Origin of the sequence: Labrys neptuniae, assembly GCF_040797145.1 — a bacterium.
In the GTDB taxonomy this organism is placed as follows: domain Bacteria; phylum Pseudomonadota; class Alphaproteobacteria; order Rhizobiales; family Labraceae; genus Labrys; species Labrys neptuniae.
Genome location: NZ_JBFNQD010000007.1, coordinates 1 through 55,451, shown reverse-complemented (window position 1 = coordinate 55,451; position 55,451 = coordinate 1). Strand labels below are relative to the sequence as shown.

General features: G+C 63.9%; 52 protein-coding genes and 2 tRNA genes (1 of these 54 running past the window's edge). 24 read left to right on the top strand and 30 right to left on the bottom strand.

Annotated features, from left to right (window positions below):
• From ABXS05_RS20000 to ABXS05_RS19980, 5 genes are all read left to right on the top strand, one after another.
• Window positions 1-707, top strand: the 3' portion of a protein-coding gene (locus ABXS05_RS20000; RefSeq protein WP_367625160.1) for an Hsp33 family molecular chaperone. The gene continues 283 nt to the left of window position 1, outside the view; only the last 707 of its 990 coding nucleotides appear in the window; the start codon falls outside the window, past its left edge; its stop codon occupies window positions 705-707.
• Between the two features lie 91 nt (window positions 708-798).
• The gene (gene argE, locus ABXS05_RS19995) at window positions 799-1,959 is read left to right on the top strand and encodes an acetylornithine deacetylase (RefSeq protein WP_367625159.1); all 1,161 of its coding nucleotides are present in this window, start codon (window positions 799-801) and stop codon (window positions 1,957-1,959) included.
• Between the two features lie 4 nt (window positions 1,960-1,963).
• On the top strand, window positions 1,964-2,563 hold the full coding sequence (locus tag ABXS05_RS19990) for a flavin reductase family protein (protein ID WP_367625158.1): 600 nt from the start codon (window positions 1,964-1,966) through the stop codon (window positions 2,561-2,563).
• Window positions 2,564-2,708: 145 nt separating this feature from the next.
• Window positions 2,709-3,137, top strand: a complete 429-nt coding sequence (gene mscL / locus ABXS05_RS19985; RefSeq protein ID WP_367625157.1) for a large conductance mechanosensitive channel protein MscL — start codon at window positions 2,709-2,711, stop codon at window positions 3,135-3,137.
• A gap of 144 nt (window positions 3,138-3,281) precedes the next feature.
• On the top strand, window positions 3,282-4,481 hold the full coding sequence (locus ABXS05_RS19980; protein WP_367625156.1) for a pyridoxal phosphate-dependent aminotransferase: 1,200 nt from the start codon (window positions 3,282-3,284) through the stop codon (window positions 4,479-4,481).
• 40 nt (window positions 4,482-4,521) lie between these two features.
• Here ABXS05_RS19980 and ABXS05_RS19975 read toward each other — a convergent pair whose 3' ends face one another.
• Window positions 4,522-5,748 carry a tetratricopeptide repeat protein gene (locus tag ABXS05_RS19975; RefSeq protein WP_367625155.1) on the bottom strand — a complete coding sequence of 409 codons (1,227 nt, stop codon included), beginning with the start codon at window positions 5,746-5,748 and terminating at the stop codon, window positions 4,522-4,524.
• A 305-nt stretch (window positions 5,749-6,053) separates the two neighbouring features.
• Here ABXS05_RS19975 and ABXS05_RS19970 point away from each other — a divergent pair, with 305 nt between their 5' ends.
• On the top strand, window positions 6,054-6,263 hold the full coding sequence (locus ABXS05_RS19970) for a cold-shock protein (RefSeq protein ID WP_068286760.1): 210 nt from the start codon (window positions 6,054-6,056) through the stop codon (window positions 6,261-6,263).
• A gap of 322 nt (window positions 6,264-6,585) precedes the next feature.
• Entirely contained in the window at window positions 6,586-8,700 is a 2,115-nt protein-coding gene (locus tag ABXS05_RS19965; protein WP_367625154.1) for an ABC transporter ATP-binding protein/permease, read from the top strand.
• A 77-nt stretch (window positions 8,701-8,777) separates the two neighbouring features.
• Here ABXS05_RS19965 and ABXS05_RS19960 read toward each other — a convergent pair whose 3' ends face one another.
• The 5 genes from ABXS05_RS19960 to ABXS05_RS19940 form a co-directional block, all read right to left on the bottom strand.
• Window positions 8,778-9,242: an META domain-containing protein gene (locus tag ABXS05_RS19960; RefSeq protein ID WP_068286751.1), complete on the bottom strand. Its 465-nt coding sequence runs from the start codon at window positions 9,240-9,242 to the stop codon at window positions 8,778-8,780.
• A 153-nt stretch (window positions 9,243-9,395) separates the two neighbouring features.
• Window positions 9,396-9,833 (bottom strand): arsenate-mycothiol transferase ArsC, encoded by a 438-nt coding sequence (locus ABXS05_RS19955; protein WP_311942674.1) that lies wholly within the window; start codon window positions 9,831-9,833, stop codon window positions 9,396-9,398.
• Window positions 9,834-9,836: 3 nt separating this feature from the next.
• Entirely contained in the window at window positions 9,837-10,325 is a 489-nt protein-coding gene (locus tag ABXS05_RS19950; protein ID WP_311942671.1) for a UPF0262 family protein, read from the bottom strand.
• Window positions 10,326-10,578: 253 nt separating this feature from the next.
• Window positions 10,579-11,874, bottom strand: a complete 1,296-nt coding sequence (hisD, locus tag ABXS05_RS19945; RefSeq protein ID WP_367625153.1) for a histidinol dehydrogenase — start codon at window positions 11,872-11,874, stop codon at window positions 10,579-10,581.
• Window positions 11,875-12,166: 292 nt separating this feature from the next.
• A complete protein-coding gene (locus ABXS05_RS19940; RefSeq protein WP_367625152.1) occupies window positions 12,167-12,607 on the bottom strand; it encodes a DUF2948 family protein in 441 nt (146 codons plus the stop codon).
• 178 nt (window positions 12,608-12,785) lie between these two features.
• Here ABXS05_RS19940 and ABXS05_RS19935 point away from each other — a divergent pair, with 178 nt between their 5' ends.
• The 3 genes from ABXS05_RS19935 (at window position 12,786) to ABXS05_RS19925 (ending at window position 15,567) form a co-directional block, all read left to right on the top strand.
• Entirely contained in the window at window positions 12,786-14,483 is a 1,698-nt protein-coding gene (locus tag ABXS05_RS19935) for a thiamine pyrophosphate-binding protein (RefSeq protein ID WP_367625151.1), read from the top strand.
• Between the two features lie 143 nt (window positions 14,484-14,626).
• The gene (locus ABXS05_RS19930; RefSeq protein ID WP_367625150.1) at window positions 14,627-14,944 is read left to right on the top strand and encodes a c-type cytochrome; all 318 of its coding nucleotides are present in this window, start codon (window positions 14,627-14,629) and stop codon (window positions 14,942-14,944) included.
• Complete coding sequence (locus ABXS05_RS19925) at window positions 14,941-15,567, top strand: hypothetical protein (RefSeq protein ID WP_367625149.1); 627 nt, start codon at window positions 14,941-14,943, stop codon at window positions 15,565-15,567. Before ABXS05_RS19930 ends, ABXS05_RS19925 begins: the two co-directional genes overlap by 4 nt.
• Window positions 15,568-15,597: 30 nt before the next feature.
• Here the strand turns inward: ABXS05_RS19925 and ABXS05_RS19920 are convergent, their stop codons facing one another.
• Window positions 15,598-16,284 (bottom strand): Crp/Fnr family transcriptional regulator, encoded by a 687-nt coding sequence (locus ABXS05_RS19920; RefSeq protein WP_367625148.1) that lies wholly within the window; start codon window positions 16,282-16,284, stop codon window positions 15,598-15,600.
• A gap of 370 nt (window positions 16,285-16,654) precedes the next feature.
• Between ABXS05_RS19920 and ABXS05_RS19915 the strand changes: the two genes are divergently transcribed.
• The gene (locus ABXS05_RS19915) at window positions 16,655-17,857 is read left to right on the top strand and encodes a D-alanine--D-alanine ligase (protein ID WP_367625147.1); all 1,203 of its coding nucleotides are present in this window, start codon (window positions 16,655-16,657) and stop codon (window positions 17,855-17,857) included.
• A gap of 107 nt (window positions 17,858-17,964) precedes the next feature.
• Here ABXS05_RS19915 and ABXS05_RS19910 read toward each other — a convergent pair whose 3' ends face one another.
• From ABXS05_RS19910 to ABXS05_RS19895, 4 genes are all read right to left on the bottom strand, one after another.
• Complete coding sequence (locus ABXS05_RS19910) at window positions 17,965-20,718, bottom strand: molybdopterin-dependent oxidoreductase (RefSeq protein WP_367625146.1); 2,754 nt, start codon at window positions 20,716-20,718, stop codon at window positions 17,965-17,967.
• Between the two features lie 10 nt (window positions 20,719-20,728).
• Window positions 20,729-21,559 (bottom strand): FAD binding domain-containing protein, encoded by an 831-nt coding sequence (locus ABXS05_RS19905; protein WP_367625145.1) that lies wholly within the window; start codon window positions 21,557-21,559, stop codon window positions 20,729-20,731.
• Between the two features lie 116 nt (window positions 21,560-21,675).
• Window positions 21,676-22,623: a choline ABC transporter substrate-binding protein gene (locus tag ABXS05_RS19900; RefSeq protein WP_367625144.1), complete on the bottom strand. Its 948-nt coding sequence runs from the start codon at window positions 22,621-22,623 to the stop codon at window positions 21,676-21,678.
• A gap of 273 nt (window positions 22,624-22,896) precedes the next feature.
• Window positions 22,897-24,096: an amidohydrolase family protein gene (locus ABXS05_RS19895; protein WP_367625143.1), complete on the bottom strand. Its 1,200-nt coding sequence runs from the start codon at window positions 24,094-24,096 to the stop codon at window positions 22,897-22,899.
• Window positions 24,097-24,294: 198 nt separating this feature from the next.
• On the opposite strand from ABXS05_RS19895, the gene ABXS05_RS19890 reads away from it, so the two are divergent.
• The gene (locus tag ABXS05_RS19890; protein WP_367625142.1) at window positions 24,295-24,708 is read left to right on the top strand and encodes a nuclear transport factor 2 family protein; all 414 of its coding nucleotides are present in this window, start codon (window positions 24,295-24,297) and stop codon (window positions 24,706-24,708) included.
• 145 nt (window positions 24,709-24,853) lie between these two features.
• On the opposite strand, the gene ABXS05_RS19885 is transcribed toward ABXS05_RS19890, so the two are convergent.
• The 4 genes from ABXS05_RS19885 to ABXS05_RS19870 form a co-directional block, all read right to left on the bottom strand.
• A complete protein-coding gene (locus ABXS05_RS19885; RefSeq protein WP_311942637.1) occupies window positions 24,854-26,698 on the bottom strand; it encodes a monovalent cation:proton antiporter-2 (CPA2) family protein in 1,845 nt (614 codons plus the stop codon).
• Window positions 26,699-26,997: 299 nt separating this feature from the next.
• On the bottom strand, window positions 26,998-28,638 hold the full coding sequence (gene groL / locus ABXS05_RS19880; protein WP_311942635.1) for a chaperonin GroEL: 1,641 nt from the start codon (window positions 28,636-28,638) through the stop codon (window positions 26,998-27,000).
• Between the two features lie 42 nt (window positions 28,639-28,680).
• Entirely contained in the window at window positions 28,681-28,968 is a 288-nt protein-coding gene (groES, locus tag ABXS05_RS19875) for a co-chaperone GroES (RefSeq protein ID WP_311942632.1), read from the bottom strand.
• A gap of 208 nt (window positions 28,969-29,176) precedes the next feature.
• On the bottom strand, window positions 29,177-30,055 hold the full coding sequence (locus ABXS05_RS19870) for a DMT family transporter (RefSeq protein WP_367625141.1): 879 nt from the start codon (window positions 30,053-30,055) through the stop codon (window positions 29,177-29,179).
• Window positions 30,056-30,532: 477 nt separating this feature from the next.
• Here ABXS05_RS19870 and hemA point away from each other — a divergent pair, with 477 nt between their 5' ends.
• From hemA to ABXS05_RS19855, 3 genes are all read left to right on the top strand, one after another.
• Window positions 30,533-31,759, top strand: a complete 1,227-nt coding sequence (hemA, locus tag ABXS05_RS19865) for a 5-aminolevulinate synthase (protein ID WP_311942977.1) — start codon at window positions 30,533-30,535, stop codon at window positions 31,757-31,759.
• A 486-nt stretch (window positions 31,760-32,245) separates the two neighbouring features.
• On the top strand, window positions 32,246-33,280 hold the full coding sequence (locus ABXS05_RS19860) for a glycoside hydrolase family 25 protein (protein WP_311942627.1): 1,035 nt from the start codon (window positions 32,246-32,248) through the stop codon (window positions 33,278-33,280).
• A gap of 74 nt (window positions 33,281-33,354) precedes the next feature.
• A complete protein-coding gene (locus tag ABXS05_RS19855) occupies window positions 33,355-34,212 on the top strand; it encodes an alpha/beta fold hydrolase (RefSeq protein WP_367625140.1) in 858 nt (285 codons plus the stop codon).
• 94 nt (window positions 34,213-34,306) lie between these two features.
• Here the strand turns inward: ABXS05_RS19855 and ABXS05_RS19850 are convergent, their stop codons facing one another.
• A complete protein-coding gene (locus ABXS05_RS19850) occupies window positions 34,307-34,810 on the bottom strand; it encodes a DinB family protein (protein ID WP_367625139.1) in 504 nt (167 codons plus the stop codon).
• A gap of 92 nt (window positions 34,811-34,902) precedes the next feature.
• On the opposite strand from ABXS05_RS19850, the gene ABXS05_RS19845 reads away from it, so the two are divergent.
• Window positions 34,903-35,817 (top strand): LysR substrate-binding domain-containing protein, encoded by a 915-nt coding sequence (locus ABXS05_RS19845; RefSeq protein WP_367625138.1) that lies wholly within the window; start codon window positions 34,903-34,905, stop codon window positions 35,815-35,817.
• A gap of 15 nt (window positions 35,818-35,832) precedes the next feature.
• Here the strand turns inward: ABXS05_RS19845 and ABXS05_RS19840 are convergent, their stop codons facing one another.
• The 3 genes from ABXS05_RS19840 to ABXS05_RS19830 form a co-directional block, all read right to left on the bottom strand.
• On the bottom strand, window positions 35,833-36,480 hold the full coding sequence (locus ABXS05_RS19840; RefSeq protein ID WP_311942614.1) for a glutathione S-transferase family protein: 648 nt from the start codon (window positions 36,478-36,480) through the stop codon (window positions 35,833-35,835).
• 154 nt (window positions 36,481-36,634) lie between these two features.
• Window positions 36,635-37,930, bottom strand: a complete 1,296-nt coding sequence (gene murA, locus ABXS05_RS19835; protein ID WP_311942611.1) for a UDP-N-acetylglucosamine 1-carboxyvinyltransferase — start codon at window positions 37,928-37,930, stop codon at window positions 36,635-36,637.
• A 159-nt stretch (window positions 37,931-38,089) separates the two neighbouring features.
• Window positions 38,090-38,263, bottom strand: a complete 174-nt coding sequence (locus ABXS05_RS19830) for a hypothetical protein (protein WP_437178680.1) — start codon at window positions 38,261-38,263, stop codon at window positions 38,090-38,092.
• A 100-nt stretch (window positions 38,264-38,363) separates the two neighbouring features.
• Between ABXS05_RS19830 and ABXS05_RS19825 the strand changes: the two genes are divergently transcribed.
• Window positions 38,364-38,438 (top strand) — tRNA-Thr (locus ABXS05_RS19825).
• 241 nt (window positions 38,439-38,679) lie between these two features.
• Here ABXS05_RS19825 and ABXS05_RS19820 read toward each other — a convergent pair.
• Both ABXS05_RS19820 and ABXS05_RS19815 read right to left on the bottom strand, forming a co-directional pair.
• A complete protein-coding gene (locus tag ABXS05_RS19820; protein WP_367625136.1) occupies window positions 38,680-38,895 on the bottom strand; it encodes a hypothetical protein in 216 nt (71 codons plus the stop codon).
• 228 nt (window positions 38,896-39,123) lie between these two features.
• Entirely contained in the window at window positions 39,124-39,372 is a 249-nt protein-coding gene (locus ABXS05_RS19815) for a hypothetical protein (RefSeq protein ID WP_311942602.1), read from the bottom strand.
• Window positions 39,373-39,589: 217 nt separating this feature from the next.
• Here ABXS05_RS19815 and ABXS05_RS19810 point away from each other — a divergent pair, with 217 nt between their 5' ends.
• Window positions 39,590-41,023, top strand: a complete 1,434-nt coding sequence (locus tag ABXS05_RS19810; protein ID WP_367625135.1) for a C69 family dipeptidase — start codon at window positions 39,590-39,592, stop codon at window positions 41,021-41,023.
• On the opposite strand, the gene ABXS05_RS19805 is transcribed toward ABXS05_RS19810, so the two are convergent.
• Window positions 40,980-42,311, bottom strand: coding sequence for a hypothetical protein (locus ABXS05_RS19805; RefSeq protein WP_367625134.1), 1,332 nt, complete (start codon window positions 42,309-42,311; stop codon window positions 40,980-40,982). The genes ABXS05_RS19810 and ABXS05_RS19805 overlap by 44 nt on opposite strands.
• Before the next feature lie 255 nt (window positions 42,312-42,566).
• Here ABXS05_RS19805 and gnd point away from each other — a divergent pair, with 255 nt between their 5' ends.
• A complete protein-coding gene (gene gnd / locus ABXS05_RS19800; protein WP_367625133.1) occupies window positions 42,567-43,991 on the top strand; it encodes an NADP-dependent phosphogluconate dehydrogenase in 1,425 nt (474 codons plus the stop codon).
• Between the two features lie 170 nt (window positions 43,992-44,161).
• On the opposite strand, the gene ABXS05_RS19795 is transcribed toward gnd, so the two are convergent.
• The 3 genes from ABXS05_RS19795 to ABXS05_RS19785 all read right to left on the bottom strand — a co-directional run bounded on the left by ABXS05_RS19795 (window position 44,162) and on the right by ABXS05_RS19785 (window position 45,369).
• Entirely contained in the window at window positions 44,162-44,377 is a 216-nt protein-coding gene (locus ABXS05_RS19795; protein WP_367625132.1) for a hypothetical protein, read from the bottom strand.
• Window positions 44,378-44,626: 249 nt separating this feature from the next.
• Window positions 44,627-44,959 carry a hypothetical protein gene (locus ABXS05_RS19790; RefSeq protein ID WP_367625131.1) on the bottom strand — a complete coding sequence of 111 codons (333 nt, stop codon included), beginning with the start codon at window positions 44,957-44,959 and terminating at the stop codon, window positions 44,627-44,629.
• 110 nt (window positions 44,960-45,069) lie between these two features.
• Window positions 45,070-45,369: a hypothetical protein gene (locus ABXS05_RS19785; protein WP_068286669.1), complete on the bottom strand. Its 300-nt coding sequence runs from the start codon at window positions 45,367-45,369 to the stop codon at window positions 45,070-45,072.
• Between the two features lie 294 nt (window positions 45,370-45,663).
• On the opposite strand from ABXS05_RS19785, the gene ABXS05_RS19780 reads away from it, so the two are divergent.
• The 4 genes from ABXS05_RS19780 (at window position 45,664) to ABXS05_RS19765 (ending at window position 49,248) form a co-directional block, all read left to right on the top strand.
• Complete coding sequence (locus ABXS05_RS19780; RefSeq protein ID WP_367625130.1) at window positions 45,664-46,776, top strand: mandelate racemase/muconate lactonizing enzyme family protein; 1,113 nt, start codon at window positions 45,664-45,666, stop codon at window positions 46,774-46,776.
• A gap of 16 nt (window positions 46,777-46,792) precedes the next feature.
• A complete protein-coding gene (locus ABXS05_RS19775; protein WP_367625129.1) occupies window positions 46,793-47,662 on the top strand; it encodes a substrate-binding domain-containing protein in 870 nt (289 codons plus the stop codon).
• A gap of 150 nt (window positions 47,663-47,812) precedes the next feature.
• The gene (locus ABXS05_RS19770; protein ID WP_367625128.1) at window positions 47,813-48,805 is read left to right on the top strand and encodes a GntR family transcriptional regulator; all 993 of its coding nucleotides are present in this window, start codon (window positions 47,813-47,815) and stop codon (window positions 48,803-48,805) included.
• Between the two features lie 233 nt (window positions 48,806-49,038).
• Entirely contained in the window at window positions 49,039-49,248 is a 210-nt protein-coding gene (locus ABXS05_RS19765) for a cold-shock protein (RefSeq protein WP_068286658.1), read from the top strand.
• 482 nt (window positions 49,249-49,730) lie between these two features.
• Here ABXS05_RS19765 and ABXS05_RS19760 read toward each other — a convergent pair.
• The 3 genes from ABXS05_RS19760 to ABXS05_RS19750 form a co-directional block, all read right to left on the bottom strand.
• Window positions 49,731-49,807, bottom strand: a tRNA-His gene (locus tag ABXS05_RS19760).
• Window positions 49,808-49,939: 132 nt separating this feature from the next.
• On the bottom strand, window positions 49,940-50,389 hold the full coding sequence (locus ABXS05_RS19755) for a phasin (protein WP_068286655.1): 450 nt from the start codon (window positions 50,387-50,389) through the stop codon (window positions 49,940-49,942).
• A gap of 664 nt (window positions 50,390-51,053) precedes the next feature.
• Complete coding sequence (locus ABXS05_RS19750) at window positions 51,054-51,434, bottom strand: phasin (RefSeq protein ID WP_311942575.1); 381 nt, start codon at window positions 51,432-51,434, stop codon at window positions 51,054-51,056.
• Between the two features lie 183 nt (window positions 51,435-51,617).
• On the opposite strand from ABXS05_RS19750, the gene ABXS05_RS19745 reads away from it, so the two are divergent.
• Window positions 51,618-54,650, top strand: a complete 3,033-nt coding sequence (locus ABXS05_RS19745) for a PAS domain-containing sensor histidine kinase (RefSeq protein ID WP_367625127.1) — start codon at window positions 51,618-51,620, stop codon at window positions 54,648-54,650.
• A gap of 159 nt (window positions 54,651-54,809) precedes the next feature.
• On the opposite strand, the gene ABXS05_RS19740 is transcribed toward ABXS05_RS19745, so the two are convergent.
• Window positions 54,810-55,004 carry a type II toxin-antitoxin system RelE/ParE family toxin gene (locus ABXS05_RS19740; protein ID WP_311942569.1) on the bottom strand — a complete coding sequence of 65 codons (195 nt, stop codon included), beginning with the start codon at window positions 55,002-55,004 and terminating at the stop codon, window positions 54,810-54,812.
• On the bottom strand, window positions 55,004-55,282 hold the full coding sequence (locus ABXS05_RS19735) for a ribbon-helix-helix domain-containing protein (RefSeq protein WP_311942566.1): 279 nt from the start codon (window positions 55,280-55,282) through the stop codon (window positions 55,004-55,006). Before ABXS05_RS19735 ends, ABXS05_RS19740 begins: the two co-directional genes overlap by 1 nt.
• Window positions 55,283-55,451: the final 169 nt, after the last annotated feature.

The window sequence follows — 55,451 nt, the reverse complement described above, 5'->3', positions numbered from 1 at the left end:
CCTGCGCCACCTTCGACAAGGAGGCCGTAGCTGCCGCCATCGACGCGGGCAAGACCAGCACGATCGAGCTGCTCGGCAGCGGCCATCTTGCCATGACCATCGACCAGGGGCCGGACATGGCGCGCTATCAGGGTATCGTCGCCCTGGAGGGCGAGAGCCTGGAAGCGGCGGCGGACCAGTATTTTCGCCAGTCCGAGCAGATTCCCACCCGCGTCCGCCTGGCCGTGGCCGAGAATTACGTGGCCGGGGAGGGGACGAGCTGGCGCGCGGGCGGCATGATGATCCAGTTCCTGCCGTCTTCGCCCGAGCGCATGCGCATGGCCGACCTGCCGCCGGGCGACGCGCCCGAGGGTGCCGAGGTGATGCAGCATCGCGAGGACGATGCCCAGGAGGACGATTCTTGGGTGGAAGCCAAGCTTCTGATGGGCACCGTGGAGGATCACGAGCTCACCGATCCGAACGTCTCAGCCGAGGAACTGCTCTATCGCCTGTTCCACGAGCGCGGAGCCCGAGTGTTCGAGAGCTCGGCCATCATCGAGAAATGCCGCTGCTCGCGCGAGGCCGTCACCACCATGCTGCGCAATTTCTCGCAAACCGATCGCCGCGACATGGTCGCCGACGACGGGTCGATCACGGTGACCTGCGAGTTCTGCAACGCCCGCTACGAGTTCGACAAGGCCGAGACGGAAGAACTGGTGAACGCCTGATCCTGGGAGCGCGGGCCTCTTGCCCGCTCTTCCTTTCCTTGCTCGCGCCGTTTTCAAGAGCGGGCAGGATGCCCGCGCACCCGGAAATCTCATGCCCGCACGTTATACCCCTGCCGAACTCACCGCCAAGCTGGTCTCCTTCGATACGGTCAGTTCCCGCTCCAATCTGGCGCTGATCGATTTCGTTGCCGATTACCTGGCTGGACATGGCGTCGACAGCATCCGCATGCCCAATGCCGCCGGCGACAAGGCTGCTCTGCTTGCCACCATCGGCCCAACCGATCGGCCGGGGGTGGTGCTCTCCGGCCATGTCGACGTGGTGCCGGTGGAGGGCCAGGCCTGGACGGCGCCGGCCTTCGAGGCGCGACTGGAGGGCGATCGCCTTTATGGCCGCGGCACCTGCGACATGAAGGGCTTCGTTGCCACTGCGCTTGCCCTTGTGCCCGACTTCCTGGCGATGAAACTCAAGGCGCCTATTCATATCGCCATCTCCTATGACGAGGAAATCTCCTGCCTCGGCAGCCTCGACATGATTGCCCGCTTCGGCCAGGACTTGCCTTTGCCGCGCGCCTGCATCGTCGGAGAACCGACGCTGATGGAGGTGGTCGATGCGCAGAAATCGCTCGCCGGCTACCTTACGCGCATCACCGGCCGCCCAGCCCATTCGGCCATGCCGGCCCTCGGCGCCAACGCCCTGCATGCGGCCGCCCGCATCATCAGCCATCTCGACGATATCGCCGACGAGCTGCAGGCGGCGGGCGATCCCTCGGGTCGGTTCGAGCCGGGCTATTCCACGGTGCAGGCCGGCCTCATCCAGGCCGGCAAGGCCATCAACATCGTGCCGGACGAGGCGCGCATCGTCTGGGAATGCCGCGGCCTGCCCTCCCTGCCGGTGGAGTTCGTACCGGACCGGATCCGTGCCTTCAGCCAGGAAGTCGTGCTGCCACGGCTGAGGCGCAACGCACCCGAGGCGGATATCGTGACCGAACTCGACGTGGCCGTGCCGGCGCTCTCGCCCGAGCCCGGTTCCTATGCCGAGACGCTGGCCCTGCGCCTTGCCGGGCGCAACCGTACCCAGGCCGTTTCCTACGGCACCGAGGCCGGTCATTTTCAACTTGCCGGCATTCCTACCGTGATCTGCGGTCCGGGCTCGATCAAGCAGGCGCATGGCGCCGATGAATGGATCGCCCTGTCCGAGCTCGAGGCCTGTGCCAGCTTCCTCAAGCGGCTCGGCCAGACGCTGGAGGTTTGAGGCGATGTTCTACGAGCCGCGCAAGGGCGACCACGGCCTGCCCCATGATCCGTTCAAGGCCCTGGTGACGCCGCGCCCGATCGGCTGGATCACCACGATGTCGGCGGCCGGAGCCATCAATCTGGCGCCGTTCTCCTTCTTCAACGCCTTCCAGTCGCGGCCACATCTGGTCGGCTTCGCCGCAGATGGCCGCAAGGACAGCGTCGTCTTCGCCGAGGAGACGCGTGAATTCGTCTGCAATCTCGTCACCGAGGATTTGATCGACGCGATGAACGCCACCTCCGCGAGGTTGCCGCGCGGCCAGAACGAAATGGAGCACGCCCGGCTCGAAGCCGCGCCCTCGCGCCTGGTGAAACCGCCGCGCGTGGCGCGTGCCGCCGCCGCATTGGAGTGCCGCTGGACCCAGACGATCCATCTCGTCGACGCGGAGGGCGCGCCGAGCGACGCCTGGCTCGTGTGCGGCGAGGTGGTCGGCATCCATGTCGATGACCGCTTCATTCGCGACGGCCGCGTCGATACCGCTGCGATGCGCGTGGTCTCGCGCCTGGGCTATCGGGACTATTCCGTAGTGGAAAGCACGTTTGAACTGGAACGCCCGACCTAGCGGCCGCTTGCATCTCCAGTCGTCGGAGGTAATTGTTACCTCTCTATAGTGACGGATCTTGGGGCGGGCGCTGGTATGATCAGGGGCCGACGCAAGATGTCGGTTGCGTTGACGTCGATCCAGTTACGCCACAAGCGGAGGCTCCATGCTCAAGGAATTCAAGGAATTTGCCCTTAAGGGCAATGTCGTCGATCTCGCCATCGGTGTGATCATCGGTGCAGCGTTCAGTCTGATCGTCACCTCGCTGGTTGACGACATCATCATGCCAATCATCGGTGCAATCGTCGGAAATGTTGATTTCTCCAACTTGTATGTTCGCCTGAGCTCCGCGATTCCTGATGGCTTGTCGCTGGATGACGCGCGTAAGGCCGGTGCCGTCTTCGCCTATGGCAAGTTCATTACCGTCACCGTCAAGTTCCTGATCATCGCCTTCGCGCTCTTCCTGGTGGTGAAGGGCATCAACCGGGTCAAGAATCTGAAGCCTGCGGCCGAGGCAGCCCCTGAGGCGCCTCCTCCTCCGCCGGCCGATATCCAGCTGCTGACGGAAATCCGCGACCTGCTCGCCAGACGATAAGCCCATTATGCGGCGGCCTTTTCCGCAAGGTGGAGAGGCTGCTCGCATTCATGCATGCCGGCGATGGAAACCATTCCAAGTTTTGGTTTCTGCCGCTCGCACGGATGTCATAAGGTCCGGCATTCCCATTGCAAGGATGATGCCGTGACTGCCGCCGTCGAGACGATTCCCGCCGCCCCCTCCTTCCTCGATGGCCTCAGGCCGGAAGCGCTCGGCGCGCCGGAAAGCGGCATCGTCGAGGTGATGAATTACGGGCGTACGCGCCAGGGCATGATCCCGCTCTGGGCCGGCGAGGGCGACGTGCCGACGCCGGCTTTCATCACCGAGGCGGCGACACGGTCGCTGGCGGCCGGCGAAACCTTCTATACCTGGCAGCGCGGCATTCCCGATCTGCGCGAAGCCTTGGCGCGCTACCACACCAGTCTTTTCGGCAAGCCGTTCTCGGCCGATCGCTTCTTCGTCACCCAGTCCGGCATGCACGCGATCCAGACGGCGGTTCGCCTGATCGCCGGCGTGGGCGACGAAGTGATCGTGCCGACACCGGCCTGGCCGAATTTCGCGGCGGCCATTGGCGTGGCCGGCGCCAAGCCGGTGATGGTGCCCCAGATCTTCACCGAGCAGGGCTGGAAGCTCGATTTCCAGCGCCTCGCCGATGCCATCACGCCGCGTACTCGCGGTATCTTCATCAATTCGCCGTCCAATCCCACCGGCTGGGTCGCCACCTCGGAGGATATCGCCTTCGTGCTCGATCTGGCGCGCCGGCACGGGCTGTGGATCTTTGCCGACGAGATCTATACGCGTTTCCACTATGCCGGCGGCCGCGCCCCTTCCTTCCGCGACATCCGTACGCCGGAGGATCGCATCATCTTCACCGACACCTTTTCGAAGAACTGGGCGATGACCGGCTGGCGCATTGGCTGGATCGAAGCGCCGCCCGAGCTCGGGCAGACCATCGAGAACCTCATCCAATATTCCACCTCGGGAGTCGCCACCTTCCTGCAGCGTGCCGGCATCGCGGCGCTGGAGCGGGGCGAGAGCTTCGTCGAGCATCAGATCGCCCGTGCCCGCCAGGGCCGCGACATCGTCATCAGCGGCCTGAGTGCCACCGGCAAGGTGCGCTTCGCCCCGGCGAGCGGCGCCTTCTATCTGTTCTTCTCCGTCGAGGGGAAACCGGATGTGCGCCGCCTGGGGCTCGAAATCGTCGACCAGGCCAATGTCGGCCTCGCGCCCGGCACGGCCTTCGGGGCCGGCGGCGAGGGCTTCATGCGGCTGTGCTATTTGCGCAGCCCCGAGCAGCTCCAGGTCGCCACCCAGCGCCTGGTCGATTGGTTGGAGAAGATCTGAGGAGCGCAAGAGGCGGACAAGATGTCCGCTCTTGCCGGATTTACGGCTTGGCGCCGAGCCGCGACAGGCCGCCCTTGGCCGGCTTGTTGGCGGGGTCTAGTTCCAGCGCCTTGTTGAAATCGGCGATGGCATCGTCTCGCTCGCCCCGGCTCTCATGGATGCGTGCGCGTGTGACGAAATAGTCGGTCACGTGGCTATCGGCGGCGATGGCGGCGTCGGCATCGCGCAGCGCCTCGTCATAGCGATCGGCGGCGAGATAGGTCAGGGCCCGTTCGTTGAGGGTATCGGGCTTGTCCTTGGTGAGTTCCAGCGCCTTGGCAAGGTCCGCGAGGGCATTGTCGTAGTCCCCGAGTTCGCGCCAGATGATGCCGCGCGAGACATAGGCCTGGTCGCTGCTGGGCTGTTCGCGGATTGTCTCGTCATAATCGGCCATCGCCTCGTCATAGCGATGCAGGGCAGCAAAGAGCTGTCCGCGTTCCAGGCGGGCGGACGGGAAATTGGTATCGAGCGCGAGCGCCTTGGTATAGTCGGCGATGGCGGCTTCGGTGTCGCCGAGCTGCCATTGCACGAAAGCGCGGCTGAAATAGGCGGAATCGAAATCGCTGTCGAGGTCGAGCGCCTTCTGCAGGTCTTCCAGGGCGCGGGTATAGTCCTTCATCTCGATGAGAGAGCGGGCCCTGGCGTAGAAAGCGTTCTTGTAGGTCTTGTCGAGCCGGATGGCCTGCGTGTAGTCGTCGATGGCGGCCATATGCTCCTCGAGGGCACGATGGGCATCGCCGCGGCCCTTATAGGCCTCTTCCTCGCGCCCGTTGAGGGCGATGGCCGCATCGAAATCCTTGATCGCCTCCTCGTTGCGATCGAACTGGAGCAACGCGAAGCCGCGATTGACCAGCGGGAGCGCCGAGCGCTTATTGACGGCGATCACGGCGGCATAGTCGGCCAGCGCGGCATCCATCTCGCCGAGGCGGGACTGGGCGTCGGCCCGCGCGGTCAGGCTGGCGGCATCACGCGGCCGCAAGTCGAGTGCCGCGCTGAAATCTGCCACTGCCTTGCCATCGTCGCTGTTTTCCGCATAGGCCTGCCCGCGCCGGAAATACACCAATGCCCGGGTCGATTTGGCCAGTTTCCGGTCGAGCAATTGCGTGCACGCGGGAATGCGCTGCTCGGCCGCTCCTTTCGAGCAATCCCTGTCGGCGCTGTCGGCGAGAGCGGGCGTGCCGGCGCAAAGAGCAAGCAGGACAAGGGCGGGGCGCAAAAGGGCGGTCATACCGGGCACGGTTCCACTGACGGGGCGAAAGAAAAAAGATGGCACAGCCTCTAGACCAAGCCGTGGCAGCTGGGAATGGCAGAACTGTGATCTTTCCCCCTCTTAAGCCTACTGGGGCCACGCCCTTGTGAATTTCGACAAACCTGTGTTATCGATTTAGCGTCATTTGGCCGGACGACTGGGCCGGTGCGTCCATGCTCGAGCACGGCGCACGTTCAGGACACCCTCCCCAAATTTCGCAAAACCGGGCGGAGCACGGATTTCCGTGGGACGTCCATGCTTTGGAACGAAGTAAAGGACTATCTATGAGCACGGGAACCGTAAAATGGTTCAACACCCAGAAGGGTTACGGCTTTATTCAGCCCGATGACGGTGGCCGCGACGTGTTCGTGCACATCACCGCCGTCGAGCGTGCCGGTCTGCCCGAACTGCGTGAAGGCCAGAAGATCGGTTACGAGATCCTGACGGATCGCAAGACGGGCAAGGCGGCAGCCGGCAATCTCAAGGCTGTGTAACCCCGACAAGCATCTTCAGGCGGAGGGGTTACCGGTTCGCGTGAAGGCCATCGACGATAACAAGAATGGAGAGCCTGTCCGGATCGCATGACCGGAAAGTCCTCTCACCCAATCCCATTCAGAGGCGCGCTCCGGCGCGTCTTTTTTATTAGCTGCCGTTCCCGGCGCGCGGCGGCCTCACGAAAAGCTGAAGCATCTTACGATTTGATCATTTGTGGCGATGGGAGAGGCGTGACAGGGTTGTGTTAACCTTAGTTTCGCATGGTTGCAGGCAGATGGCTGTGTGCCACGCCGATACCGCCCTTCCGAAAGGCCGTTCTACATGATCCGACTTCTTGCGGGCCTATCCGGCCTCGCTACCCTTGGCTTTGGGCTGGGTGTCTATCTGGGCGACGCCCCAATCCATCTGCCATTCCTTGCTCTCATCGTTGCCGGTGCCCTGCTCATGAGTGCCGGCATACCGGCGGCGCAGACACGCGTGCCTCTGGTCATGCGGTTTCTGATCGGATTGTTCAGTCTCGGATTTCTCGGTTTTGCCGTGGTCGTGTGGATCAAGGATGCGGGCATCGTGTCCGACGACGTCGCGGCCTATCTGCCGCAATCGGGGGCGGCGGTGATCTCTGCCATCCTGGTCATCCTCAACCTCGCGATTTGCTATATTCCGATGTTTCGCGAGATCATCGATCTGGCCGACCCCTATTTTGAGCCACATGATGGGCCGAAGGTGGTGCTTTTCGGCTTGCGACTGCGCGAGGACACCATAGGAAAGGTATTCCTAGGGTTCATTGTCATCCTAAATGTGCTTCAAGTCTATCTTACGGTAATATTCAGCTACTGGAACAATAGATTCTACACAGCTCTGCAAGATAAAAATCAGGAAGCATTCTGGGCAGAGTTGTTGTTTTTTGCTATCGCGGCGACATTCTGGATCACGCGCGGACTAACGGAATTGTTCGTGACGGAGTTTTTCAAGGTCCGGTGGCGCCGCTGGATGACAGACCGCTATGTCGGGCAATGGACATCGAACAAGGTGCATTATCGCTTGGCGATATCGGGGCATCAGTCAGATAACCCCGACCAGCGCATCTCCGAGGACGTTCGCGATTTCATAGACAAGGGTTTTGATTTTTATGTTCTGATTTTCAATACAATATTGACTTTGTATGCATTCATTTTGATCCTTTGGGGCATATCGAGTCAATTTACCTACAAAATTGGAGAATTCGATCTTGCCAACATTCCCGGATATCTTGTCTGGGGTGCGCTGATCGTCTCGCTGGTTGTGACGTTCGGATCCCATTTTCTGGGACGTCCCTTGGTTGGCTTGTACTTCCAGCAGCAGAAGCTGGAGGCCGATTTCCGCTATGCTCTCGTGCGGTTTCGAGAGAATACGGAGCAGATCGCATTGCTCGAAGGTGAGGATGTCGAGCGTGTCGGCCTCGCTCGCAATTTCCAGAACGTCTTCGGGAATACGATCGATATCATCGTTCGACGTATAAAGCTCGGCACGTTCAATCTGGCCTATAGTCAAGCCCTGGTCGTGTTGCCTTTCATATTTCTGGCGCCGGCCTATTTCTCAACGGCATCCATGAAGCTGGGATCCTTGACCCAGACTTCCGGCGCCTTCGGCAATGTCCAGGATTCCTTCTCCTTCTTCATCACCAACTATCGTGCGCTCGCCGAGTTCAAGTCGATGGTCGATCGCTTGACCCGGTTCGACAAGGCGATCAGGCAAGCCGAGGAGCAGGCGCGCGGCGGTATTGCCGTGGCCGAGACCGACCAGGTTTCGGGTATTTCGTCGCAAGGCCTCAGTGTTGCGCTGCCGACCGGGCAAACGCTCATACGCAACGCCGCATTGTCCTTTCCCAAGGGCACCAGCACATTGGTGACGGGCCCGTCCGGCTCGGGCAAGACCACCTTGTTCAGGGCGATCGCAGGCATCTGGCCGTTCGGGTCGGGGAAGATCGAGATTCCGGACCACGAGAATCTGATGCTGTTGCCGCAGCAGACTTATATGCCCCTGGGGACGCTGAAGGCCGCGCTGACCTATCCGCTGCCGCCGACGGCCTTCGACCAGGACGTCATCGAGGGTGCACTCAACGCGGTCGGGCTCGGCAATTTGATACCGCGACTCAATGCGACCGAGAATTGGGGTACCATTCTGTCCGGGGGGGAGAAGCAGCGCGTCTCCATCATCCGTGCTCTTCTGCGCAAACCCGCCTGGCTATTCCTGGACGAGGCGACCTCTGCCCTGGATGAGAAGTCGGAGGAGGAGCTCTATCGCCTGTTGGCGGAGAAGCTTCCGGGAACGACCGTCGTTTCCATCGGGCATCGCGCCTCGCTCGCAGCCTATCATGCCCGCCGGGTTGCGGTTGTCAAAGACGAGGGCGGTGGTCATCTCGAAGACCAGCCTCTCGCGAGCTTCGGTCAAGCTTGACGTATCGTCGGGCAGTCAAACAAAAGGCCGGCCTCGCGAAAGGCCGGCCTTTTTCAATCGCACTTTGCCGCCTGTTCTTACGCTGCCGGCTGGAATTTCATCTCGCCATAGGGGCCACGCAGGGTCAGCGTGTAGCCATCATAGGACCAGTCGGTCGAGGTGCGCATCACGAACAGGAAGACCTGCTCGTTGTGCATCAGGCGGTCGGCGCATTTGCGCTTGCTGATCGCCACCGGGCCGATGGCCATGCGCTGATCGGCGCGCGGAATGATGGTGGCCGACCAGTTGTTGCAGGCCGAGAAGCCCGTGCCGCGATAGCTGTCCGAGACCAGGATGGTCGGCCGGTCGTCCTTGAAGGTCTGATCCTTGTAGGAGATTGCCGCAAAGGTGCGGTTCATCGGGAAGGGACGGGAGGCCTTGCTGTCCATGGGCTTGGGCAGAGTCGGCGGCACATTGTTCGGCGGCACCGAGCCGAACATCGAACAACTCGTCAGGGTCACGGCCGACAGGGCGGCAAGGGCAAGGGAACGCAGAACGCGCATCAAATCCTCCGGTTCATTGCCGCGCACGATAGAGGCGGAGCTGAAAAATCGCAACGCGGCTTATACAGGATACACGGCCTGGAGAGAAAGATGTTCGCCGTCTTCGGACTGTATCCGCCGGAACAGGCCGACGTCGGTATGGCAGTAGCGGTCTCAACCCAGTCTCTCGGTGATCTTGTCGATCAGGCTTTCACGCAGGGCGCGGTAGGCGTCGAGCTTCTGCTCGCGGTTGCCGCTGACGAGGCTGGGGTCGGGCGTCGGCCAATATTCGACGTCGGCGGCCAGGGTGCGCGTGAGGTCGAGCGCCTTGTGGTGGGCCTGCGGGGCGAGGGTGATGATCAGGTCGAAGTTCAGTCCTTCCAGTTCTTCCAGATCCTCGAAGCTCTGGGGGCGGTGCTTGCCGAGCGAAATGCCGATCTCGTCCAGCGCGGCGGCGACGAAAGGATCCGGCTCGCCCGGGCGCACGCCCGCCGAGCCGAAAAAGATGGAGCGACCGAAATAATAGCGCCCGATCGCCTCCGCCATGGGCGAGCGGACGACATTGTGCGCGCAGGCGAACAGGACCGACTGTGGACGGCGGCCCTCCTTCACGCCTCAGCCTTTCCAGTAGAGCGCAGAGACGAGGGTGAACAGCCGCCTGGCGGTGGATAGATCGAGCCCGATCTTGCCGGCCAGCCTTTCGCGCAGGATTTCCGAACCCTCATTGTGCAGGCCGCGGCGGGCCATGTCGATCGTCTCGATCTGGGAGGGCGTGGCGCTGCGGATGGCCGCGTAATAGCTGTCGCAGATGGTGAAATAGTCGCGTACCACGCGCCTGAGCGGCGTAAGCGAGAGGATATGCACCACCACCGGTTGGCTGTCGGCATCGCGGATGTCCAGGACGAGGCGACCATCCTGCAGGGATATATGCAGTCCGTAGGGGCCGGCATCATAGCCGACCGGCGAGAACACATTCTCCTCGATGAGGTCATAGGCGGCGACCCGCCGCTCATGTTCTTGATCCTGGCTGCCGCGCCCGATGCTGCGCTCATCGAGATGAACGGCGATCAATCGGCAGGTGGGGCTGAATTCCTCATTGTCCATGGCATCTCATAGCATGGTGCCTAAGCAGATTCTCCTTGATTGAGCCGGGGGCTCGATCAAGGAGAACCTGCAACATCTCAAACACTTGCAGAGTTTCTCGATGTTGCCTATCCGCAGGCGACATCGAGAGACTCTGCCTCGGCTCTCATAGAGCAAAGCTCGTTGAAACGGAACGTTGCTTCATATCGGGGAGTGTCGACCTCGTTCCATCGCTTGATGGAGTTGGGAGGTCGCCACTCCGTGCTTTTGCGCCTTAAAGCCGGTTGCTGCGGATCGAGACCGAACGGGCATGGGCGGCAAGGCCCTCCGCCTCGCCGAGCGCGATCGCCGCCGGACCTATGGCTGCAAGCTGCTCGGGCCCGCATTTGAGGATGGAGGTACGCTTCATGAAGTCGAGCACGCCCAGGCCCGAGGAGAACTTGGCCGAGCGGGCCGTCGGCAGCACGTGGTTGGAGCCGCCGACATAGTCGCCGATCGCCTCGGGCGTGTGCGGCCCAAGGAAAATGGCGCCGGCATTGCGGATACGCGCCGCCAGAGCCTCGGCATCCCGGGTGATGATCTCCAGATGCTCCGCAGCGAGGCGGTCTGCCAGTGGCGGGGCCTCGGCCAGCGAGGCCAGGGTAATGACGGCGCCATAGTCGCGCCAGCTGGCTCCGGCAATCTCGGCGCGGGGCAGGGTGGCGAGCTGGGCCTCCACTTCGTGTTCCACCTGAGCGGCCAGGGCGGCGCTGTCGGTGATCAGGATCGACTGGGAGGCACTGTCATGTTCGGCTTGGGCCAGCAGGTCGGCGGCGATCCAAGCGGGATTGGCGCTGTCGTCGGCGATCACCAGCACTTCCGAAGGGCCGGCGATCATGTCGATGCCGACATGGCCGAAGACGCGGCGCTTGGCGGCCGCCACATAGGCATTGCCCGGCCCGGTGATCTTGGCGACAGGTGCGAGGGTGGGGGTACCGTAGGCCAGGGCCGCGACGGCCTGCGCGCCGCCGATGCGATAGACTTCGTCGACTTCGGCGAGCTTGGCGGCCGCCAGCACCAGCGGATTGAGGACGCCGCCCGGGCTCGGCACCACCATCACCAGGCGGGGGCAGCCGGCGACCTTGGCCGGAATGGCGTTCATCAGGACGGAGGAGGGATAGGCCGCCGTGCCGCCCGGCACGTAGAGGCCGACGGCCTCGATCGCCGTCCAGCGCCAGCCGAGTTCCACGCCGATGGCATCCTTGAACAGCGTGTCCACAGGCTTCTGGCGCTCGTGATAGGCGCGGATGCGGCTGGCGGCCAATGCGAGTGCCTCCAGCGCGCCGGCATCGCATTGGGCCTGCGCCGCCTCGATCTCCGCCGCGGTGACGCGCATGGTCTCGGGCGTGAGCGTCAGGCGGTCGAAGCGGGCGGTGTAGTCGATCACTGCCGCATCGCCGCGCGCCACCACATCCTCGATGATGGCGCGCACGGAGGCATCGACATCCTCCGAGATCTCGCGCTTGGTGGCGAGGAGGGCGGCGAAGGCGTCGGCGAAATCGGCCTGGGTGCTGTGGAGCCGAACCGGCATGGCATTTCCTTGTGCGGCGGACAGTCGTGAAACGAGGCGCTTTGCTTGAGAGGTCACGCTGCCCCTCACCTTACCTCTCCCCGTAGGGACGGGGCGAGGAGGCGCAAGCGTCATGCCTGATTCTCAAAGCTTTCATCTCGCCCAACCGTCTGGCGAGATGAAAGCTTCTTGAATTGAACTCGACGTTGAAGTCCCCTCGCCCCGTCCCTACGGGGAGAGGTAAGGTGAGGGGCAGCGCAAGCGTGAGTACTTGCGCTGAAGGGAGAATGCAATGCGGTGGCGATCTCCAGCTTCACACCCGGGCGGGTGGCGGGGAGCCGCAGGGCCAGGCCGGGCCGAGATCGGACATCGCTGCTTCCAGGCACTCCACTTCGAGGCGAATGGCACTGCCACCCTCGAAATAAAGCGTCACCAGTCCCGCCGGATCGTCGCTCACCTCGAAGGAGATCGACAGCAACACCGCCTTCTGGCTGGCGTTCTGCTCGAAATGCGAGTGCTTGACCCCGAGAACCCGCTCGAAATGCAGGCCCGAGCGGCGCCTCGTGCGTTCGCCGCTCTGGGCGCCGCACCAGTCATAGCGATCCATCACCAGGGCGAAGCGCTTCTCACGCGGCAACCAGGCAATCTCTGCCGGCGCGACGGCCGCATCCTGCAGATGGGTGGAGATGACCTCCAGGTCCTCTCCATCGAAAGCAAGCAACTTGAGGGGTTCGGGCGACAACATGAGCTGCATGTAATGTCCCGCAAGCTGCGCGGCAAGAGGTCGCGGGGATCGACGGTTCCAAGGCGCGCCTTTCGCAAGGACGCCGGTGCCGATGGCAAGATGCCGAGGCTGCCCGGAAGAATGGCGGTTCCACCAAGCGGATCCTCGGCGTATGACAGAGGCGACCCATCCGAGAGTGCCAATGCCCATGCCGGTGTCCCAAACAGAGCCCAAATCCGAGTCAGTTTCGCGCAATGGTGGCCGCCTGATCGTCGATGCGCTGGTGGCGCAGGGCGTCGAACAGGTCTTCTGCGTGCCGGGCGAATCCTATCTTGCCGTGCTCGATGCCCTGCATGATGCCCCGATCAACGTCACTGTCTGCCGCCAGGAAGGCGGCGCGGCGATGATGGCCGAAGCCGTCGGCAAGCTCACGGGTCGGCCCGGCATCTGCATGGTCACGCGCGGGCCCGGCGCTACCAATGCCTCTCATGGCGTCCATATCGCCATGCAGGATTCCACGCCGATGATTCTCTTCATCGGCCAGATCGAGACCGGCATGCGCGAGCGCGAGGCTTTCCAGGAGGTCGACTACAAGGCTTTCTTCGGCTCGATGGCCAAATGGGTGGTGGAGATCGACAAGGCAGAACGCATTCCCGAACTGGTGACCCGCGCTTTCCGCGTCGCCATGCAGGGCCGTCCGGGGCCGGTGGTGGTCGCCTTGCCGGAGGACATGCTGGTCGAAACGGCCACGGTTGCCGATGCCGCCTATGTCGAGCCGGCGCAGACCTGGCCGGGCCGCGATGAGATGGCCCGCCTCGAAGCTCTGCTGGGCGAGGCCAGGAAGCCCCTGCTGATCGTCGGCGGCTCGGGCTGGTCTGATGAGGCGGTGACGAGCCTGGTTCGTTTCGCCGAGCGTTTCGACCTGCCTGTCGGCACCTCGTTCCGGCGCCAGATGCTGTTTCCGGCCGACCATCCCAATTATGCCGGCGATGTTGGCATCGGGCCCAATCCCAAGCTGGCCCAGCGCATCAAGGAGGCCGACCTCCTGATCCTGGCGGGCGGGCGTCTTTCTGAAATGCCGTCCTCCTCCTATTCGCTGGTGGACATTCCCACCCCGCGCCAGAAACTCGTCCACATCCATGCCGGTGCCGAGGAACTGGGGCGGGTCTATCAGCCCACCCTTGCGATCCACGCCACGGCTCAGGCCTTCGCCTCGGCCCTCGACGGTCTGCAGCCGTCCGGCAGCCTGCCCTGGTCGGCCGAGACGCGCCAGGCGAATCGGGACTTCCATGACTGGACCGACGAGCCCAAGCCGATCCCCGGCACCTTCCAGTATGGCGAGGCCCTGCTCTGGCTGCGCGACCGCTTGCCCGAGGACGCTGTGATCTGCAACGGCGCCGGCAACTACGCCATCTGGGTGCAGCGCTATCTGCGCTTCCGCCGCTATGGTACGCAGCTCGCGCCGACATCGGGCTCGATGGGCTATGGCATGCCGGCTGCCGTGGCCGCCAAGGCACTCGACCGTTCGAAGACCGTGGTCTGCTTCGCCGGTGACGGCTGCTTCATGATGAACGGCCAGGAATTCGCCACCGCCGTGCAGTACGACCTGCCGATCATCGTCGTCGTGGTCGACAACGGCATGTACGGCACCATCCGCATGCATCAGGAACGTGAATTTCCGGGGCGCATTTCGGCGACGAAGCTCAAGAACCCGGATTTCGCCGCCTATGCCGTCGCCTTTGGCGGGCATGGCGAGACGGTGACGACGGCCGCCGAGTTCGGGCCGGCCTTCGAGCGGGCGCTGGCGTCCGGCAAGCCGGCCATCCTGCATTGCCGCATGGACCCGGAAGCGATCACGCCGATGACCACGATCACCCGGATCCGCGAGCAGGCGCTGGCGAAATGACGATATCTTCCTGGGATCGCAGGCTTCCAGCCTGCTCTTCCCTCTCTGCAGGCTCGGTATTTTCAAGAGCAGGCTGGAAGCCTGCGATCCCAGCGACCCTCGCCCTTCTCCTTCTGGCATCGCCTGCCTTCGCCGGCGATGCCGTGAAGGGCAAGGCCGGTTTTGCCCGCTGCGCGGCCTGCCACCGGGTCGGCGAAGGCGCCAAGAACGTCGTGGGGCCGCAACTCAACGGCATCGTCGGCCGGCCGGCGGCCTCCGCGCCGGACTATGTCTATTCGCAAGCGATGAAGGCCTCGGGCAAGACCTGGGACGAAGCGTCCCTGCGCCTCTTCCTCACCCGTCCTTCCGCCGCCGTTCCCGGTACCAAGATGACCTTCGCCGGCATCCGCGACGAGGCGACGGTGGATGATGTCATCGCCTATCTCGCGACCTTCGATGCCGAAGGGAACGCCAAGCCATGAGCCGCCCGCTTCAGAATCGTGTCACGCCGTTCGGCAAGATCGTCGCCATCACGGCGCGCGGCACGATGATGGGCATTCGCGGCGGTCGCATTCATGACGAGACCAAGCGCCTGACGCGCCGGCGCTGGACCTCCAGGCGCTGGATCTGCTGCGAGCTCTCTTTCAAGGGGCGTTGGCGGGAGGTCATGGGTCCCGGCTACACGCATCTGTTTTTCCTGGACGAGGTCACGGCCCTGGCGGCTGGCCATCGCCCCTGCTTCGAATGCCGCCGCGCCGATGCGCTAGCCTACCAGGCCGCCTTTCCCGAGCCCGGGGCCGGCGCCGATCACATGGATGAGATCCTGCACGCCGAGCGCCTTGGCGAACATCGGATTGACGACACCGCGAACCTCCCAGACGGCGCCGTCTGGGCCGATGGCGAAGACGCCTTCACACGTCGCGAAGGCAAAGTGTTGCGTTGGTCTCCCGAGGGCTGGGAAGAGGCCCAATGGCAGGATCGGCCAGCACGGATATTGACGCCGCCGGCGAGTGTCGCAGCGCTCCGCAACGGCTTCAGGCCCAGGTGGCACCCCACGGGGGGCGGGTCTTCAGACCCGCCTGGAATCGCCGTGTTCACCGAATGAGCAAGGCGGGTCTGAAGACCCGCCCCCCGGTCAGTCCGCCAGCGCTGCCGAAATCCGCTTGTTGAGCTCCTCCGGGTTGACCAGCGCGAGAGCCCCGCGTGTTTTGCTGACCAGGCCTTCCTTCTCCAGGGCCGAAAGCTCGCGGGAGACGGCCTCGCGGCGGCAGCCGATGCGGGCGGCGAGGTCGTGGTGGAAGGGCGGCGGTGAGAGCACGCGCTGTCCGGGATGGCTTGCGCGGGGCTGGGACAGGCGGATGAGCTCGGCATAGAGCCGGTGCTTGGTCTGCAGGAAGGAGTGCTCGGCGAGCTTGGTGTTGAGCGCGCGCACGCGGCTGGCGAGCAGCTGCAGGATCTGCTTGCAGACAGAGGCGTTCTCGGTGAGCAGCTCCATGAACACCGGGCCGGAGATGATGCACATCTGCGAACGGTTGAGCGCGGTCACATTGGCCGAGCGCCCGACGCCGTCGATGGCCGACAATTCCCCGAAGAACTGGCCGCCGCCGAGCTCGGCCAGGATCACTTCCTTGCCGGTAATGGTGCGGTAGAGCACGCGCACCTTGCCGGAGATCAGGAAATAGACGTCGTTGGAATTGTCGTCATAGTCGACGACCAGCTCGTTCTCCTCGAACTTGGCCCAACGCACCCGGCCGTCGAAGGCCTTGATCGTGGCTTCGTCCAACGCCTGGAACAATGGAATCTGGGACAGGGTATTCGACATCGTTCCTCCGCTGAAGCGTCTGCCGAGCCGTAGAGCAAGCGCGTTCATTCCATGAATGTCACGACCGGAATTCGATCGTGGCGGGCCTCCATCGCCGCGCAAAGTGCTTCATGGCGCGCTTCGTGGCAAGCCCGCGCATCCAAGATCCCGTTACCGCCGACATGGCCACGGAATTTCCATGGAACGGCAACAGGATCCCAATTTGCCTCGCCGCGTGCGGCATCTTATTTTCGAGCCAACGATTCGGTTCAATTTCCGGAGCAAAGCGCGTTTAAGCGGAAATGCACTTTTGCTCCCTCTCTTTGGTTCGAACGCGTCTTTGCGATTCGTGGTGGTTCACCCAAATCGCAAAACGCTATGAGGAAACACAATGTCGAAAACGCGCGTCGCGGTACTGTTCGGTGGGCGCTCGCCGGAGCATGACGTCTCCATCGTTTCAGGCCTGCAGGCGCTCAACGCGCTCGACAGCTCGAAATATGAAGGTTTTCCCGTCTATGTCGCGGGGGATGGTGCCTGGTTCACCGGCGATGCCCTGCGCAACCGTGCCAATTACATTCCGGACGAAGAGGCCCGGCGCGCGCTGACGCGGGTCGACCTCGATTTGTCGGCCGGCAAGGGGCTGCTGATTCCGCGCGGCAAGACGGGACTTTTCGCCAAGAAGCCCGTGCCGATCGAGTTCGACGTCGCCCTGCTCGCCTTCCATGGCAATATCGGCGAGGACGGCCAGATGCAGGGCGTGTTCGAGACGGCCAACGTGCCCTATACTGGCGCGCGCACCCTGGCTTCGGCCGTCCTGATGGACAAGGCCATCACCAAGCGGGCCTTTGCCGGGCGCGGTATCGGCATGCTGCCCGACGTGGTGGTCTCGCGCCCCGCGACCGGCCTGGTGCCCGACAAGGCGGGCCTCGAAGCCTCTCTCAAGAACATCAGCTTCCCTGTGATCGTCAAGCCGGCGCATCTGGGCTCCTCGATCGGTGTCGCCCGGGCCGAGGACGTCGACACTGTGCGCCAGGTGCTGCCCGGCATCTTCAAGTTCGACACCCACGCGATCATCGAGCCTTTCGTCGAGAATCTGGTCGAATACAACGTCGCGGTGCGCCGGGAGAAGGGCGAGATCGTCACCTCGGCCATCGAGCGTCCCAAGCGCGAGACCGACCTGCTCGATTTCAAGACCAAATACATGTCCGGCGGCTCCAAGAAGACCGGCGGCGGCAAGCAGCCGGGCGCCTCGAGCCAGGGCATGCTGTCGCTGACGCGCGACATCAATCCCGAACTGCCGGCCGCCATGGAGAACACCATCCGGCAATGGGCGAGCGAGGCCTTCGATGCCGTGAACGGCACTGGCGCGCCGCGGATCGACTTCCTGTCCAATGAACGGACCGGGGAAGTCTGGCTCAACGAGGTCAATCCCTGCCCGGGTTCCTTCGGCTATTTCCTCTGGGAGGCCGCGGCCAAGCCGGTGCTGTTCACAGCCTTGCTCGACCAGCTCATCGAGGAGGCCAAGGCCTGCCACCGCGCGGCCCAGCTGCCGAGTGACCCTACGCCGACGGATGCTCGCCTGTTCAAGCGGTGATTTGACGCGTTCCCGGGTGCGCGGACGTCCCGTCCGCTTCTTCCTCCCCTGCAAGCACGGTGTTTCCAAGAGCGGGCAAGATGCCCGCGCACCCGGGAAATCCTGCTTCAGGGCCGGTCCAAATCTCGGTGCTCCAAAATCGCGGCCCGGACCCGGTCCGGCGTCGCCGGCACCCGGCGCAGCCTGATCCCGGCCGCGTCATGCAGCGCGTTGAGGATGGCCGGCGCGGTGGGAATGAGGGCCTGCTCGCCGACGCCCTTGGCGCCGAACGGGCCGACGGGCGAGGCGTCCTCGATCAGGATCGTCTCCACCGGCGGCACGTCGCCGATGGTGGGAATGAGATAATCGTGCAGGTTCTCGCCGCGGCCGGGATAGAACTCCTCCATCAGGGCAAGGCCGAGGCCCTGGGCGACGCCGCCTTCGATCTGGCCTTCCACCAAGGTGGGATTGATGGCGCGGCCGACGTCATGCGTGGCGGTGATCTTCAGGACCTTGATGGTGCCGAGCTCGCAATCGACCTCGATTTCGGCCATATGGGCGCCGAAGCCGTAGAGGGCGTAGGGCTCGCCCTGGCCGTCCGCGTCGAGGGGGCTGGTCGGCGGATCGAAGGTCTGTTCGGTCGCAAGAGCATAGCCGAGATCGTTGGCCGGCAGGTCCGCCAGCCTGAGCGTGCGCACTCTTTCGCCGTCCTCCACCGTCAGCACGGCATCGCCGAAGCGGATGGTGGCCGTTTCGCCGGCATTGGTCTGGCGCAGGATCTGCGCGCGCAGGTCCCGCCCGGCGAGTTCGGCCGCCTTGCCGGTGACGAAGGTCTGGCGCGAGGCCGAGGTCTTGCCGCAATCGGGCGACAGGTCGGTGTCGGCGGAGACGAGGTCGAAGGCCTCCACCGGGGCGCCGAGCGCCTGTGCGCAGATCTGGGTGATTACCGTATTGGAACCCTGGCCGATATCGACCGCGCCCTGGTGCAGCGCCACGCGCCCATCGGACTTGAGCCCGAGCCGGATGGTGGACGGATTGGGCAGGGAAGTGTTGCCGCAGCCATACCACATGCCGGCAACACCCACTCCGCGTCGCAGGAAACCGCGCTGGCTGCCATTGAAGGCGGCGGCTTCCTCGCGTGCTCGCCGCCAGGGATCTCGCAAGGCCTCGAGGCACGTCTTGATGCCGACGCCCTTGCCGAGCACCTGGCCCGTCACGGTCGGCAGGTCGTTGGTGAGGGCGTTGAGAATGCGGAATTCCAGCCTGTCGATGCCGAGCTTGTCGGCAAGCGCGTCATAGAGCTGTTCCTGGGCGATCGAGGATTGCGGCACGCCAAAGCCGCGAAAGGCGCCCGCCGGCACCAGATGGGTGTGTACGGCACGGGCGAGGGCGCGATAATGCGGGATGTAGTAAGGGCCGGAGGCGTGCACCGGCACGCGATTGGCCACCGTCGGGCCCCAGGAGGAGTAGGCGCCGGTGTTGAAGTCGCCGGAAAAATCCATGGCGGCCAGCTTGCCGTCCCTGGAGGCACCGATCCGCAGCTTCATCCGGGCCGGATGCCGCTTGGTGGTGGTCGAGATCGATTCCGAGCGCGAATAGACCATGCGGACGGGGCGGTCGAGATGCCAGGCGGCGACGGCGATGAAAGGCTGGATCGACAGGTCGAGCTTGGAGCCGAAGCCACCGCCCACGGCGGTCGGGATGATGCGCACATTCTCCGGCGGGATGCCGAGCAGGCCCGCGACGTCGTCGCGATCCATATAGGGCGCCTGGGTGCAGGCCTGGACCTCGATGCGGTCCGCCACGCGGCGGGCAAAGCCTGCCTCCGGCTCGATATAGGCATGCTCGACGAAGCCGGTCTCGAACTCACCCTCCACCACCGCATCCGCGGCAGCCAACGCGGCTTCTGCATCGCCACGCACGACGCGGCCTCGGGTCAGGACGTTCTCGGGGCGGGCGGAATGGAGGAGCTCAGCCGAGGCGAGGGCCTCGTCCATGGCCGTAAGGGCCGTGAGCGGGGTCCAGTCGACCGGGAAGGCCGAGAGGTCGAGGGCCCGGATGGCTTCCGGCTCGCCCACCACGGCAGCAATTGCCTCGCCGCGGAAACGGGTTTCGCCACTGGCGAACACCGGCTGATCGGCAAAGGCCGGAATGACGCCGTAGCAATTGCGGCCCGGCACGTCGCGGGCGGTGAAGACCCTGACGATTCCGGGATGCGCGGCGAGGAAAGCGTCGACGTTGCCGATCTCGAAGGCGGCCCGATGGTGCGGGCTGCGTATGGCACGCAGGGCCAGGACATCGTGCGGTGTCTCGTCGGCACCGAAAATGTCGCGCCCTTCCACCTTGGCCGCGCCATCGAGACGATCGATACGCGAGCCGACCGGGCTTTCGGGGTTGGAAGGCAGGGCGGTTGCAGGGCCTTCAGCCACAGCCAGCACGGCGGCGATGATCTTGCGATAGCCGGTGCAGCGGCAGAGGACGCCGCCGAGAGCATCGGCGACGCTGTCTTCCGTCACCTCGGTTCCACTCTGCAGCAAGGCCGTGGCGGCCGTGAGCATGGCGGGCGTGCAGATGCCGCACTGCGCCGCGCCGTGCCGCAGGAAGGAGGCCTGCAAGGCCCCGGTGAGAGGGTTGCTGCGGGTGAGCCCCTCGATGGTGTCGACCCGGCGCCCCTCGATCTGCGCCGCGGCAACCAGGCAGGAACAGGCCGCCTCGCCGTCGAGCAGGACCGTGCAGGCCCCGCAGTCGCCGGCATCGCAGCCGACCTTGGTACCCGTCAGCCCGAAGCCTTCGCGCAGGACCTGGCTCAGGCGGGTGCCGGGCGCCGCCGCGACGGTGGCGGTTTCGCCATTCAGCATGAAGCCGGGCAGCCTCTGGTCCATCCACCCCTCCCTATTGCAAGGTCGCATCGAGCGTTCGGGCAATCAAGGTTCTTACCGCATCGCGCCGATACTCGGCACTGGCCCTGACGTCGTCGATCGGCGCAAGGCCCGCGAGATGCTCGGGTTCGATCATCGCGCCGAGGCCAGGCCCCGCTTTCGTGCCGACGAGCGCCGTCTCCAGAGCGGTGAGGCGTCGGGCGACCTCCGAACAGGCGCCGACCGCGATACGCGCCTCGACGATTCTACCTTCATCGTCGCAAGCGATGATGACGGCCACCATCGCAATCGAGATGACCAGATATTTGCGGGCCCCGAGCTTCAGGAAGGCCGAACGGCCGGCCTCGATGCTGCGCGGCACCAGGACTGCACTCACCAATTCGTCGGGGCGCCGGGCGGTTCTGCGATAGCCCGTGATGAAATCGGCCAGGGCCAGCTCGCGCGTGCCCTTTGCCGAGCGTAGTTCCACGCGCGCATCGAGGGCGAGCAGAGGCGGCACGCCATCGGCGGCGGGCGAGGCATTGCACAGATTGCCGGCTATGGTTCCCGCATTCTGGATCTGGATGGCGCCGATCTCGCGGGCGGCCTGCTGCAAGGCATGCAAAGCCGGCGGCAATGCAGCCCTGGCGATGGCCGACCAGGTCGTACGGGCGCCGATGCGGATGAGGTCGACACCGAATTCGATGCCCGACAGCCCTTCAATGGCGGACAGGTCGAGCACGGCGCCGGTCAGGGGCTTGTCGCCCAGGCCAGGGAAGATGTCGGTGCCGCCGGCGAGAATGCGCATCGGCTCAACTGCGAGGGCCTCGCAGGCTTCGTCCACCGTTCTGGGACGCAGATACATCCCCACCTCGCGGAGTGAGAAATTGTTAGTGTACTAATAAATTATCGAGGTCCCGGAGTCTGTCAAGTGAAGGTTGAGAGGGCGGGTGCAAGACGCCCGCCCGCCGAGGTCAGGCCTTACAGGCCAAGGCTTTTGCGGATCACCGGCAAGCCGGGCTGCCCATCGAAGGTCGTGACTCCCGCGAGCCAGGTTTCCAGCACGCCGGGATTGCCCTTGAGGTATCTTTCCGCCGCCGCCGGGCCGTCCAAGCCGTCGCCTGTGATCATCTGCATCATCTGGTTTTCCAGCTCCACAGTGAATTTCAGATTGGCGATGAAGCGGGCTGCATTCGGGCATTGTTCGGCCCAGCCAGCCCGCACATTGGTGTTGACGACGGCCTTGCCATAGTCCGGCCCGAAGGTGTCGTCGCCGCCGGTAAGATAGCGGATCTTGAAGTTGACGTTCATGGGATGCGGCGCCCAGGCCAGGAAGACCATGTCGTCCTGGCGGGCAACGGCACCCTGGAGCTGGGCCAGCATGCCCTGCTCCGAGGATTCGACGACCTGGAAGCCCTTCAGGCCGTTCTTGTTCGCGTCGATCAGGCCTTGCACCAGGCGATTGCCGTTGTTGCCGGGTTCGATGCCGTAGATCTTGCCTTGCAGGCTGTCCCGGAACTTGGCGATGTCGGCGAAGTCGTGCAGTCCCTTGGCATAGGTGTATTCGGGTACGGCGAGGGTGTATTTCGCACCCACCGGCAGATTGGCGCCGATGACCGCGATCGACTTGTCTTCCAGATAGGGCTTACGGTCGTTCTCCATGCTCGGTTGCCAGTCGCCGAGGTAGACGTCGATATCCTTGGCCTTCATCGAGGCATAGGTGACCGGAATGGAGAGCACGGTCGTCTCGGGCCTATAGCCCAGTCCCTTGAGCATGACCGAGGCGATGGCGGTGGTCGAGGTGATGTCGGTCCAGCCGACATCGGAAAACCGCACCGCCCTGCAATTTTCCGGATCGGCCGCGAGGGCGGGTCCCGCCGCGCCCACCAGCAGCGCGGCCATGGCGAATATGGTGCCGATATGCTTCATTTTACCCCTCCTGGAGCCGATGAGGCTCTCTCCTGTCCTTGATCCGCTGCGCGAACACGGCACGCTGGGACCCCGGAACAGGGATGCAAGGGGATACAGGCATCGAGGGCGCGCGGGCCTCCAGCCAAGCACAGTACCTGCGTACCGCCTATGTGACTGCGGGCACCCTTGTTGATGCGGATGCGCCGCTGTTACCCTAAGGCGGGCCGTATCACTGGTGCCTCCTGGCGGTGACAGGGTCCTCGGTCGTCCGCCGGCGCGCGACGCGGACCCTCAGGGCCCGACGATCACCGGCATCTTCGTCGCCGGCGGCGTGTTGCGGCTGCGTTGGGTGCGCACCACGCCATCGATGACCGTCATGCCGATGCCAGGCAGGTCGCCGAGCTGGATGCTGTCCAGAAGGTCCTTGCCCGCCGAATGCTGGGCCTTGTCCATCAGCACGAAATCCGCAGCCCGGCCCACTTCGATCAATCCGCAGTCGAGCGAGCGCATGCGGGCGGTGTTGCCGGTGGCAAAGCACAGGGCGATCTCGGCCGGCACGTCGCCGAGCGAGGACAGCATCGAGACCATGCGCAGGATGCCGAGCGGCTGCACGCCCGATCCGGCCGGCGCGTCCGTGCCGAGGATGACGCGTTCGAGCTGGTTCATCTCGCGCGCGGTGCGCAGCGTGTAAAGGGCGGCCCGCTCATTGCCGTTATGCACCAGTTCGAGGCCACGGCCGCAGCCCTCGCAGATGCAGCGGATCTGGTCGAGGGGGAGGGCGGTATGGCCGCCATTGATGTGGCCGACGACGTCGGTGTCGGCTTCCAGCACGACGTCCTTGTCGATCAGGCCGGAGCCCGGAATCGAGGGGCCGCCGGTATGGATAGTCGACTGGATGCCATATTTGCGGGCCCAGCCCACCATCTTGCGTGCGGTGGGGCCGTCCTTGACGCCGCCGAGACCGACCTCGCCGAGCAGCTTGACGCCGGCGGCGGCGAGTTCCCTGAAATCGTCCTCCACCATGTCGGGTTCGATCACCGGTGCGCCGGCATGGATCTTCACGCCGCTGGGCCGGAAGGCGGAGAAGGTGCGCTGGGCGTAGATCGCCATCGCCTTGAGACCGACGACATCCCGGGGGCGCCCAGGTGTGTGCACCTCGCCGGCCGAGATCATGGTGGTGACGCCGCCATGGAGGTTGGATTCGATCCAGCCCAGCTGGTTCTGCCGCGGCGTCCAGTCGCCGGCGACGGGATGGACATGGCTGTCGATCAGGCCCGGGGTGACGGCGGTGCCGGAGGCGTCGATCACGCGGGTGGCACCGGAAAGGTCGATATCCTTCTCCCGGCCGATGGCGGCGATGCGTCCGCCGACCGCTACGATGGTATCGGCGTCGAGGATAGGATTGGCGATGTCGCCGCTCAAGATGAGGCCGATATTGCGAATGACGAGCTTGTCATTGGCCCCGCCGTCCCTAGCTTCCTCATGCGCCATGCTGTGCTCCTCCCGATGGTTTGAGATCGTTAGTCTACAAACAATTTTGAGCAGCTCAAGGGCCCATGGGGCGACGGGCCTGTCGATCGCCCACCACCGAAAGTGCCGCTTTGGCCGATGCCGGCGCAGGCGTATTCTAGCGGTATCCGCCTCGTCGGGCTTCGCCAGCGCGGTGCGATGCGGCTGGAGGGAAACGTCATGAGCGATCGGGCAAGCGTGGAAGAGCTGGTGCGCCGGGCCTATGAGCGGCGCAGTGCCGGCGATTTGGACGGCATCATGCAATGTTTCGGGTCGGATCCGAGCTTCCGGCTCGCTGGCGATGAGGTGCTGGGTGTCCTGACGACCGAGGTCCACGGGCAGGACAATTTGCGGCAGGCGATGCGCCGATTGGTGGAGGCCTGGGACTGGAAGGACTATCGGATCGACGCCATCCTGGTGGATGGCGATCGCATCGCCGTCCACGCCAAGGGCACCATGCTGTTCGTGCCGACCGGGCAGCGCTTCGATACGGAGACGCTGGACCTGTTGGAGATCGCCGACGGCAGGATCAAGCAGTTCCTGCAATTCTGCGATACCCATATGGCGGCCAAGGCAATGGGCTTGGCCGCCTGACTGTGCGCTTCGATGGGCGTCAGGCTACGGCATCGTGCCCGATCTCCGACTCGGTCACGACGCTGTCATTGATTGTTGATGCATCGTCTTCGCCGAAAGCCGGTACCCACCTTTCGGCACCATACTCTAGCGCGATGAAGCTGCGTCAGCCGGTCTCTTCGTCTTCCTTCGCCTCCTCGGCTGCGTCGATGGCTTCCTTGTTCAGGGTGACGCCGACGGTGTCGGGACGCTCCAGCGGCTCGGGCTTCATCAGGCGCTTGGAATTGACCAGGTCCATGCCGGCATAGATGCCACCCTGCTGCTGCGCCACGATGCGCCTTGCGTCGCGATCGCGCACATCCTCGATGATCTCCTCGGCCTCGACATTGTCGACACCGAGGGCTTCCAGGGTCGATCGTCCGAAGGCGAGGGCGCTCTCATAGGTCTCGCGCATATGGAAATCGACGCCGGCACTCAGCAGCGCCAGCACGTGCTGGCGGTCATAGGCGCGGGAATAGACCTCGGTGAGCGGAAACTCGGCCTTGACCATCTCGACGATCTTCACCGCCGTGGCGCGGTCGTCGATCGCAACGCAGATCACGCGGGCCTCGCCGGCACCGGCCGCGCGCAGCACGTCCAGCCGGCCGCCATCACCGAAATAGACCTTGGCACCGAAGCGGGCGGCGACGTCGATCATCTCGACATCCTTGTCGATGATGGTCGTCTCGATGTCGGCGGTGCGCAGGACCTGCGAGACGACCTGGCCGAAGCGGCCGAAGCCGATGACCAGAGCCTTGCCGTGCGCGTCGGAATAATCTTCCTCCCGGGTCAACTCGGCCGGGGCGAAGCGGGTGAGCAGTCGCTCGGAGCCGGCCGCGATCAAGGGGCCGAACAGCATGGTGAAGGCCGCCAATGCCTTGACGAAACCGGCCTGCTCGCCCTGGAGGAAGCCGTAGGACAGTCCGAGCGGGATCAGCACGAAAGCGAATTCGCCGGCCGGCGAGAGCAGGATGCCGGAGCGGATGGCATCGAGCTTGGTGGAGCCGGTGAGGCGGAAGACGGCGGCGACCGAGACGGACTTGACCAGGATGAGGCCGAGGGCGGCCACCACCAGGGCCAGCCAGTGCTGCAGCACCAGGGCGCCATTGATGTCCATGCCAACGCTCATGAAGAACAGGCCGAGCAGCAGCCCGCGGAAGGGCTCGATATCGGCCTCGAGCTCGTGGCGGAAATTCGATTCGGCCAGCAGCACGCCGGCGAGGAAGGCGCCAAGGGCCATCGACATGCCGGCCCACTGCATCAGGAGGGCAGTGCCGAGCACCAAAAGCAGGGCGGCGGCCGTCATCACCTCGCGGGCGTCGGTGGTGGCGAGGATGCGGAACAGCGGGTTGAGCAGATAACGCCCCGCCAGCACCACCACGGCGATCGAGCCGATCATGATGCCGGTGCGGGTCCAGCCGCCGCCCTCACTGGCCGCATGGGTAGCTTCGACAGCAAAAAGCGGGATCAAGGCCAGGATCGGCACCACCGACATGTCCTGGAACAGCAGGACCGCGAAGCTGCGCTGGCCATAGGGCGCCTGCAATTCGCCGCGCTCGCCCAGGACCTGCAGGGCGATGGCGGTGGCGGAGAGGGCAAGGGCAATTCCGGTGAGTGCCGCCCCCATCACCGACAGGCCGAGTGCATGGGCGATGCCGCCGATCACCAGGGCGCAGACCACGAGCTGCAGGCCGCCGAGGCCGAAAATATCCTTGCGCATCGCCAGCAGGCGCGAGAGCTGCAGCTCGAGCCCGATGACGAAGAGCAGGAGGACGATGCCGATCTCGCCGATATGCTGGATGGTGACGGTATCGGTGAACAGCGCGAAGCCGGAAGGGCCGATCGCCAAGCCGGCGATCAGGTAACCGAGGATAGCGCCGAAGCCGATGCGCTTGAAGATGGGAACCGCGACGACGGCGGCGCCGAGGAAAAGCAGAAGGCTGGGGAGAAAACTGGCGTTGGAATGTTCCATGAGCCTTCATGCAATTGGAGAGCGGCGAGGTCAATTCCCTTGGGACGCCAGGCACTCGAGAACGCGAATGGCCGGGCTGGGAGACCGCGGAAAGAGACGGGCGTCTTCCAGATTTATTGCTCCGGCGGCCCGGTTCAAGGGCGCCCTTCGACAAGCATGATCCAGGCAAACAAAAAGGGCGGCGCTTGCGCACCGCCCTTCGAGATTCTCACGAGGAGACCGGACTTAGAAGTCCATGCCGCCCCTCAAGTCCGGCATGCCGGACGTGAGCATGTTTCGCTTTTGGGCGAAGGGACTTCTTAGAAGTCCATGCCGCCCATGCCACCGCCCGGCATTGCCGGAGCCGCAGCGGCCTTGTCCTTCGGCGCTTCGCCGATCATCGCTTCCGTGGTGATCAGGAGCGAAGCCACCGAAGCGGCGTCCTGCAACGCGGTGCGCACGACCTTGGCCGGATCGACGATGCCCTTCTCGAGCAGGTCGACATATTCCTCGTTCTGCGCGTCGAAACCGAAGGTCTTCGACTTGTTCTCGAGGATCTTGCCGACGACGATCGAGCCTTCGACGCCCGAGTTCTCGCAGATCTGCCGGATCGGGGCTTCGAGAGCCTTCTCGACGATCTTGATGCCGGCGCGGATGTCCGAGTTGTCGGAGGAGAGCTTGGCGACCGCAGCCTTGGCGCGGAGCAGAGCCGTGCCGCCGCCGGGGACGATGCCTTCCTGAACGGCCGCGCGGGTGGCGTTCAGAGCGTCGTCAACGCGATCCTTCTTCTCCTTGACTTCCACTTCGGTGGAACCACCGACGCGGATGACGGCAACGCCGCCGGCGAGCTTGGCCAGACGCTCCTGGAGCTTCTCGCGGTCGTAGTCGGAGGTGGTCTCTTCGATCTGAGCCTTGATCTGGGAGACGCGGCCTTCGATGTCCTTCTTCTTGCCGGCGCCGTCGACGATCGTGGTCTTCTCCTTCTCGATCGACACCTTCTTGGCGCGGCCGAGCATCTGGAGGGTCACGGTCTCGAGCTTGATGCCGAGGTCGTCGGAGATCACCTGGCCGCCCGTGAGGATGGCGATGTCTTCCAGCATGGCCTTGCGGCGATCGCCGAAGCCCGGAGCCTTGACGGCAGCGATCTTCAGGCCGCCACGCAGCTTGTTGACGACGAGGGTGGCGAGGGCTTCGCCTTCGACGTCTTCAGCGACGATGAGCAGGGGCTTGCCGGTCTGCACGACGGCTTCGAGCACCGGCAGCATGGCCTGAAGGCCCGAGAGCTTCTTCTCGTGGATGAGGATGTAGGGATCCTCGAGGTCCGCGATCATCTTCTCGGCATTGGTGATGAAGTAGGGCGACAGGTAGCCGCGGTCGAACTGCATGCCTTCGACGATGTCGACTTCGGTGTCGAGGCTCTTGGCCTCTTCGACCGTGATCACGCCTTCATTGCCGACCTTCTGCATGGCCTTGGCGATTTCGCCGCCGATGAAGGCGTCGCCATTGGCCGAGATGGTGCCGACCTGGGCGATCTCGGAGGAGTTCGCGACCTTCTTGGAACGGTCGGCGATGTCCTTGACGGCAGCCTGGACAGCCAGGTCGATACCGCGCTTGAGGTCCATCGGGTTCATGCCGGCGGCAACCGCCTTGGCGCCTTCGCGAACGATGGCCTGGGCGAGAACCGTAGCGGTGGTGGTGCCGTCACCGGCGGTGTCGTTGGTCTTGGAAGCGACCTCACGCACCATCTGGGCGCCCATGTTCTCGAACTTGTCGGCAAGTTCGATTTCCTTGGCGACGGTAACGCCGTCCTTGGTGATGCGGGGCGCGCCGAACGACTTCTCGATCACGACATTGCGGCCCTTCGGGCCCAGCGTGACCTTGACGGCATTGGCGAGAATGTCGACGCCGCGCAGCATCTTGTCGCGCGCGTCGGTAGAGAATTTGACTTCCTTGGCAGCCATGTGGGTGTCCTCAGAATGAATGGGGAGAATGGTAGCTGCCGATTAGGCAACGATACCCATGATGTCGGATTCCTTCATGATGAGGTAATCCTCACCATCGAGCTTGATCTCGGTGCCGGACCACTTGCCGAACAGGACGCGATCACCAGCCTTGACATCGAGGGGGGTGAGCTTGCCGGCTTCGTCGCGGCCACCCGGGCCGACGGCGATGACCTTGCCCTCCTGGGGCTTTTCCTTGGCAGTGTCGGGGATGATGATGCCGCCCTTGGTCTTTTCTTCGGCATCGACGCGCTGGACGACCACGCGGTCGTGGAGCGGACGGAACTTCATGGTTGTCTTCCTCTTGTGCGAGGGGCGGGGCCCCTTGGTCCACATCGAAGGGATTTTATGATAGACCGTTAGCACTCAGCAATGGTGAGTGCTAACGACTGACCGGGATTTAGTCAGCCCCCTGCGGACTGTCAAGGAGCGCCCCTGCAAACAATTTCGACCAAAGTGAATTTGGTGAATGGGACGGGGGACGAATCCCGGCCGGTCCTCAGGCCGGGCGGGCCCGCGGAGCGCTGAAGGTGGCGAAGAGACAGGCTGCCATGATCAGCGTAGCGCCCGCGAGCGTCCAGTTCGTCGGCACTTCGGCGAAGAGATAATAGCCGAAGATCATCGCCCAGACGAAGGCGGTATATTCCATGATGCCGAGCCGCGCGGCATGGCCACGCGCATAGGCCCAGGCGAGACACAGATGCCCGAATGTGCCGAACAGGCCCACCGTGGCCGTGATCGCCCAATGCTCGAGCGTGACCGGTTGCCATTGCCACAGCCCGGCCGGCAATACGAACAGGAAGGCGAAACAATTGGAGAGCATCACGATGGTCAGGGTCGAATCCTGGCTCGACTGCTGGCGCATCAGCACCATCGACAGGGCATAGAAGAAGGCGCAGCCGAGTGCCGCCAACAGGCCGATCACGTCGAAGGCATGGGCCTGGCTGGCCTCCTGGCCACGGGCGATCACCAGCACGCCGGCAAAGCCGACCAGGATGGCGACCAGCGCCCGCACGGCGATCGGCTCCTTCAGGATGATGCGCCCCAGCAGTGCCATCAGCAACGGGGCGAGGAAGGTGAGGGTGATCGCCTCGACCAGCGGCAGCCGCGAAATTGCCGTGAAGAAGCAGGCCGCCGTCGCCAGCACCACCACGGCGCGCAGGGCGTTGCGCCTGAAGGCGGCCGGACTCGGCCAGCCCTTGGCGAAGAGGAGATAGATCACCAAGGCGATCACGGCCCCGGCGCCATAGCGCATGGTGATGGCCTGCATGAGGGGATAGGTGGTCGAGATCACCTTCATGCCGGTGTCGAGAAAGGCCAGGAAGGTCACCCCCAGTCCCGACATCAGGATGGGACGCAGCGAAGCCTCGTTCCTCATGGCCGCACCGGCCCTCGGAGTTTTGCCGGGGCGCTGGGCCCGGCGGCGCCATCCCTCTCGCGGGCTTCACGGGTCTCGATATCGGGGAGGAACACGGGGTAGCCGCTGTGTATCAGGAAATCTTGTTTCCTTTCATTAATAAGGATGGGGGTGAATCGTCCATCGGGCGTCGAAAATATTTCTTTGTCCTCGACCCGTTCGCACTCCTGCCGGAAGCACTTTCCAGCAATCGGAGGAAGACGGCCGGGCACCTTTGCCTTAGTTTTGCGTCGTGAGGTTGCGTTGCGTGCGAAAGCGCAGGGACCCGCGACCAATCGCCGTCTTTACTGTCCATCATGGTGCATCGGCCCGAAATCCGGGTTATGACTGATCCAGATTGGAAGAATTCGAAGCGAGCAACGGTCTCTCGGGGCCGGTGTCGCCGGATATTGACCATCGCCGGCCAGGGCCGGCCGAAGGCGAGTTTGGGTTGAAATGATGAACTATACTGCGATTTTCGAAACGGCTGTCGACGCTCTCCGGCGCGAGAAGCGCTATCGTGTCTTCGCCGACATCGAACGGATCGCGGGGCGCTTTCCCCATGCCCTCTGGCATGCGCCCGATGGTCCGCGCGAGATCGTGGTGTGGTGCTCGAACGATTATCTCGGCATGGGCCAGCATCCCGCCTCGATCGCGGCGATGGTGGAAGCCGCCCAGCAGCTCGGCGTCGGCGCCGGTGGCACGCGCAACATCTCGGGCAACAGCCATCAGGTGGTGATGTTGGAGCAGGAGCTTGCCGATCTCCACGGCAAGCCGGCGGCCCTCGTCTTCACCTCCGGCTATGTGTCCAACCAGACCGGCATCTCCACCATCGGCAAGCTGCTGCCCGACGGCCTGATCCTGTCCGACCAGCTCAACCACAATTCGATGATCGAGGGTGTGCGGCAATCGGGCCGCGAGAAGGTGATCTTCCGCCACAACGATCTCGATCATCTCGAGGAGCTCCTGCGCAAGGCCGGCAAGGAGCGTCCCAAGCTGATCGCCTTCGAGAGCGTCTATTCCATGGATGGCGACATCGCGCCGATCGGGCGGATCTGCGATCTGGCCGAACGCTACAACGCCATGACCTATCTCGACGAAGTCCATGCCGTCGGCATGTATGGCGCGCGGGGCGGCGGCATCGCCGAGCGTGACGGCGAGATGGCACGCGTCGACGTGATCGAAGGCACGCTCGCCAAGGCTTTCGGCACGCTGGGCGGCTATATCGCCGCCAACACACCCATCGTCGATGCCGTGCGCTCGCATGCGCCGGGCTTCATCTTCACCTCGGCGCTGCCGCCGGCGGTGGCGGCGGCGGCCCAGGCCTCGGTCCGCCACCTCAAGACCTCGCAGAGCGAGCGCGCGGCCCAGCAGGCCAATGCGGCCCGCACCAAGGCGGCGCTTGCGGATGCCGGCTTGCCGGTGACGATCTCGCAAACCCATATCGTGCCGGTGATCGTCGGCGATGCCGAACGCTGCAAGGCCGCCAGTGACATGCTGCTCGCCGAGCACGGCATCTATATCCAGCCGATCAACTACCCCACCGTGCCACGCGGCACCGAGCGCCTGCGCATCACGCCGACGCCTTTCCATGACGAAGCCTTGATCGCCGAACTGACGAAGGCGCTGGTGGCGGTGTGGCGCAAGCTCGACCTGCCCTTCCGGCTGCGGGCCGCCGCGGAATAAGCCGGCCTCCGGTACGCAATTGCAGTTCGCCGAGGCGTCTTCGAGTTCGCACGACCATGTCATAGCCGGGCTTGACCCGGCTATCCAGAAGCCGCACGCGCAACCGGCCGCGAGGGCTGGATTGCCGGGTCACGCCCGGCAATGACAAATCGGAGCGTTTCTTCCTCAAGTGAAATGCGTTGTCTCCGAAATTCGGCTTCTCGTCATGCGAACCGCGTGAAGCACGCCGGCGTGTTGCGGGCGCGTGGTGGCGCTTGCGACGGCGGCATGGGCCGAGACGGGACAGGCCCCAAAACAGGCCGCAGCGGTAACCATGATTGCTAGCCGAAAAGTTACCATATTTCGGGAATGGCGCGCCTTGTGGCCCGAAATCAACGGCTCTGCCTTTTGATTCAATCTTTGTTGGCGATTTACGCACAAACGTTTCGTTACGGCTTCCGGGGGGACTGGGGCCGATCGTTCCGGCATTTGTTGACGTGAGTATCCATGCGCGTACTGGGCCTGCCAGCCATTCTCGTCGCCTGTCTCGCTCTTGCGAGTTGCAGTGCCATCAGCGGCGATCCTGACCGGCCCATCCGGCCGCCGGAGACCACGGGCTCGGTCGCTTCCTCCATTCCGGCACCGCCGGAGCCGGAACCGATCCAGCAGCCTCTGCCCGAGGGCGTGCCGCCGGACACGGTAGCCATGGTGCCGCCGCCGATTTCCAAGCCGCCACTGCGGCCAGTCGCGTTACCCGCCGAGCCGGTGGCGGCGGTCATGGCGGCGCCGATGGTCAGGTCGGGTCCGCGCGAGCGCATCTATGGCCGCCGCTTCCGGGATGCCAAGCCGATCAATTTCGGCAGGGCTTCGCCGCGCGCCTTTGCGGTCCATGGCGTCGACGTCTCACGTTGGCAGGGCGACATCGACTGGCAGACTTTGCGCCAGCAGGGCGCCAACTTCGTCTTCATCAAGGCCACCGACGGTGGCGACCATCTCGATCCCCTATTCAAGCGCAATTGGCGCGGCGCGCATGAGGCGGGCCTGCGTCGCGGCGCCTATCACTTCTTCTATTGGTGCCGCAGCGGCGCCGAGCAGGCACGCTGGTTCATCCGTAACGTGCCGCGCATCCCGGGAGCGCTGCCGCCGGTGCTCGATGTCGAATGGAACGCGGATTCGGCCTGCAAGCGGCGACCTTCGCCCAGCAACATCCGCGATAACATGCAGGCCTTCCTGACCATTGTCGAAAGACATTACGGCCAAAGGCCTATCATCTACACGGCGCCCGGCTTCTACCACGACAATCTGGAAGGGGCTTTTCTCGATTACCCGTTCTGGCTGCGCTCCGTCGCCCGCCATCCTTCCCAGGTGTTCGAGGGCAGAAAGTGGGTGTTCTGGCAATATTCAGGCTCGGGCCTTTCGCAGGGCGTGGGCGAGAAGATCGACCTCAACGTCTTCAATGGCAGCGCCGAGGCCTGGTATCGCTGGCTCGGGATGAATGCGGACGGGGGTGGTGCAGGCCAGGATCGGTATGCGTCGCGATAATAGCTAACAATTTCAATAGACTTTGACGCCGGTGCCCAAATGATGAATCGTCGACTCGATCGGATTTCGAGTCGATGGATCTTCCAATGCGCATCATCCTCGCCGCCTTTTCCGCCTGCTTCCTGGTTTTCGCCTCGCTCGGCGCGGTCCTGGCGGCTGAGCGCTGGGAGACGCTGCCGCCGACGCCGGCGCCCGTCGCCAAAGGCAGCTTTGCCGACATCAACGGCATCAAGCTTTATTACGCGACCCTCGGCAAGGGAGCGCCGGTCGTGCTGCTGCATGGCGGCCTCGGCAATTCCGACTATTGGGGCCTGCAGGCCAAGGCCCTGGCACGCCGTCATAAGGTGATCCTCGTCGACAGCCGCGGCCATGGCCGCTCGAGCCGGGACACCAAGCCCTACGGCTATGATCTGATGGCCGACGACGTCGTCGCCCTGCTCGACAAGCTCAAGATCAGACAAGCCGACATCGTCGGTTGGAGTGACGGTGCCATTCTCGGTATCGATCTGGCCATCCGCCATCCCGATCGTGTCAACAAGGTCTTCGCCTTTGCGGCCAACACCGTGACGTCAGGCGTCAAGGACGGAGTCGACAAGAATCCAACCTTCGCCGCCTATATCGAACGGGCCGGCAAGGAATATGCCAAGCTGTCGCCAACACCGAAGGAGTATGAGGCCTTTGTCGGGCAGATCAGCCAGATGTGGGCGACACAGCCAAGCTGGACCGATGTGCAGCTCAAGGCGATCAAGACACCGGTGCTGGTGGTCGATGGCGATCATGACGAGGCGATCAAGCGCGAGCATACCGAATATATCGCCGCCACCATTCCCGGCGCCGGCCTTCTGATCCTGCCCAATGCCAGCCATTTCGCCTTCCTGCAGGATCCGGCCTTGTTCAATGCGGCGCTGCTGGGTTTCCTCGACGGCAAATGAGCACGGGCTGGCAAGGCCCGACGCCGACTATCCATGGGCGAGGAGACGGAATGTCGATCGATCGTCGTGATCGGGGGAATGCGCCGACTCCCCGCTAGGTTCGACGGTCCGGATCGAACCGGTGAAGGTAACCCGCGAAAACGTCCACCGAGGCAGCCCGCGCGATCTGCGGCAGCAGGCGGCCGATCTCGCCGCGGTGATAGCCGCCATGCGTGACGACATGCGCCAGCATTTCCTCGCGTGACATGCGTCCGGGCTGTCCGTCCGTAAACCTGAAACGAATGGGTGCCTGCAACTCCTCCGCCGACAGGCCGGCGACATAGTCGATATAGGCTCTGTCCGTCCGGCGAATATCTGCGGAGAGAGGCTGCAGCGACGGCAGATTGTTTGGCTCGTTGTTGTCATAGCCATGGCTGAACCCCTGAAGATGCGCCATGAAGATGCGATCGACGATGTGAGCGTGATTGAGAATGCGCAGCGCAGGGCCGAAATCAGAGGGCGGGCCGGCGCGCTCCAGCTCGATCATCGCATCCAGCAGGAGATCGTCGGCCCAGGCCTTGTAGCCATACAGCGAAGTCAGAAGCGACTGGGCGCCCATGCGCTCTCTCCATCTTGCTCGGTTGACGCAGACTTGCATCGCCGCTGTATTCGCGCAAATTCGAATTCCGGGCTCGCGAATAAGCAGATGTTATGGCTCTTCCGATCAATCTGAGACAGGTCGAGGCCTTCAGGGCGGTCATGCGCACCGGCCGGATGACCCTGGCGGCGGAGCTGATGTCGGTGACGCAGCCGGCCGTCAGTCGCCTGATCGCCGATCTGGAGCGCGCCACCGGTCTCACATTGTTCGAGCGCAGGAGCAATCAGATCAGGCCGACCCGTGCGGCGATCGATCTGATGCGAGAGGTGGAACGCTCCTTCGTCGGCCTGGACCGGATCGCTTTGCTCGCCCAGGAGATCGGGCGGCATTCGGCCGGAACCTTGCGGATTGCTGCCATGCCCGCTCTGGGCAATGGACTGCTGCCGCGCTTCCTGGCCCGCTTCCTGCGCGATAAGCCGGGCCTGAACGTGTCCCTGGATACGCTGCCTTCCGCCATGGTCATCGAGGCGGTGGCTATCGGCCAGGCCGATATCGGCTATGCGGATGAACCGCTGGACAGGAGCGGCTTCCTCGTCGAGGCCTATCCTGCCGCCGCGCTTGTCGCGCTGCCGGCGCGCCACCCTCTGGCCGGCAAGACCGTCATCGCACCCGGCGATCTTGCCGGCGAACGCGTCATCAACCTGGATCCCGGCACATTGTTTGCGATGCGGGTTGAATTGGCGCTGGCCGGCGTGCCGCGCCTTGCCGCGCTTGAAACAAGGCTCTCCTACACGGCCCTCACCTTGGTGGTCGAAGGTGCGGGCATCGTCTTGGTCGATCCGGCATCGGCGAGTGAGTTCGCGGGGCGGGGCATCGTCTTTCGCCCCTTCAGCATTTTCATCGATGCCGGTTTCCAGATGATCCGCTCGGCAAGCCAGGTGCGTCTCGAGGTGGCGGAGCGCTTTGCCAGCGAGTTCGATGCTTATCTGAAGGAGCACCTCGGCGAGATGCTTCAGCCCGAGCGATAGGGCAATCGGTACCTCTCAATAGGCGAGACGGCCCCGTAGATCGTCGAACGGAATCATCACATGCTGCCGATATGGCGTGCGCGCCATGAGACGCTCGTACCACGCCTGCACATTGGGAATGTGAGGACGCGAAATATCGAGGTTGAAATAGCGATAGAGCGCGGTGCCGACGGCGATGTCTGCCAGGCTGAGATCGTCGCCCAGCATATGGCATCTGCCTTCCAGCCAGCGATCGAGCAGGAGGAAATGGGTGCTGCAGCATTCGATGCCGCGACGGATGCGCGGCCAGTCCCTTTGGGCTTCCGGCGTGCGGTAGAAGCCCCAGAACACGTCGGAGAGGAAGGCAGGCTGCAGCGCCGTCTGCGACCAGTCCATCCAGCGTTCGAATTGGGAGCGCTCGCCGGCATCGTCAGGCCAGAAACGCCCGGCGCCGAAGCGGGCGGCGAGGTAGCGCAGGATCGTGTGCGATTCCCACACGATGACGCCGGCATCGTCAATGACCGGCACCCGGCCATGGGGGTTGAGCGCCAGGAATTCGGGTGTATCGAGGCCGCCGAAATCGCCGCCCGCAGGAATATGGTCATGGGCGATGCCGAGTTCGCCGACCAGCCACATCACCTTCTGGACGTTGAAGGAATTTCGGCGTCCCCAGATCTTCAGCATGCCGGGCAGCCCTTGATGTCAAAAGGGCGCGAACCGGCATGGTCGCGCCCCGTCATTCGATTGCAAGCCGGATCCAACTCTCTGTTTTTACGCATTTTCTCAATCGAAAAGTCTGTCAGCTTTTCTGGAAAACGCTTTTGCGAGGCGGAAAGTCTCAGCCCTCGCCGGAGATTCGCTCGATCTGGGCGCCGCAGGCTGCAAGCTTGCGTTCCAGGTTCTCGAAGCCGCGGTCGAGATGGTAGATGCGATTGACGACGGTGTCGCCCTGGGCGGCGAGGCCCGCGATCACCAGCGACACCGAGGCGCGCAGATCGGTCGCCATCACCGGCGCGCCCTTGAGGGTCGAGACCCCCTCGACGATCGCCGTCTGGCCATCGAGATGGATATGGGCGCCGAGGCGGGCCAATTCCTGCACGTGCATGAAACGGTTCTCGAAGATCGTTTCGGTGATGCGCGACTTGCCCTTGGCCTTGGTCATCAGGCCCATCAACTGGGCCTGCAGGTCGGTGGGGAAGCCCGGGAAGGGCTCGGTGGTCACGGCGACCGGATCGATGCCATGGCCGTTGCGGCGCACGCGGATGCCTTCATTGGTGGCGGCGATCTCGGCGCCGGCCTCGCGCAGCACGTCGAGCGCATTCTCGAACAGTTCGGGCTGGGCGCCTTCCAGCATGACGTCGCCGCCGGCCATCGCCACGCACATGGCATAGGTGCCGGCCTCGATACGGTCGGAGATCACGCGGTGATGCGCACCCTGCAGGCGGCTGACGCCTGATATCTCGATGGTGGAGGTGCCGGCGCCCTTGATCTTGGCGCCCATCTTGATCAGGCAGTCGGCGACATCGACGATCTCGGGCTCGCGCGCCGCATTGTGGATGACGGTGGTGCCCTCGGCGAGCGTCGCGGCCATCAGCGCGACATGGGTGCCGCCCACGGTGACCTTGGGAAAGTCGATCTCGGCGCCCTTCAGGCCGTTCTTCGCCTCGGCGACGGCGTAACCGTTCTCGATGTCGATCTTGGCACCGAGCCGTTCCATCGCCATCAGCAGGAAGTCGACCGGGCGCGTGCCGATGGCGCAGCCGCCGGGCAGGGAGACGCGGGCATGGCCCATGCGGGCGAGCAGCGGGCCGAGCACCCAGAAGCTGGCGCGCATGCGCGAGACCAGTTCGTAGGGTGCGGTGGTATCGACGATGGAGCGCGCATCGAGACGCACCGTCTGGCCGGTCAGTTCCAGCTCGCCCGGGCGCTTGCCGGCAATGGTGACGTCGAGGCCGTGATTGCCGAGGATGCGGGCAAGCAGGGCGACGTCGGCCAGGCGTGGCACATTGGTGAGGGTGAGCACGTCTTCGGAGAGCAGGCTCGCGATCATCAGCGGCAGGGCAGCGTTCTTGGCGCCGGAAATCGGAATGACGCCGTGGAGCGGCGCGCCGCCGGTGATCTTGATTCGATCCATGGTCGATCCTTCGGAATGGCTTCGGCCTCGCCCGTGATCGGCGCAGTGGCGGCCGGGAGGCAAGCAGTCGAGCAGCGTAAGAGATAAGGTTAACCGGTTTGAGTAAACGAAGCGCAAAGGCCGGACAAGGGCGAAGCCCGGGCAGAATCGCGGCAGGGCCTATTCGCTGTCGTCCTGTGGCATTTTCGCATCGCCGTCGGCAATTTCCCGGCCTTCGCCCGATAATGTATCGCGCCCGGCGTCACGCCCGCGCGACTGGCTCTTGCGCCGGCCGAGATTGGCGCGCAGGGCCTTGGCCAGGCGCTCGGCCCGCTTTTCGGCCTCGGTTTTCACGGGTGTTTTCATCAAATGACGACTTTATGCAGCAACCGGCTTGCGCCGGCGCCTCCCTTGTGGCACTAGAGCGCCGCGCCGGGCAAGTCCTTCGGCAGAAGCTGCAGTAGCTCAGTGGTAGAGCACTCCCTTGGTAAGGGAGAGGTCGAGAGTTCAATCCTCTCTTGCAGCACCATCTCAATTCCTGAAATTTCTGATCGCTCAAGCCGTCGTTCAGGCGATTTGCGCTGTGCATTCAAGCATCTGTCCTTGATACGGCTCTCCGAAAGCCGCAGGCCCCCGCTGCATCCGAGACCTTTCGGTCAGGCGGATTCGCTGGGGATGTCTTTGGGCGATGGGCAGGACGGCCAAAAGAAACGGGCCGGAGATCCGGCCCGTAAACATCTTCCTATGGCTTGGCGAACGCCGATCCTGCCTCAAATCTCGGGGCGAACCAGTGTCTTGGCCGGTGGCCGCAGGTCGTAGATCGCTTCCAGCTCTGCCAGCATGTCCGGCAGGGACTTCGCGCCGGTGGCGGGAGAGGGCACTTCCTCGGTCACGTCGCCGTTGCGGATATGCTCCTGCCATTGGGCTTCGCTCATCTGGCCGGAAAGATAGCAGGCGCGAAGAAGATTGGCTTGTTCGGTAGTCATTGCAATCGATTGGCTGAAAGGGAAACGGATATCGCCATGATAAAGCGAGGCGTCGCGTGGCCAAGTCAGCAATTAGGCGTTGGCCTGCGCCGAAAGAACTAGTCTGGAGGGAGTACGCCTCGCCCGGGGCCATGATGAGGCCGCATCAAGGAAAGTCTGTGATGCCAGGCGCGATGGCGGCGAGGCGAAGGGCGGTCCCGAATCAGGAGACGGCCCGACTATGCCCGCTCAGGCGAGCGCGGCAGGACGTATGGCGATGGCGGGAAGGCGAGTTTCGATTTTTTCGGGCGCGGTTGAAGTTGCTGATGTGGTTGACGTTGCGTTAATCTTCCGCTCGTTCAAGACAAACCAGCGATGAGCAATTAAAATTACGAGAGCTACAATAAGGTCGAGGACGATCATGCTGAGCATGGTCGAATTAAAAAAATAACTGAACCAGTCGCTGGAAATCTGAGCGTTTTGCGAAATATCTGTCATTCCCTGGTTGAACTCCAGTTCACCTACAGCGCCCCGCCGCCCGGTAGCCTTACGCTAGGGATGATTAGGTTGCACAAACGTTAACGCATGTCTCGTTATTTTGCCGTGACCGAGCGCACAGGATGCGCGGCACGATGCCACGCGGCTGCGCGGGAGAGGCCGGCCTACCTTGTCGGTGCCTGTTACCGGCCCTCGGGCGTCAGCGCGGAGACAAACGGTGAGCTACGGACTTTATATCGGCAGGAACCATACGGCTGACGGCATCGCCTATCTCGCCGGCTATGGCGATGAACCCTCGAGCCATTGGCTCGAGCTCCTGCCACGCTGCCGGCATGAGGCGGATGCGCGCATCCCGGTCGGCGTGACGCCGCAGGCCGATCTGCCCGGCCGCATGAGCGAGATCCCGCAGGTTTCCGAAACGGCGCGGCATCTGCGCGTCAGCTACAGCTACTACAAGGGCGTGCCGGCCCCGCTCACCAATGGCGGCCTCAACGAACATGGCGTCGCCGTGCGCGACATCTGGTCATCTTCGCGCCCCGACCTGGTGGCGATGACGCCGGTGGACCAGACCGGCCCCAATTACAGCGACCTTGCTCGCCTCGTCCTGGAGCGGGCGCGCACGGCCCGCGACGGCGTCGATATCATCGCCGACCTGATCGCCCGCCACGGCTATGCCGACTATGGCGGCAATTCGCATCTGATCGCCGATGCCGAGGAGGCCTGGGTGGTGATCGAGTTCTCGGGTGGCCGGGGCCTGTGGGTGGCGGAGCGGCTCGGGCCGGATGCCATTCGCGCCTCCCGGCCGGGCTATGTCGGGCTGGTGCCGATCGAGGATCCAACCCGGGCGGATTTCCTCTATCCGCCGCACTTCGTCTCCTTCGCGCAGGAACAAGGGTGGCATCGGCCTGGCACGCCCTTCGATGCCAATGCCGTCTATGGCGACGGCAAGGGCCGCTGGGCCGGCGTGCAGTGGATCGAAGCGGAGATGGCGGCACGGGCGGGGCGGCCGGAGAAGATCGGCCTGGCGGACGTCTTCTGGGCGGTGCGCACGGAAAGGCTGACCGGCGACACCGCCGGCTATGGCCAGGTGGTGCCGTTGCTGGGCGCGGAGCCCGAGGCCTTGCGCCTCGTCTGGCACACCCAGGTCGGTGCCGTGGCGGCGCCGTTTGTGCCGGTGTTCCTGGGCATCGAGAGCGTGCCGGAGGAATATCGTCGGCATCGCTATCTCAGCGATGGGGAGGCCGCACGCTTCCTCGACACACGCCATGCCGAGAAGGGGCGCCCCGAAACCTTGTCGGCGGTGCCGCAGGGCATCGAATCGACCCGCTCGGCCGGACTCGCCGGCAAGCGGCTGCTCAACCTGCTCTTCCAGCACCACGAAACCTTCCTGCCCGAAGCCCTGGCACTATGGCAGGCGATCGAGGCGACGCTCATCGGGGAGCAGGCGCGAATTGCACGCAGCGCCGCAGTGCTGATCCAGGCCGGCGAGCCGGATCTCGCCGCGCACCTCCTCACCTATTTCACCGGCACGGAGCTGCAGCGTGCCCTCGATACCATGGAGCAGTTGGCGCAGTCCCTGGAGATCAGGACACGCCATCTCTTCGGCATCAGGACGGAGCCCGTCCCGCGTGCCCCGGAGCAAATATGGTGACAGGACCGCTGCGCCCCAGCATCGCTGCCATCCCTGCAAGGCTCAGCACCAGGGCGAAGGGAATGAGGCGAAAGGTGAAGGAGGTGTGCTGGATGGTGTGGTTGGCCTTGAGCTCCACCACCAGCATCGGCAGGAGCGTCAGAGCCAGAACGGCGAGCGCGCCGGCCGCCCGGCCGCGCCGCAGCGCCAGCGAGAACAGCACGAGCCAGGCCAGGAGGCAGGCCGCGATCGGCCACCAGCCCAGAGGCATGGCCGCGCTTTCCAGCAGCATCTCGTAGAGGGCCCGCAAAGGCCGGTAGACCCCGTCGCCGCCGCCGAACCAGCGGGCGAAATCCTGGCTCGGCACCGAGGTCTGTTCCCCGAAGATCCGTCCGGCGAGGACCACCAGGCCCCATTTCGTCGCCCACATGGCGAAATAGCCGGCTATAACAATGGCCTGCAGGAGGATAGCCTGCACCAGGCTGGCGCCGAGCGGGCGCTGCTCCGCCAGCACGGCGCGCAGCAGGAAGGTCCAGCCGAGCACATAGGCCAGCAGGTCGGGATTGTAGAGAAAATCGAAGAAATTGTAGACCGCGCCCATGGCGAAGGCCCAGGGCGCAAAGCCAAGCAGCTCCATCGGCCCCCGTTTGCGCAAGGCGACCGTCCAGCACAGCAGGAGGACCGAGAGGGAAATCGTGTGGGTCGGTGTCAGGCCTGATATCGGCAGGTCCGTCATCACCAGGCCCAGGGCCGTCACGGCCAGGAGCGTGGCGACCCGCGCCGGGCTCGCCGTGCCTCGGAGGACGGGAGGCAGGAACGGTGCCAGCGCCACAAAGGCGCACAGGAAGAGGAGGGCGCCGCCCCAGAGCTGCAGGCTGCGATAGGAGAAGAACGACAGGAATGGCTCGGTAATGAGGCGATAGCCGTGCCAGTAGCGCGAATAGGGGTAATGTGGCTGTTCGGAGCCGGCGAGTTGGTCGTGCAGGCTGTCGCAGATTGACTTCGGCGGCTGCCACAGAAGGGCCGGGGACTGCAGCGTGAAAGTGATCGGGTTGGTCGCCCCTGGCGCGATTGCCGTCGACAGGCCGACGCATTCGCTGAAATGGCTGAGCCGGTGCCGGCCGATGCGCTCGAACGCTTCGTGATCGCCGAAGGACTGGCTGGCAAAGGCCTGCCGGACTGCTTCCTTGATGGCCTCGGGTCGGCGCAGGCCGTCGGCCAGCCCCAGCGAGAGGGAAGCCAGCACGACGATCACGGCGAGGGCTGCGAGCGCCCGCGCGAGGGTTTTGGCGATGGCGGTCAGATCCACGCGGTGAGCCCCGCATTCCGGTAGCAATACGCCGGAACTGGCGGCAAATGCCGTATCTTGTCAATTCACTCGAGTTGCCTCGCGAACAGGCACGCGACTTGTCGGTTTGCTGGAAAGACTTTACGGCGCGATTGCACAAATATTAGGCGCTTCCTGAGAACGGGAGGCCTGTACATCCGGGGCCAAAGGCGGCATAGCGCAGGGAAAGCATCGATGGGCTCGGGACTCCCGGGCAAACAGGGAGAAGCCGAAAAAATGGCACAGGCAGATATCGCAGTCATCGGCATGGCAGTCATGGGGCGCAACCTCGCCATGAACATTGCCGAGAAGGGATTCAAGGTCGCCGTCTACAACCGTTCCTCGGCCCGTACCGACGAGGCCTTGGTCGAAGCCGGCGATCTCGCCGGCAACATGATCGCCTGCCGCTCGATCGAGGAACTGGTCGCCGCCCTCAAGCCGCCGCGCGCGTTGCTGCTGATGGTGAAGGCGGGCGCCGCCGTCGACGAGACCATCGCCCAGCTCAAGCCGCATCTGGCCAAGGGCGACATCATCATCGATGCCGGCAATGCCAATTATCGCGACAGCGTCGCCCATGACCAGGCCCTGTCGGCCGAGGGCTTCGAGTTCCTTGGCGTCGGCGTCTCCGGCGGCGAAGAAGGCGCCCGCCACGGCCCGTCGATCATGGTCGGCGGCAGCCAGAAGGCCTGGGAGCGCGTCCAGCCCGTGCTGACGGCGATCGCCGCGCGCTATCAGGGCGAATCCTGCTGTGCCTATATGGGCCCGGCCGGCGCCGGCCATTTCGTCAAGACGCTGCACAACGGCATCGAATATGCCGACATGCAGATGATCGCCGAAGCCTATGGCCTGATGCGGGCCGGCCTCGGCATGGCGCCGTCGGCCATTGCCTATGTGTTCGAAGGCTGGACCAGGGGCCCGCTCGCCTCCTATCTCACCGAGATCACCGTACAGGCCCTGCGCAGCACCGATCCCTCGACCGGCAAGCCGTTGGTCGACATCATTCTCGACAGTGCCGGCCAGAAGGGCACGGGCCGCTGGTCGGCCATAGAGGCACTCGATCTCGGCGTGCCGGCGAGCGCCATCGCCGCGGCGGTCGAGGCGCGTGGCCTGTCCAGCATGCGCAGCCTGCGCCAGGCGGTGAACGGCGCCCTCGGCGATGCCGAACGGGCCGCAATCGGTACGGCGACGCCCGAGATCATCGCCGAGATCGAGAAGACGCTGCTCACCGGCAAGATCCTGGCCTATGCCCAGGGCTTCGACGTTTTGGCGGCCGGCTCCAAGCAATTCGGCTGGAACCTGCCGCTCGCCGAGATCGCCAAGATCTGGCGCGCCGGCTGCATCATCCGTTCGCGCATGCTCGATGCCATGTCGCGCGCCTATTCGGCGACGCCGGCGCCCGAATCGCTGATCCTCGACCCCGATTTCGCCGGCGAGCTCAAGGCGAGCCTGCCGGCTGCGCGGAAAATCCTCGGCCTTGCCGTGGCCAATGGCCATCCGGTGCCGGCGCTGACCTCGGCGCTCAATTATCTGCAGCAATTGCGTGCCAGCCGGGCCACCGTGGACCTGGTGCAGGCCCAGCGCGACATCTTCGGCGCCCACGGCTTTGAGCGTATCGATCAGCCCGGTGCCCATCACGGCCCTTGGCACACCGGTGCCGAGTAATTGAGGCAAAGTGCGATTTCCGCATGTCGCACTTTCTCTCCAACGCTTTGCATGGGTGCGTTTTCCAGGTCGAGAAGCCTCTCGGCTCTTCTGGAAAACATTCATGAAAAAAGGGGCATGGTCCGCCATGCCCCCTCGCAATGCCGATGTCGGACAGCCGACGCCTATTTTCAGAAACGATTGGGAACGCAGCGCCGGCCGGACGAGGCGGGGTGCGTGCCTCGAGGGCAGGCCGGGCGGCGATAGGCCGGGCCGGGACGCTGGAAACGGTCTGCGCGGCGGAATTCGCAGCGCCCGAAGCGGTTGCGTTCCATGCCCGGTCCGCAGCGGAAGGCAATTTCGTTGACGACCAACGAGCCCTTCGTCATCGGGGTGGAGGCAGGCATGGCCTGCGCTGCGCCCGATGCCACAGCAATAAATCCAAGTGCGGCAGCGATCTTTACAATTCTTAACATAGTATCCGTCTCCGTAGGTGAATATTAGCAGCCCACCAACCAACATAACGTAGGGGAATGTTACGTCGTTGGGTATATGGAAGAGGGCGAAAAGTGTCAATGCGTGGCAATTGTTTAGGCATAAACGCGCACATGCGCCGGCATGCGTGGTAAATTTTTAGTATTCTCGCCAGGGATCGCCTACTTGCTCGGGTTGGCCATTTTTCTGAACACGCTGTCTATGGCGTTCATCAGCAGCGTGTCGGGCTGGTGCCGACAGACTCCCTTCACCGCCAGGATGATGCCGTTGCCGTCCGTGCGGCTGCCGACCCAATGATTGTCGTTGCGGCTGTTGAGCCCGGTCCACCAGCCGAGAATCCAGCTATTGCCCTCGCCTTCGAGGCGTGTGGTGGAGAGCCAATATTTGCACGGCATCGTGCCGACGCCGAGCGCCATATAGTCATAGGCCCGGGCGGACGACGTGGTGATGAAGGCAGCTGCCGCTGCCAGGCAGAGCGCCCCGACGCGACTCATGCGTGGACCTTGTCGGGCAATTCCAGGACGGTCCGGTCGCTTGCAGACCCCTCCTGGTCGTGTCCCCGACCCGATCGGGAGGAGCCTGTTTAGGATCAGATGGAACTTACTCACCCTTCATTCCCGTCGCTGACATGATCGAATTGTGCCCCTTGCAGCAGGCGATGCCGGGCTAGGCGGACGCCGACGCCCCGGCCATGTTCCGAGATGAACTCGACCCCGCCGGTTTCGAGCGCCCGGCGGATGGCGGCGGCGTTCGCGCTGGTGATCTGCGGAACGTCGTCAAAGGCATCGGCTCGCCGGATCGTCGCCACGCCGAGGCTGGAGGCATCCGCCAGCTTCTGGGCGGTCCAGCGCAGCAGGGCACGGCCAGCCCGGATCTGCGCACCGGTAATCGGGGTAGCATGCATCACGTCAGTCCCCTCTCTTATCGGATGATCGGATAGCGCTCACGACTATACGCCGCCGGTTGTTGGGACGGAACCGGTTGCATGGCCCGCGCACCAGCAAATCCGCCGAATCCTGCGGGTTAATCTCGGCGGCAACTCTATAATGCATATTCCATGCACTATGCTTGACTTTGCCCGGGCAGGCCGCTCTGATGACCTGAAGAGAAAGCCAGGATGTATTCCTGTTCCGGCCGTGCCCCCCGCGACCGGGATCAGGAATATGCGCATGCCTTGGCGGGATACAGGGAGCCCAGCATGGCCAGGATCGAACGCATCGAATTGTCGATGGTGGTGCTCGAGCCCAAGGTGAAGCGCGTCGATGCCATCCAGTCCTTCGTGGCCCAGGAGACGCCGATCGTGCGCATCTTCGATGCCGATGGGGCCGTCGGCATCGGCTATAGCTATACGATCGGTACGGGCGGGCATTCCGTGCTGGAATTGCTGGCGCACACCTTCGCACCGGCCCTGATCGGGCGTGAGGCCGCCATGATCGAGCAGATCTGGCGCGACCTGCTCTTCCTCAGCCATGCCACCTCGGTGGGGGCCATCACCTCGCTTGCGCTTGCCGCGGTCGATACGGCGTTGTGGGATCTACGCTGCCGCAAGGCCGGCCTGCCCCTGCATGTCATGGCCGGCGGTGCCCAGGACAGGGTCCGCCTCTACACCACCGAGGGGGGCTGGCTGCAGCTCGACACGGCGGCAATCGTCGCCGATGCGCTCCAGGCAAAGGCCGATGGTTTCGGCGGCTGCAAGATCAAGGTCGGCCGTCCGGTGCGCGAAGATGTGGGCCGCCTCCTCGCCGTGCGCGAGGCCGTCGGCGAGGGCTTCGAGATCTTCACCGATGCCAACCAGGCCTTCGCGGTGGACGAGGCGATCCGGCGCGCCCATCATTATCGCGAGGCGGATATCGGCTGGTTCGAGGAGCCTCTGCCGGCCGACGACGTCGACGGGCATGTCAGGCTGGTCGCCTCCACCTCGATCCCGATCGCGGTCGGCGAGAGCATCTACAGCCCCTCGCATTTCCGCGACTATCTGCAGCGGCGCGCCTGTTCGGTGGTGCAGGTCGATGTCGCTCGCATCGGCGGCATCACGCCCTGGCTCAAGGTGGCGCATATGGCGGAGAGCTTCAATGTCGCCGTCTGCCCGCATTTCCTGATGGAACTGCATGTCGGCCTGTGCTGCGCCGTACCGAATGCGCGCTGGGTGGAATATATTCCCCAACTCGACGGCGTGACCGGCAATACAATGCGCATCGAGGGCGGCTATGCCCTGCCGTCGCAGGAGCCGGGCCTGGGGATCGATTGGGACGAACAGGCGCTCGCCACCTTGCAGGCGGAGGGCTCGGCCAGGCGCATCACGGCTCGCTGATGGAGGGAGGACTGTCATGGCAAGGCGGCTCAAGCTGCAATTCATCGCCGTGACCTGTGACGAGGATTTCTTCCGTCCGGTCCGCAAGGGCATGGCGGATGCAGCCGCACTGATGGATGTCGAGGCGACATTCACGGGGACGAAGGGAGTTGATGCCGGGGAGATGGCAGCGCTCGCACGCCAGGCCATGGCTGATGGCATCGACGGGCTGGCATTGGTTGCCTTCGACGGCGCTGCCTTCGCGCCGGTGGTGGCCGAGGCCCATGCCAGGGGCATTCCGGTGGTGGCTTTCAACATCGACCAAGGCAAGGGCCGTGCCGGTACGCTCAGCGGTATCGCGCAGGATTTCGGCGGCGCGGGCCGGACCCTTGGCCGGCGCGCGGCAACGGCCATCGCGCCAGGCAGCCGCGTGCTGCTTACCCTCCACGATGCCGGTATCTCGGCGCTGGAGGAACGCCGCGACGGCATCAAGGCGGCCCTGGAGGGGCACGACATCGCGTGGGTCGAGACGATAACAGGCCATCAGGTCGAGGAGGCCGCCCGGCGCGTCGAGGCGATCCTGGCCGGAGAGCCCGGTATTTCGGCGATCCTGGCCACCGGCCAGGCCGACACCGAGGGCGCCGGGGTGGCGGTGGAACGAACGCGCCGCACGCTCTATGCCGCCGGCTTCGATCTGTCGCCTGGCATATTGCGCCTGGTCGAAGCGGGACATCTTGCCTTCACCATCGACCAGCAACCCTATGCCCAGGGCTTCTATCCGGTGATTCAGCTCGTGCTCAATTTGCGCTATGGCTTGATGCCGGCAAGCCTCGATGCCGGAGCCGCGATCGTCGACCGTGCCAATGCATCCCGGATTCGGGTTCTGTCGGAAGCGGGCTATCGTTGAGGGGCTAAGGCCAGGCGGCTTCCTTCCGGTTGCGTCACGAGTGCGATCGAGGAGACGCTGTAGAAATGTCGAACATGAGCGGGCTTTTCGGGCAGGGCCAAGGTGGACCCTCGCCGGAAAAGTCTGCTTGGAGGCGAGGGGAGGGGCGGCATGGGCATCCCGGCGACAAGACGGCGATTGAACGAGATCGTCGGCGAAACGCTGGCCTCCCATATCCGCTCGGGGGCGCTGCCGGCCGGCTTCGTCATTCGGGAAAAGGCGGTCACCGATCTCTTCGGTGTCGGTCGCATGCCGGCCGTGGTCGCCCTGGCCCGTCTGGAGGCCGAACGCCTGGTCCATCGCAGGCCGGCGTTGCGGGGCGTGGTCGTCGGCCTCAGCCGTACGGTGCCGGCGAGGCCGGGCGATCTGGCCGGGCATGTCACCCTGCCCGAGGGCCTTGGACGTGAACTCGGGCAGCGCAATTGGCGCAGCCTGATTTATCCCGCCCTGGAGCGCCAGGTGGCCTCTTGCCTGCTGTTCGGGCGCTTCCAGATCCGCACCCCGGCGCTCGCCGAGCATTTCGGTGTCAGCAGGACCATCGCCCACGAGCTCCTGCTGAGGCTCGAGCGCGTCGGTCTGGTGCGCCAGGAAGTCAATGCACGCTGGTATGCCGGCCCGCTGACACCGACCCGAATCGACGAGCTCTACGAAATGCGCATCCTGCTGGAGCCGGCGGCTCTGCGGCAGTCGGTACGAGGACTCGAACCGTCGGTCATCGAAGAAAGGCTCGACCGGGTGTCACAGGCCCATACTGCCGAGGCGCGGTCGGATGCCTCGCTGCTGCACCGGCTCGAAACCGATCTGCATCAGGATGTCGTGCTGCGCTGCGCCAATGAGGAGTTGCGCGCCACGCTCTATCGCTGCCAATTGCCGCTGATTTCGGTGCATCTGTCGTTCGGCAGTTATGGCGAGCGCACCGACATTCCCCAGATGATCGGCATGCACAAAGCCGTGCTCGAGCACCTTGCCGGGGGGCGGGTGGAAGAGGCGGCGCTCGCCCTCGAAAGCCATTTGAGGTGCTCGCGGGACGACAATCCGGCGCGCCTCGCCGATCTGCCCGCACTTGCTCCGTCGCAGTTACACCCCTATCTCGACCCGATTTGACCCTGAAACGGCTCAAATCGACGTAAATTCAATGTCAAATATGACGGGCGCGGCTGCGCTTGCATTTCTGCGCCGATGCCAGCATAAAAGCCCATCGATCTCGGCCGGACGTTTTGGCTGTGTGGTCTCATGGCCACGCTTGCTGATGACCTTCCTACCAATTTCGACCCATGGAGCTTCGTGCCGCCGGTCGGTTGCAGGAAGTTCGATCGTGCCCATAGGAAAGGTTCGTCATGAGCACAGGTACTGTTAAGTGGTTCAACTCCCAGAAGGGCTACGGCTTCATTCAGCCAGATGACGGCTCGAAGGACGTTTTCGTTCACATCAGCGCGGTGGAACGCGCCGGCCTGCGCGACCTGCAGGAAGGCCAGAAGATCACCTATGAGCTGACCGAGGACCGTCGTTCCGGCAAGCTGGCAGCTGATCGCCTGCAGGCTTCCTAAGTCCTGCGGTCGCGTCCCGGGACGCGCCTGAATTTGAGTTAGGATGGGTGAAAGCCCATTTGACGCCTCCGGTCGCACCGGGGGCGTTTTTGTTTGAAAGGGGGCGCTGGATCGAATCGGCTCCCCAGTATCGGGCTGCAAGGAGCGGTTTTCGACGGGTGCAAGCGACAGGGACCATGGCAGCGGAAATGGCGCCGCTGGGCCGTTCGATGATCCGAGGATGAAGATCGGTATTCTTACCGGATGGCCAGCGAAGATGTCGAGGAAGGCGGGCCGGCCTTCAGGGCATCGACATGAGTCGCGAGAGCGGCAAGATTTGAACCGGCGGCCATATCTCGGCATCGCGTCCGATGCTGCCGCGAATCGTGCGTTCGAGAAACCCTATGACCGGTCGGCACAATCAGCCTGACAATGTCTGGGCGAGCAGCATTCCGGGAGCATGGAATGAAGATTTGTACCATCCCGGCACCAAGGCCGTGCGATGGTACAGTTGGGTGGACTCGAACCACCGACCTTCGGAGCCACAATCCGACGCTCTAACCAACTGAGCTACAACTGCATCTGGGCATGCGTTTAGCGGGATCGTTCCGCTATTTCAAGTGTGCAGGCAGGGGATTTTTTCATTCGCCCCCAATCAAAGAAAAAGGCCCGGACCAAGTCCGGGCCTCGTAACGTCAGCGGAGCTGAAAAATCAGGCAACGCTCTTGAAGGTCTTCTCGACCTGAGCCTTGACCGGAGCGATCGTCTCATTGGCGACCTTCTGGGCGAGCTCGCCATATTCCTTGGCCTGGGCCGAGAAGGTCTCGGCCTGCTTGCGCAGGAAAGCGGTGTTGAGCTCGATCACGTCCGAGAAGGTCTTCACGCCGAACAGGGCGATGGCATGGTCGAAGGAAGCGTTGGTGTTGGTGCGGGCGGACTCCAGGACCTTCAGGCCGAGGGTCGAAACGCCCTTGGAAGCGGTGCTGTAGGCGCCTTCGAAAGCGCTGGAAGCTTCTTCGGCAGCAACCTTGATCTTGGCATAGGTGTCCTTGGCCTGGGCAGCGCCCTTCTCGGCGAAGTCACGGACGGAAGCAGGAATTTCCAGCTTGGAGAGATTTTCGAAGGCCAGTTCAGTTTCAGTCTTGTTCTTGGCGGCAACCATAGAACGCTCCTTGGGAGTAAGGGTGAAATTGGATCAGTGGACTTAACGAAACGTCTTGAGGAGCCTTCGGCATGACATGCCGCGATGTGGGGCGACCTCACCTGCCACAATCTATATCAAATGCCCTTGTGCGATGCAATAACTCTGTTGCAGTGCACAATCGTCCGATAAAAGCACAAATTTTAAGCGATTCATGCCCAAAATTATGCCTATCGGTGAATTTTTGTGTGTGGTCAAAACCGTGGGGATCGACGGAATTTTGCTCGATATTGCGTTGCAATAGGCATTTTTGTGACAATTCCCCGCCAAATCGGTGCTCTTCACGTCCAGAAGGCAAGGCCGGCATTACGCAAGGGAAAGTATTGCTTGCGGTCTCGACGAAGAGATATGCCGTGAATGCAAGACAGGGCTGTCTTTTTGCGGTGACGGCAAGAATAGTTCAGTTGTCTGGAATTATTAACACGCAGATTTCAAGCAGTATTTTACCTCGCACCGGGCAAGCTTCCATGCCGAAAGCCCCAAATCAATGCTCGCGTGAGGCCCTGCCCGCATCTCCCCCCGAGAGGCCGGAAGGAATCCCTCGCATTTCCTGGAGTCGAGGTCGGGCTGCGGCCTTGCCGGGCTGCCTCTACTGGCAATCCCGGCAACGCGATTCGACGAGGCCCTATTTCTTCGGCTTGGTGACGTCAGAAGCCAGCTTGCTGGCCGTGGCACCGATATCCTTGGCCTGCTCGCCGAAAGCCTGGAGCTGCGCCTTGATGAAATCGCTCTGCAGTTGCAGCACTTGCTGGGGGTCCTTGGCCTTGACCAGGCTCGAGGCGAAGTCCAGCGCGGCCGCGACGTTCTGCTCGGCATAGGTCAGGGCCTTGCGACCGATATCCTTGCCGCCGGTTTGGATGGCATCGCTCGTGCCTTCGATGGTACCGGCTGCCTTGTAGGCCGCCCCCATGAAACCGTCGAACGCCTTCTTGGCCTGATCGACGCTCTTTTCCGCCAGGTCGCGCATCTCGGACGGAATTTCGAAGTTCGGCGGCTTGGTTGTCATAGGCGTCTCCTCCGTTGCCCCCGTCCCCAGGCCGGTGACGGTGCGGGTGACGATAGCGCAGGCTTGCCGTTTTAACCATGCCCCAGATCAGCGGGGGATGACGGGGGAGCGGCGATTTACCCTTTTGTTTTCCATCTGTATTCATACTTTGTTAGTCATTTCGGCAGGTTCTTGGAAAACGGCATGATCGAGGCGATGTTGCGGACGGCTTTGATGGCCGATCAGCGCCTGCAGGCGCTGATGGACGACCCGCGCCCGGCCTTTGTCTGGCATCTGGACGGGCGTGCGCTCGCCTGGGCCAATCGCGCCGGAGCCCAGAGTCTGGGGCTGCTGCCCGCCGATATCCTGCGCCAGCAATCGAGCCCGGCCCTGGTCTCGCTCTCGCCCCAGATCGCGGCCATCGCCCGTAAACTGCCGAGGCCGGGCGCCATGCGGCTCGACCGCCTGCGCCTGCCCGGCATGGGCGCGCTCGATACCCTGTCCTGTGCCTGCCGGTCCTTTGACGGTCCGGAAGGATTTCTCGGGCTGCTGGTGCAATCGCTCGATCTTCCGCGCGGACGGCGCCAGCACAGCTGGGCCCCGCCCTCGGTCGCGGATACGCTGCCGCCTTTGCCGGGCACGGAGCCGGCCTCGATCTCGTCCGGTGAATCGCCCGCCGCCAAGCCCTTCGAGCAGAGCGGTGCCTGGCGTTGGGTCGAGGCCGATGGCGAACGTGCGGAACCGATGAGGCCCGATGCGCCGCTGTCCTCGCCACCGGAGCCCGTTCGGAGCCAGGCATCCGAGCCCTCGCCGGTGGCTCGCAGCAAGCCCTTGCGCTTTGTCTTCCAGACCGATGCGGAGGGACGTTTCGTCTCCGTTTCGACCGAATTGGCGCAGGCTCTGGGCCGGAAGGCTGCGGACTGGACTGGTCGGCGCTTCGCCGACATCGCTGCGGCGCATGGCCTGCGCGACACCACGGCCATCACCGGGGCCTTTGCCGGCCAGCGCACCTGGACCGGCCTGTCCTTCCTGTGGCCCGATTCAGTCGCGCGCCAGGAAACGCCGGTCACTTTGAGCGCGTCGCCGCAATTCCAGGGCGAGGGGCAGTTTGTCGGATTCCGTGGCTTCGGCATGGCCGGCCTGCCACGGCCGCTATCGACCCCGGTCGAGGCCGAAGCACCGCCGCCGAAAGCCACGATCGTCTGGCAGGACGCCGATCCGGCGGAGGAAGAGGAACCGGCGCCAGCGCCCGTTCCTGAAGAGCCGACATTTCGCGCGACCGCCGGGAATACCGACAGCAATGTGGTGCGCCTGCCGAACAAGACTGTGCAAGAAAGACCGGCCTCCGAGCGGCCTGTATCTGAAAGACCCACCTCGGAGCGTTCACCTCTCGAACGGCACAGCCTGACGCCGACGGAGCGCATCGCCTTCCACGAGATCGCCAAGGCTCTCGGCGCCCGTATCGAGGGTGAGCGCCGCGAGGAGCCGGCAAGGCAGGAGGTCCGCCCCGCGGCCGAGCCCGATCATGCCGATCGCGAGAAGGCTGCAACTGCGTCGGAATCGGAAACGCGCGCCGAAAAGCCTGACACGGCGATCCCTCCTGTAGAACCGGATCCCGAGCCCGCCGAACACGCGATCGCGCCGGCCTTGAGTGCCGACGAGATCCGCTGGCTGGAGGATGCCGCTTCGGAGCCGGAGGCCGGCCCGGGCGAAACGGTGCCCGCAAGCGCGCCGGAACCGGTGGCACGCCCGGTCAAGCTCGGACGTCTCGACAAGGTGCCGGTCGCCCTGATCGATCGGCTGCCGATCGGCATCTTCATCGCTCGCGGCGAGGACCTGCAATTCGCCAATCGCACCATGCTCGAATTGCTCGGCTATCCCGATGTCGAAGCGATCCGCCAGGTCGGCGGCCTCGACCATGTCTTTGCGGGCAGCGACCCCGTTCCCCCGGGCGAGGAGGCCAATCCCGGCGTGCTCCTGAAAACGGCTTCGGGCGAGACGATTGCCGTCGACGGCCGTGTGCAGACCACGCATTGGGATGGGGAGAGCGCCCTGCTCATTTCCGTTCGCCGCCCGCTCGGCGAGGTCGGTGCCGACAAGCTGCACGCGGCGGAACGCCGGGCCGACGAGCTCCAGGCCGTGCTCGATACCGCCACGGACGGCGTGGTGATTCTCGACGGGCAGGGCCGCATCGTCAGCATCAACCGCAGCGCCGAGGCATTGTTCGGCTATGAGCAGCGCGAGATCATCGGCAAGGACCTCCTGCTGCTGTTCGCGCCGGAGAGCCATCGGGCCGCCTTCGACTATCTCGACAGCCTGCGCTCCAACGGTGTGGCCAGCCTGCTCAACGACGGCCGCGAGGTAATCGGGCGCGTGCGCCAGGGCGGTTCGGTGCCGCTGTTCATGACCATCGGCCGGCTCGGCAGCGAGAGGACGGGCGAGGAGGCCAAGCGCTTCTGTGCCGTGCTGCGCGACGTCACCAGCTTCAAGAAGGCCGAGAGCGAATTGACGGCCGCCAAGCGCCAGGCCGAGGAGGCCTCCTCGCAAAAATCCGACTTCCTCGCCAAGATTTCGCACGAGGTGCGCACGCCCCTCAACGCCATCATCGGCTTTGCCGAGGTGATGATGGAGGAGCGCTTCGGCCCGATGGGCAATGAGCGCTACCGCTCCTATGCCCGCGACATCCATACCTCTGGCGAGCATGTCATCAGCCTGGTCAACGATCTGCTCGATCTCTCCAAGATCGAAGCCGGCAAGCTCGACCTCAGCTTCTCCAGCGTCAATCTCAACGAGGTCGTGCAGCAGTCCGTCAGCCTGATGCAGCCCCAGGCCAGCCGCGACCGCATCATCATCCGCATGGCGCTGGCCGGAAACCTGCCCAATGTGGTGGCCGACGGCCGCAGCATGCGCCAGATCGTGCTGAACCTTTTGTCGAACTCGATCAAGTTTACCCAGGCCGGCGGCCAGGCCATCATCTCCACCACCTTGTCGGAGCGCGGCGAGGCTGTGCTCAGGGTGCGCGACACCGGCGTCGGCATGACCGAACGCGAACTCGCCATCGCCATGGAGCCCTTCCGCCAGGTCGCCTCGACCACGCTGGGTGGCACCGGCCTCGGCCTGCCGCTGACCAAGGCGCTGGTGGAGGCCAACCGGGCAGCTTTCACCATCCAGTCCACCAAGAATTCGGGCACGCTGGTCGAGGTTACTTTCCCCTCGACGCGGGTGCTGGCGGAGTAAGGGTGCGTCACACGTGGCTGCCAGATCGCCGGCAAGGATATCAGAAGAGGGATGTGAGGTCGCGCCTTCCGTCGACGACACGGATGACCTCGACTTCGTTTACCGGCATGATCTCATCGTCCGGCTTGAGCCGATAAACGACGAGATAGGGTGCAATCACTAGGACTCTCGCAAATTCCCTGATTTCCGGGCGGGCGGTTCCAAGAGGAGGGTTATCGCGCAGCACAATTGGGCAACATCCTTCAAGCGATCATAGATCTTGTCTGCTGCGGCAGGACTGTCGAGGCCAATGGCTACGTAGATATCGAGCAGATCTTCTTCCGATTGCGGTGTCCAGATCAGCGCGGCGGCCATCAGGGCTTGGCTTTGATTACTGCGAGGCGGCGACGGCCTTCGGCCCTTACAGCCTCAAAGTCGATGCTTCGGCCGGGTCCGCTGGCAATCCCCTCGTCCCAAGCCCGGCGCAGGCGCTCGATCTCGTTACGGCGCATTTCCCGCTTGACCTCCCAATCGCGCAGGGCTTCCCGCACGATCTCCGAAGTCGACGCATATTCACCCGCCTCGACGGCACCTCGGAGGCTCGAAATCTGCTTGACCGTCAGGGCGATGCTTACTTTTTCCACGGAGGCCATCAGGGCATATCCCCTTGTGTGGAGATCATGGATCTTGCTACTTTTTCCTACCATGATGCTAACAAAGGCGCAAACTTAGCCGATGGCACGCCCTAGCACTACTTTGGCAGATTAAGTGCTTGTTAAGTTATCTGATCAATGCTGATCGCTTGAGGAGGGTCCCGAGCGA

What these genes read in the sequence shown, in the direction of transcription:
- ABXS05_RS19795 (WP_367625132.1), bottom strand. Translation starts at nt 44,377, where the DNA reads ATGCCTGCCTCCACCCCGATGACGAAGGGCTCGTTGGTCGTCAACGAA.
- ABXS05_RS19740 (WP_311942569.1), bottom strand. Translation starts at nt 55,004, where the DNA reads ATGGCCGCCGCGCTGATCTGGACACCGCAATCGGAAGAAGATCTGCTC.
- murA (WP_311942611.1), bottom strand. Translation starts at nt 37,930, where the DNA reads ATGGATCGAATCAAGATCACCGGCGGCGCGCCGCTCCACGGCGTCATT.
- ABXS05_RS19885 (WP_311942637.1), bottom strand. Translation starts at nt 26,698, where the DNA reads ATGGAACATTCCAACGCCAGTTTTCTCCCCAGCCTTCTGCTTTTCCTC.
- ABXS05_RS19940 (WP_367625152.1), bottom strand. Translation starts at nt 12,607, where the DNA reads ATGCAGCTCATGTTGTCGCCCGAACCCCTCAAGTTGCTTGCTTTCGAT.
- ABXS05_RS19910 (WP_367625146.1), bottom strand. Translation starts at nt 20,718, where the DNA reads ATGGACCAGAGGCTGCCCGGCTTCATGCTGAATGGCGAAACCGCCACC.
- mscL (WP_367625157.1), top strand. Translation starts at nt 2,709, where the DNA reads ATGCTCAAGGAATTCAAGGAATTTGCCCTTAAGGGCAATGTCGTCGAT.
- ABXS05_RS19905 (WP_367625145.1), bottom strand. Translation starts at nt 21,559, where the DNA reads ATGTATCTGCGTCCCAGAACGGTGGACGAAGCCTGCGAGGCCCTCGCA.
- ABXS05_RS19840 (WP_311942614.1), bottom strand. Translation starts at nt 36,480, where the DNA reads ATGCTGAAGATCTGGGGACGCCGAAATTCCTTCAACGTCCAGAAGGTG.
- ABXS05_RS19850 (WP_367625139.1), bottom strand. Translation starts at nt 34,810, where the DNA reads ATGGGCGCCCAGTCGCTTCTGACTTCGCTGTATGGCTACAAGGCCTGG.
- ABXS05_RS19925 (WP_367625149.1), top strand. Translation starts at nt 14,941, where the DNA reads ATGAGCCGCCCGCTTCAGAATCGTGTCACGCCGTTCGGCAAGATCGTC.
- ABXS05_RS19775 (WP_367625129.1), top strand. Translation starts at nt 46,793, where the DNA reads ATGGCAAGGCGGCTCAAGCTGCAATTCATCGCCGTGACCTGTGACGAG.
- argE (WP_367625159.1), top strand. Translation starts at nt 799, where the DNA reads ATGCCCGCACGTTATACCCCTGCCGAACTCACCGCCAAGCTGGTCTCC.
- ABXS05_RS19960 (WP_068286751.1), bottom strand. Translation starts at nt 9,242, where the DNA reads ATGCGCGTTCTGCGTTCCCTTGCCCTTGCCGCCCTGTCGGCCGTGACC.
- ABXS05_RS19975 (WP_367625155.1), bottom strand. Translation starts at nt 5,748, where the DNA reads ATGACCGCCCTTTTGCGCCCCGCCCTTGTCCTGCTTGCTCTTTGCGCC.
- ABXS05_RS19780 (WP_367625130.1), top strand. Translation starts at nt 45,664, where the DNA reads ATGGCCAGGATCGAACGCATCGAATTGTCGATGGTGGTGCTCGAGCCC.
- ABXS05_RS19900 (WP_367625144.1), bottom strand. Translation starts at nt 22,623, where the DNA reads ATGAAGCATATCGGCACCATATTCGCCATGGCCGCGCTGCTGGTGGGC.
- ABXS05_RS19770 (WP_367625128.1), top strand. Translation starts at nt 47,813, where the DNA reads ATGGGCATCCCGGCGACAAGACGGCGATTGAACGAGATCGTCGGCGAA.
- ABXS05_RS19855 (WP_367625140.1), top strand. Translation starts at nt 33,355, where the DNA reads ATGGATCTTCCAATGCGCATCATCCTCGCCGCCTTTTCCGCCTGCTTC.
- ABXS05_RS19755 (WP_068286655.1), bottom strand. Translation starts at nt 50,389, where the DNA reads ATGGTTGCCGCCAAGAACAAGACTGAAACTGAACTGGCCTTCGAAAAT.
- ABXS05_RS19970 (WP_068286760.1), top strand. Translation starts at nt 6,054, where the DNA reads ATGAGCACGGGAACCGTAAAATGGTTCAACACCCAGAAGGGTTACGGC.
- gnd (WP_367625133.1), top strand. Translation starts at nt 42,567, where the DNA reads ATGGCACAGGCAGATATCGCAGTCATCGGCATGGCAGTCATGGGGCGC.
- ABXS05_RS19895 (WP_367625143.1), bottom strand. Translation starts at nt 24,096, where the DNA reads ATGGCGCATGAGGAAGCTAGGGACGGCGGGGCCAATGACAAGCTCGTC.
- ABXS05_RS19815 (WP_311942602.1), bottom strand. Translation starts at nt 39,372, where the DNA reads ATGACAGATATTTCGCAAAACGCTCAGATTTCCAGCGACTGGTTCAGT.
- hisD (WP_367625153.1), bottom strand. Translation starts at nt 11,874, where the DNA reads ATGCCGGTTCGGCTCCACAGCACCCAGGCCGATTTCGCCGACGCCTTC.
- ABXS05_RS19785 (WP_068286669.1), bottom strand. Translation starts at nt 45,369, where the DNA reads ATGCATGCTACCCCGATTACCGGTGCGCAGATCCGGGCTGGCCGTGCC.
- hemA (WP_311942977.1), top strand. Translation starts at nt 30,533, where the DNA reads ATGAACTATACTGCGATTTTCGAAACGGCTGTCGACGCTCTCCGGCGC.
- ABXS05_RS19890 (WP_367625142.1), top strand. Translation starts at nt 24,295, where the DNA reads ATGAGCGATCGGGCAAGCGTGGAAGAGCTGGTGCGCCGGGCCTATGAG.
- ABXS05_RS19765 (WP_068286658.1), top strand. Translation starts at nt 49,039, where the DNA reads ATGAGCACAGGTACTGTTAAGTGGTTCAACTCCCAGAAGGGCTACGGC.
- ABXS05_RS19860 (WP_311942627.1), top strand. Translation starts at nt 32,246, where the DNA reads ATGCGCGTACTGGGCCTGCCAGCCATTCTCGTCGCCTGTCTCGCTCTT.
- groES (WP_311942632.1), bottom strand. Translation starts at nt 28,968, where the DNA reads ATGAAGTTCCGTCCGCTCCACGACCGCGTGGTCGTCCAGCGCGTCGAT.
- ABXS05_RS19920 (WP_367625148.1), bottom strand. Translation starts at nt 16,284, where the DNA reads ATGTCGAATACCCTGTCCCAGATTCCATTGTTCCAGGCGTTGGACGAA.
- ABXS05_RS19750 (WP_311942575.1), bottom strand. Translation starts at nt 51,434, where the DNA reads ATGACAACCAAGCCGCCGAACTTCGAAATTCCGTCCGAGATGCGCGAC.
- ABXS05_RS19990 (WP_367625158.1), top strand. Translation starts at nt 1,964, where the DNA reads ATGTTCTACGAGCCGCGCAAGGGCGACCACGGCCTGCCCCATGATCCG.
- ABXS05_RS19950 (WP_311942671.1), bottom strand. Translation starts at nt 10,325, where the DNA reads ATGGACAATGAGGAATTCAGCCCCACCTGCCGATTGATCGCCGTTCAT.
- ABXS05_RS19735 (WP_311942566.1), bottom strand. Translation starts at nt 55,282, where the DNA reads ATGGCCTCCGTGGAAAAAGTAAGCATCGCCCTGACGGTCAAGCAGATT.
- ABXS05_RS19870 (WP_367625141.1), bottom strand. Translation starts at nt 30,055, where the DNA reads ATGAGGAACGAGGCTTCGCTGCGTCCCATCCTGATGTCGGGACTGGGG.
- ABXS05_RS19845 (WP_367625138.1), top strand. Translation starts at nt 34,903, where the DNA reads ATGGCTCTTCCGATCAATCTGAGACAGGTCGAGGCCTTCAGGGCGGTC.
- ABXS05_RS19745 (WP_367625127.1), top strand. Translation starts at nt 51,618, where the DNA reads ATGATCGAGGCGATGTTGCGGACGGCTTTGATGGCCGATCAGCGCCTG.
- ABXS05_RS19965 (WP_367625154.1), top strand. Translation starts at nt 6,586, where the DNA reads ATGATCCGACTTCTTGCGGGCCTATCCGGCCTCGCTACCCTTGGCTTT.
- ABXS05_RS19915 (WP_367625147.1), top strand. Translation starts at nt 16,655, where the DNA reads ATGTCGAAAACGCGCGTCGCGGTACTGTTCGGTGGGCGCTCGCCGGAG.
- ABXS05_RS19790 (WP_367625131.1), bottom strand. Translation starts at nt 44,959, where the DNA reads ATGAGTCGCGTCGGGGCGCTCTGCCTGGCAGCGGCAGCTGCCTTCATC.
- groL (WP_311942635.1), bottom strand. Translation starts at nt 28,638, where the DNA reads ATGGCTGCCAAGGAAGTCAAATTCTCTACCGACGCGCGCGACAAGATG.
- ABXS05_RS19820 (WP_367625136.1), bottom strand. Translation starts at nt 38,895, where the DNA reads ATGACTACCGAACAAGCCAATCTTCTTCGCGCCTGCTATCTTTCCGGC.
- ABXS05_RS19935 (WP_367625151.1), top strand. Translation starts at nt 12,786, where the DNA reads ATGCCGGTGTCCCAAACAGAGCCCAAATCCGAGTCAGTTTCGCGCAAT.